Here is a 57458-nt window from a genome sequence, read left to right as displayed (position 1 = left end):
TACACGGGCTGCTCGGGCGGCGCTACCACCAGGCGGAGTCGAGCCTGCCCTCGATCGCGCGGAGGTTCTCGCGTGAGCAGGTGTCGCAGAAGTGGATCCGGGCGCCGTTCTCCACGGAGCAGGTCCAGGTGGGGCGCGGTCCGTCGGCGCGGATGCCGCAGCGGGCGCACACCAGCGGCTGTGCCTGGGGCTCGGCCTCGGAGCCGCGGTCGCCGTCGCCGTCACTGCCGGGAGGACTCGTCACCCACCCGACGATAACGCCGGTGCCCACCGGTAGCCCGGACAACGCACGGCGGGGGCCGCTCCGTTCGTGACGGATCGGCCCCCGCGAGGAGTCGGTGCCCTGCCGGTGGGAGACCCACCGGCGGTGCGGCGATTACTGCATGACCGCCATGGCGAGCGCCCGGCGGGCGCGCAGCGAGGCGCGCTCGGCCCGGCGCTGCATCCGGCGAGCGGTCGCCAGGCGCACGGCCTGGCGCTCCCGCTGCGCCTCGTGCTGGAGGTCGTGCATATGCGCACGTGCCAGGGCTTCTTGGATGAGTTGCATCTCTCGGTTCCTGTTCTGGCGCGCGGTGGTGGCGCCACTGCTGGTGAAGTCTTCAGGCGCGGAGCCTGCGTTCTCGTGGGTGGACGGCTTCATCGGGGCCTGCTTCTGGGGGTCGTGCGTGAGGGGGCGGTCGATCGTTCCGGTGATGTTCATGCCGTGACCGGGTTCTTGCGCGGGCGGCCACGCGGCCGCTTCCGGGCGACGACGACACCCTGGACGAACAGCTCGCCACCCCAGACGCCCCAGGGCTCACGCCGCTCCTTGGCGCCGGCGAGGCAGGCCTCCATCAGCGGGCAGGTGCGGCAGAGGGACTTGGCGTACTCGACGTCCGCCGGCGACTCGGCGAAGAAGACCTCCGGGTCGTACGAACGGCAGGGGACGGGCACGCCGAGGTTCTCGATGGCGTCGTCGAGCGCGGTGAGCGCGGTGAGGGGGGTCAAGGTCGGGTCCTCCGTGGAGCCAGGCTTGGGAATCACGTCTGAAGGCGGTACGGACGGGGCGTGCGCTTCGAGTTGCACGGTTCGTCTTCCTCGTCTGTTCGTTCCGGTCCTGTTGGACCGGTTGGCGGCTGGTACCGGGTCTTGCCTGTCCCGAGGCCCCTTCGCTCTGTCGCCCCCTGTGAGAGGGCAAACAGAAGGGCCGCGGATCCCGGATGGGGTTCCGCGGCCCTGAAGGCGCCGGCCTGATCTGCGATCAGGCTGGATCACTCCAGGGTTCTGGCCCACGGAAGGCCCACATCTGGTGGTGCTGCGTCGTCTGCTTCCGGAATCCGGCACCGGTCGCCGTAAAGGCATAGGCCTGCGCCTGTGCCACTACTGCCGCTTCCAGTGCCTTGGTCGGTCGCTCATTGCGCTCACGGACGGGAAGGCCCGCGAGGGACACGGCGGACGCCGGACGGACGGCACGAATGCCGGACAGACCGGTGCCCTGGTCCGAGGCGCCGAGCATGCACAGGGAGGCGACGACCGAGCGATCGGTCATTTTGGCGGTGCTGATGGAGCTGGCGTTGATGCTGATCACTGGACTCGCCTCCTCTCGGCGTCTCGGGGGACTGGTGTGCACCAGTCCTGCGGGTATGCAAGTACATCACGGATCAGGGGCCTCCGAGAAGGCCTCCGTTCGCGTGGTTAAGAACCTATGGGGATCGCTGGGGCATGCGCAAACTATTTTTGGGACGAGTTCCCGTCAGTCCTCATTTTCGCTCTCCTCAATCTCCTGACCTGCGCATATGGCCAGCACATCGGCTCCGTAGCGGTCGAGCTTCCGTTTGAGGAGACCTGGAATGCGGGCCAACTCATGCGGACTGCTCGGCTCCGCCTCGGCGATCGCCATCAGGGTGCGGTCCGTGAAGACGCAGAAGTCGGGCTGGCCGCTGCGCCGCGCCTGCTCAGCCCGCCAGTCGCGCAGCCGCTCGTACAGGCCCTCGTTCATGTCGGAGGGGCAGGTCTCGCAGCGCATCAGCTTCATCTCACCGGCGTCGATGAGGGTGCGCCCGCAGACCCGGCAGCGGGCGGGGGTGCGCTGCGTCCGTCTCGGGGCGCTCTCGCGCCGGCTGGTGAAGCCCCGCTCGACGCCCCCGGCACCGCCGCCCGCCGCGGCCCGGCCCTCAGCCCCAGCGGTGCCGGGGCGCAGTCCGTCCAGGAAGCGGCTGGGTCGGCGGTTGGGGCGGCCGCCGGGAGCACGGGTCAGCGCCCAGGAGACATGCAGATGGCGCCGGGCGCGGGTGACGCCGACGTAGAGCAGGCGGCGCTCCTCCTCCACCTGCTCGTCGGTCTTGGCGTAGGAGATCGGCATCATGCCCTCGGCGACACCGACCAGGAAGACGGCGTCCCACTCCAGGCCCTTCGCCGAGTGCAGGGAGGCGAGGGTGACGCCCTGGACGGTGGGGGCGTGCTGGGCGTTCGCCCGTTCGTCGAGCTCGGCGACCAGGTCGGCGAGGGTCGCGCCGGGCTTGGCCGCGGCGAAGTCCTGGGCGAGGTGGACCAGCGCGGCCAGCGACTCCCAGCGCTCTCTGACCGCACCGGAGCCGGCCGGGGGCTCGGACGTCCAACCCTCCCCCGACAGCACGGCACGCACCTGCGAAGGCAGGTCCACGACGTCGTCCAGGAGCGAGTCGTTGGCGCCGAAGCGGGCCGCGCCGCGCAGGGCGACGCTCGCCTTGCGTACCTCGGGGCGGTCGAAGAACCGCTCGGCGCCGCGCAGCTGATAGGGGATGCCCGCGTCGGCGAGGGCCTGCTCATAGGTCTCGGACTGCGAGTTGGTGCGGAACAGGACGGCGATCTCGGCGGCCGGGACCCCGGCGTCCAGCAGGTCGCGGATGCGCCGGGCGGCGCCCTCGGCCTCGGTCGGTTCGTCGGCGTACTCGGTGTAGACCGGCTCGGGGCCGGAGTCGCGCTGGGAGATCAGTTCCAGCCGGTGGTCGGCGGCGCGGCCGCGGGCCTGGGCGAGGAGGCCGTTGGCGAGGCGGACCACCTGCGGGGTGGAGCGGTAGTCCCGGACCAGCTTGACGACGGTGGCTCCGGGGTGGCGCGTGCGGAAGTCGAGCAGATGGTCCGGGGTGGCGCCGGTGAACGAGTAGATCGTCTGGCTGGCGTCCCCCACCACGCAGAGGCTGTCGCGTTCGCCGAGCCACAGCTCCAGCAGGCGCTGCTGGAGCGGGCTGACGTCCTGGTACTCGTCGACCACGAAGTGCTGGTACTGCGAACGCACCTGCTCGGCGATGTCCTGGCGGTCCTGGAGGACGGCGACGGTCAGCAGCAGGACGTCCTCGAAGTCGATGACGGCGCGGTCCCGCTTCAGGTCCTCGTAGACGGTGTAGAGCTGGGCGATCTCGGCGGGGTCGCGGGGGGCCTCCCGTCCGGCCTTCGCGGCGGCGAGCGCGTAGTCGCCGGGGACGGTCTGGGTGACCTTGGACCACTCGATCTCGGCGGTGACGTCCCGCAGCTCGTTGCGGTCGAGGCGGATGCGGCAGGCGGCGGCCGCGTCGGCGACGAGCTGGACCTTGCGGTCGACGATCCGCGGCATGGAGCCACCGACGGCTTTCGGCCAGAAGTACTGCAGCTGTCGCAGCGCGGCCGAGTGGAATGTGCGGGCCTGGACCCCGGCGGCGCCGAGCTGGCGCAGCCGGCCGCGCATCTCGCCGGCGGCGCGGGCGGTGAAGGTGACGGCGAGCACGCTGGCGGGCTGGAGGATGCCCGCGCGGACCCCGTAGGCGATGCGGTGGGTGATGGCCCGGGTCTTGCCGGTGCCGGCGCCCGCGAGCACGCACACCGGACCGTGCAGGGCGGTCGCCACCTCGCGCTGCTCGGGGTCGAGCCCTTCGAGCACGGCGTCGGGGGAGTCCGGTACCTGCGGGAACAGGGTGGAGTGCGTTGCTGCTGTCACACGTTCATGCTGCCAGGTCGCCGGAGACGGCCGCGCCGGTTGTCCACAGGCGGGCAGGGATAGTCGTACGAATGCGGCAGGCGTCACGTGCGCGGCATACCCCGGGTGGGAATGGCGGGCCCGTCCCGTACGTTCCCCCAGCGGACGACCCGATCCCCGAACTATCCGAGGAGCGCGCGAGACATGCAGGGCACTGTGACGATGTACAGCACCACCTGGTGCGGCTACTGCCAGCGGCTGAAGAAGCAGCTGGACCGCGAGGGCATCGCGTACACCGAGATCAACATCGAGCAGGACCCCGAGTCCGCCGCGTTCGTCGAGAAGGCCAATGGCGGAAACCAGACGGTGCCGACCGTGCTGTTCGCGGACGGTTCCACGCTGACGAACCCGTCGCTGGCCCAGGTGAAGCAGAAGGTCGGCGTCTGAGCCTGCCCGCTGCTCCGGACGTCCGGTCCGGCGGCTGAATCAAGAGCGACGAAGAGGGTGGCGGTCCCCCAGCGGGGCCGCCACGCTCTTCGTCTGTGCCCATGGGCTCCCGCGCCGGTCAGACTCCGCGCGTCGGCAGCTGCTTGCCGTACCAGAGCTCGATCAGGCGGGCCGCGATCGAGATGCCGTACGGCGGCAGGACCTCGCCCGACTCGAAGGCCGTACGCAGGTCGTCGCGGGAGAACCAGCGGGCCTCGTGGATCTCGTCACCGTCCACGTCGATGTCGGTGGAGGTGGCCCGGGCCATGAAGCCGAGCATGAGGCTGGAGGGGAAGGGCCAGGGCTGGCTGGCCACGTACTCGACCCCACCGACGTGGATGCCGGCCTCCTCGAAGACCTCGCGCCGCACGGCCTGCTCGATGGACTCCCCCGGCTCGACGAATCCGGCGAGCGTGGAGAAGCGGCCCTCGGGCCAGTGGACCTGGCGGCCGAGGAGGATGCGGTCCTCCTCGTCGGTCACTGCCATGATCACGGCCGGGTCGGTCCGCGGGTAGTGCTCGGCGCCGCAGGCGGGGCAGCGGCGGATGTGCCCGGCCGCGGCGATGACGGTGCGCTCGCCGCAGCGGGAGCAGAAGCGGTGGGTGCGCTGCCAGTTCTCCAGGCCGACGGCGTGCACCATCAGCCCCGCGTCGCGCGGCGACAGCAGCAGTCCGGCCTCGCGCAGTCCCGCGGGGCGCGCGGACTGGTCGATACGGCCCGGCAGGGCGTCCTTCTGCAGGGCGAAGTAGCTGACGCCGTCCTCGTCGATGCCGAGGAAGTAGCGGTGCGCCTCGGTGAGGGGAGCCTCGAACGAGGGCGTCATGACGAGTTCGGTGCGTCCGTCCGGCGTCTCGTCGATCAGGACCTGGCCCCCGGAGACCACGAAGCAGCGGGTCGTGGGGTGACTCCACGCCGCGGCCAGCCAGGCCTCGTCGAGCCGGTGGTGGGCGGCGCGGTCGATGCCGCTCGGGGCTGTGAGCGAGACGGGTCGGTCGGCGGTGTGGTCGGTCGAGGTGGTCACGGGTGCTTCCAACTCCCCCAGTGGAACGGTGTGCTTCGGCGGGTGGATCGGCGGGACATGGGATGGGAGGTGACCGGGGACGGCAGGGCTCGGCGGCGTGGGACGGCGTTTCCAGTGTGCCGCGCGTGTGCTGCCGCTCCGGGCGGGTGCGGTGCCTCAGGGCGCATGACGCCAGTGCGCGGCCAGATCACCCCACAGATAGGCGGTGGTCTCGACGCCTTTGAGGAGCAGGTCGAGCTCGACCTTCTCGTTCGGGGCGTGCCAGCCGTCGGAGGGGACGGAGATGCCGAGGAACAGCACGGGTGCGCCGAGCACGTCCTGGAGGTCGGCGGCGGGCCCGGAGCCGCCCTCGCGCGTGAAGCGCACGGGGCCCTCGAAGGCGCGGCCCATCGCGCGCACGACCGACTGCAGCGCCGGGTGGTCGAGCGGTGTCAGACACGGGCGGGTGGCCCCGCTGAAGGTGATCTCGCAGCGGATCCCCGCGGGCACCTGCTCGGCGGCCCACGCGCGGACGGCCTTCTCGATGTGGTCCGGGTCCTGTCCGGCGACCAGCCGGAAGGAGAGCTTCACCAGCGCGGACGACGGGATGATCGTCTTGCTGCCGGGGCCCTGGTAGCCCCCGCCGATGCCGTTGACCTCGGCGGTGGGGCGGGCCCAGACACGCTCCAGAGTGGTGTGGCCGGCCTCGCCGTGGGTGGCGTGCGACCGGGCGGTGCCCAGCCACCGCTCCTCGTCGAACGGCAGCTCGGCGAAGAGCTCGCGCTCGCGGTCGGTCAGCTCCACGACGCCGTCGTAGAAGCCGGGGATCGCCACGCGCGCGTGGTCGTCGTGGAGGGCGGCGACCAGGCGGGCGACGGCGGTCGCCGGGTTGGGGACGGCGCCGCCGAACGAGCCGGAGTGGATGTCCTGGTCGGGGCCGTACAGCCGGATCTCGCACTCGGCGAGGCCCCGCATGCCCGTGCACACCGTGGGCGTGTCCTCGGACCACATGCCGGTGTCGGAGACGATCACGGCGTCGGCGGCGAGCCGGTCGGCGCGCTCCTCGACCAGGGCGCGGAAGTGCGGGGAGCCGGACTCCTCCTCGCCCTCGATCAGCAGCTTCAGGTTGACGGCCGGGGCGGTGCGGCCGGTGGTGGCGAGGTGGGCGCGGACGCCGAGTGTGTGGAAGAACACCTGGCCCTTGTCGTCGGCGGCCCCGCGCGCGTACAGCCGTCCGTCGCGGACGACGGGCTCGAAGGGCTCGCTGTCCCAGCCGTCCTCGCGGGCGGCGGGCTGCACGTCGTGGTGGCCGTAGACGAGGACCGTGGGCGCCTCGGGGTCGCCGGAGGGCCAGTGCGCGAAGACGGCGGGCGCTCCGGGCGTGGGCCAGACCTCGACGGTCGGGAAGCCGGTCTCGCGCAGCTTGGCGGCGAGCCAGTCGGCGCTGCGGCGCACGTCGGGCGCGTGGGCGGGCTGAGCCGAGACGGACGGGATGCGCAGCCACTCCGCGAGATCGTCGAGGAAGGCGGTGCTGTGCTGTTCGATGTACGTACGGACAGCGTCGTCCGGGGTCTGGCTCATACTCCCGAGCCTATCGGCCCGCGCCGACATCCTGATTGGGCGGTTCCTCACACTCCGTCTCCCCGGCCGGCTCACCGGTGAGCAGCCGTTCCAGTGCCGCGCGGTCCGGCAGCTCGTCCGGGCGCACGACCTCGCCGCTGCGGACGTAGAGGAAGACGGCGTCCACCGCCTCCAGGGGGACGCCCTGCTGCTCGGCCCAGGCGAGCCGGTACAGGGCGAGCTGGAGGGGGTCGGCGGTGCGGGCGCGGTTGGTCTTCCAGTCGACGATCTCGTACGTCGCCTCGTCGCCGTCGCCGCTTCGGTACACGGCGTCGATGCGGCCGCGGACGACCCGGCCGGCGATCGCGAGCTGGAACGGCGCCTCCACCCGGTAGGGCGTGCGGTGCGCGTACTCGGTGCGCTCGAAGGCGTCCTTGAGCGCCTCCAGGTCGCGTTCGTCGGCGATCTCCGCCTCGCTGCCGGGCAGCTCGTCGGGGTCCATCATCGGCAGCGTCAACTCTTCGAAGCGGGCTTCCACCCATGCGTGGAACCGGGTGCCTCGGCGTGCGGCGGGTTGCGGGGGGCGCGGCATGGGGCGTGCGAGTTCCTGCGCGAACCCGTCCGGGTCGGCGGCCAGCCGCATCAGCTGCGACGCGGTCAGGGACGCGGGCAGCGGTACGTCCGTGACGCTCGCGCGGGCGCGCAGGAGCTCGCCGGTGAGGGCGTCGAGGTCGCGGTCCCAGGAGGCGAGGGTGCGGGCCTCCTCGGGCGTGAGGCGCTCTCGCGCGGGCGGCACGGGGGACGACGGTCCACGGTCCCGGTCGGGGGTTTGGTCCCGGTCCGGGGCCGGGGCGCGGGTGCCGGGCTCCGCCGCCTGGTGCGGGATCGCCGGGCGGGCGGGGGTCTGAGGCTCGGGGGCGCTCTCGTGCCGGGCGCCTTCGTACCCCTCGTCGTACGCGTCGCCCTCGTACGGGTCGTCCTCGAAAGGGTCCTCGTCGAAGGGATCGTCGGCGAGAGGGGCCTCGTCCCACAGGTCGGGTTCGTCGGGGTCGGCGTCCGCGTCCGGCGGAGGCGGCCAGTCCGGGTCGTCGTAGGTGTCGGGGTCGTGCGCGGCGACGGGGGCGTCCTGGGAGGCCAGCTGTTCGAGGTGGGCCAGAACCGTCTCGGCGGCCGCGCGGCGCCGGGCCAGGGCGGTGTCGTCCAGAGGAAGGGGCCAGGCGTGCTCGGCGCCCTCACGGAGCAGGGCCGGGTTCTCCGCGTCCTCGGCCGGCTCGTCGGCCCACACCTCGATCTCGCCGTGCCCGGCCGCGCAGTGGTCGTGCAGGGCGAGCAGGAAGTCGGAGGGCCCGCGGGGCTTCTTCTGGCTGGGGCCCCACCAGTGACCGGAGCCGAGGAGCAGTGAGCGGGGCCGGGTGAAGGTGACGTAGCCGAGGCGCAGCTCCTCGGTGTGCTGGTGCTCCTTCATGGCCTCGTGGAAGGCCTTGAGCCCCCGGGAGTCCCAGGAGGTGACGTCGGGGAGCGTGTCGGCGTCGCCGCGCAGCTCGTGCGGGAGGACCTTGCCCTGGGCGGTCCACTTCTCGCGGCCCTGGGTGCTGGGGAAGGTGCCGGTGACCAGTCCGGGGACGGCGACGACGTCCCACTCCAGGCCCTTGGACTTGTGCGCGGTGAGCACCTTGACGGTGTTGTCGCCGCCCGGCAGGGCGTTGTCGAGGCCCTTCTCGTACTGGGCGGCGGTGCGCAGGAAGGCCAGGAAGGCGAGCAGGGAGGCCTCGTGGTCGCCGGCCGCGAAGGACGCGGCGATGTCGAGGAAGTTGGACAGGGTCTCGCGCCGGCGGGCGGCGAGCGCGTGCGGGGAGGCCGAGAGCTCGACCTCCAGGCCGGTGACGGCGAGGACACGGTGGAGGACGTCCATGAGCGGGTCGGACAGGGCGCGGCGCAGATCGCGCAGCTCGGCGGCGAGGCGGGCGAAGCGCACGCGCGCGTCGGGCGAGAAGGGCAGCCCGTCGTCGTCCCCGGTGCCGTCCAGCGGCGTCTCCAGGAAGGTGTCGAGGGCGTCCGCGAGGGAGATCACCTCGGCCGGGTCGACGCCCTCGACGGCCTCGGCGAGGCGGCGGTCGGGGTCGTCGTCGCCGTCCACGCGCGCGTGGGAGACGAGCAGGCGGGCGCGGCGGCCCAGCAGGGCGAGGTCGCGCGGGCCGATGCGCCAGCGCGGGCCGGTGAGCAGCCGGACCAGGGAGGCGTTGGCGCCGGGGTCCTGGAGGACCTCGCAGACGGCGACCAGGTCGGCGATCTCGGGCAGGTGGAGCAGTCCGGACAGGCCGACCACCTCGACGGGTACGTCCCGTGCGACGAGCGCGCCCTGGATCTCCGCGAAGTCCCCGGCCGTACGGCACAGGACGGCGATCTCGCCCGGCGCCTTCCCGGTGTTCACCAGGTGGGCGATGGAGTCGGCGATCCAGTCGATCTCCTCGGCGTGGGTGGTCAGGAGGGCGCAGCGGACGATGCCGTCGCGCTCGGCTCCCGGGGCCGGGCGCAACGCCTCCACGCCCGCGTGCATGGCCCTCAGGGGCTCCGCGAGGCCGTTGGCGAGGTCGAGGAGGCGGCCGCCGCTGCGGCGGTTCTCGCTGAGGGACTGGCGGGTGGCGGGGCGGCCGTCGGCGTGGGCGAAGTGCTCGGGGAAGTCGTCGAGGTTGGCGACGGAGGCGCCGCGCCAGCCGTAGATCGCCTGGCAGGGGTCGCCGACGGCGGTCACGGGGTGGCCGGTGCCGTCGCCGAACAGCCCGGCCAGGAGGACGCGCTGGGCGACGGACGTGTCCTGGTACTCGTCGAGGAGGACCACCCGGAACTCGTCGCGCAGCAGCCGGCCGACCTCGGGCATCCCGGCGAGACGCGCCGACAGGGCGATCTGGTCGCCGAAGTCGAGCAGGTCCCGTTCGCGTTTGGCGGCGCGGTAGCGGACGACGAGGTCGGCGAGTTCGCGGCGCGCGGCGGCGGCCTCGGGGACCTTGCGCAGGTCGGCGTTGCTGAGCCGGGTGTTCTGCAGGGTGAGCAGCAGCTCGGCGTCGTGGGCGCGCAGCGCCTCGGGACGTACGAGGTGCTCGGAGAGTTCGGCGTCGAGGGCGAGCAGGTCGCTGACGAGGTCGGCGAAGGAGCGGGTGAGAGCCGGGTAGGGGCCGGGGGCCTCGCGCAGCACGCGCGCGGCGAGCTGGTAGCGGGTGGCGTCCGCGAGCAGCCGGGAGGTCGGTTCGAGACCGATGCGCAGGCCGTGGTCGGTCAGCAGACGGCCCGCGAACGCGTGGTAGGTGGAGATCACGGGCTCGCCCGGCGGGCGGTCCGGGTCGATGGCGTCGGGGTCGGTGACGCCGGCCCGGACTAGGGCCTTGCGGACGCGCTCGGCGAGCTCACCGGCGGCCTTGTTGGTGAAGGTCAGGCCGAGGACCTGCTCGGGCGCGACCTGGCCGGTGCCTACGAGCCACACCACGCGGGCCGACATGACGGTCGTCTTGCCCGATCCGGCGCCGGCCACGATCACCTGCGGGGCGGGCGGTGCGGTGATGCAGGCCGTCTGCTCCGGGGTGAACGGGATGCCGAGGAGCTCTTTGAGCTGCTCGGGGTCGGTGATACGGGCGGGCACCTGAGGAAGGCTAGCGGCGGCCACTGACAGCCCGTGTCCGTTCGGGCGGCCGGGGTGGGGAAAGCGCAGGTGGGAGCGGGTGGTGCGATCGGTCACGCCGGTCGCCGGCGGGTGCGGTCACTCGACCACGTGCCGTCCCTCGGGGCGGGCACTGCACGACGCCCGGAAGGCGCAGTGGGTGCAGTGCTGCCCCGCGGTGGGCGTGAACCGTTCGTCGAGGACCTTGCCGGCCGCCGTGGCCAGCAGGTCGCCGACCCACTCCCCCTCGGGGCCGTCCAGCGGCTGCTGCGCCTGCACCTTGGGCAGGGTGTCGCCGCCGTCCCGCTTCGCGGCGCCCTGGCGCAGCTGGACCAGCTCGGCGCCGCCCGGTTCGGGCCGGGCGCCGTCGAAGGCGTCGTCGACGGCGCCCTCGCGGACGGCGAGCTGGTAGACGGCGAGCTGCGGGTGGCGGGCCACCTCGGCCGCGCTGGGGGCCTGCTTGCCGGTCTTGAAGTCGACCACGTACGCGCGTCCGTCGGCGTCGGCCTCGACGCGGTCCATCTGGCCGCGGATGCGCACCTCGAAGTCGCCGGCCTCCAGCGTCACGTCGAAGTCGTGCTCGCTGGCCACCGGGGTGCGGCCCGCGCGGTCCATGACATGCCAGCGGAGGAAGCGTTCGAGCGCCGCGCGCGCGTGGGACTTCTCCTGCGCGGACTTCCACGGGGCGTCGAAGGCGAGGGCGTTCCAGACGGAGTCGAGGCGTTCCATGAGGACGTCGAGATCGGCCGGGGTGTGCCCGGAGGCGACCTCGTCGGCGAGGACGTGGACGACGTTGCCGAAGCCCTGGGCGACGGTCGCGGGCGCGTCGGCCTTCACCTCGCGGCCCAGGAACCACTGCAGGGCGCAGGTGTTGGCCAGCTGGTCCAGCGCGCTCCCGGACAGCACCACGGGCTGGTCGCGGTCGCGCAGCGGCACCTTGGACTCGGTGGGTTCGAACATGCCCCACCAGCGGTAGGGGTGGGCGGCGGGCACCAGGGGGCGGCCGTCGTCGTCGGAGAGCGCGGCCAGCCGGGCCAGCCGGAACGCGGCGGCCCGGCGCAGGGCGTCGGACGCGCGCGGGTCGACCGTCGTCGCCCGCAGCTCGGCGACGAGGGCGGCCACGGACAGCGGGCGGCGGGGCCGGCCGGTCACGTCGGCGGGGTCCACGCCGAGTTCGGTGAGGAACCGGGACGGCTGGTCGCCGTCGTCGGCGGGGGCCTTCACGGCGGTGACGACGAGCCGTTCACGCGCGCGCGTGGCGGCCACGTAGAACAGCCGGCGCTCCTCGGCGAGCAGCGCGCCCGGGGTGAGCGGTTCGGCGAGCCCGTCACGGCCGATCCGGTCGGCCTCCAGGAGGGAGCCCCGGCGGCGCAGATCGGGCCACAGGCCCTCCTGGACCCCGGCGACGACGACCAGGCGCCACTCCAGCCCCTTGGAACGGTGCGCGGTCATCAGGCGCACCGCGTCCGGGCGTACGGCCCGCCGGCTCAGGGTGTCGGCGGCGATGTCCTCGGCGTCGATCTCCTCGAGGAAGTTCAGGGCGCCCCGGCCGCCGGTGCGCTCCTCCGCGCGCGCGGCCGTCGCGAACAGCGCGCATACGGCGTCCAGGTCGCGGTCGGCGTTACGGCCCGCGGCGCCGCCGCGGCGGGCGGCCCGTTCCAGGCGGGTGGGCCACGGGGTGCCCTCCCACAGGTCCCACAGCGCCTCCTCGGCCGTACCGCCGCCCGCGAGGCGCTCGCGGGCCTTGCGGAGCAGCGCGCCGAGCCGCTGCGCGCCCCGCGCGTACGCGGGGTCGTGCACGGCCAGCCGCTCCGGCTCGGCCAGCGCGCGGGCGAGCAGGTCGTCGGAGGGCGGCGGCAGCGGGTTGCCTCCGGCCCGCTCCTCGTCGCGCAGGGCTCGCCCCAGGCGGCGCAGATCGGCGGCGTCCATGCCGGCCAGGGGCGAGGTGAGCAGGGTGAGGGCGGTCTCGGTGTCGAGCCAGCAGGGAGCCTCGGCGGTGGCCGCCTCCGGGCCGTCCGGGTCTTCCGGTGAGCCGTGCCCCTGCCTGTCGGAGGGGCCGGCCTCCGCCGTCGCCACCGCGCGCAGTGCCGTCAGCAGGGGCGCGACGGAGGGTTCGTGGCGCAGGGGCAGGTCGTCGCCGTCGATGTCCAGGGGCACTCCGGCGGCCGTGAGGGCGCGGCGGACGGTCGGGATGGTGCGGGAGCCGGCCCGGACCAGGACGGCCATGTCGCTCCAGGGGACGCCGTCCTCCAGGTGGGCCCGGCGCAGGATGTCCGCGATGTTGTCCAGCTCGGTGCCGGCCGTCGGGTAGGTGAAGACCTCCACCCGGCCGCCCTCGCGGACGGGGGCGAGTTCGCGGTGGGCGCGGACCTTGTCGGCCGGGAGCCGGGTGAGCGGCATGCGCCGGGTCAGCAGCCGGGTCGCGGCCAGCAGCGCGGCGCCGGAGCGGCGGGAGACGCGCAGGACCTCTACGGGGGCGGGGCGGCCGTCCGCGCGCGGGAAGGCGTGCGGGAACTCCAGGATGCCGTTCACATCGGCGCCCCGGAACGTGTAGATCGACTGGTCGGGGTCGCCGAAGGCCACCAGGGTGCGGCCGCCGCCGGCGAGGGCGCGCAGGAGCCGTACCTGCGCCGGGTCGGTGTCCTGGTACTCGTCGACGTACACGGCGTCGTAGCGCGCGGCGAGCGCCTCGGCGGCGTCGGTCCGCTGCGCGAGCAGGACCGCGCGGTGGACCAGCTCGGCGTAGTCGAGAACGCCCTGGAGGTCGAGGACGTCCAGGTACTCGGCGAGGAAGGAGGCCGCGGCCCGCCAGTCGGGGCGGCCGATACGGCGGGCGAAGTCGTCCAGAGCGCCGGGGCCGAGGCCCAGCTCACGGCTGCGGGCGAGGACCGCGCGGACCTCGTCGGCGAAGCCCCGGGTGGTCAGGCAGGCGCGCAGCTCGTCCGGCCAGCGCACATGGGCGAGCCCGAGCCGCTCCAGCTCGGGCTGGCCCGCGAGCAGCTCGCGGACGGTGACGTCCTGCTCCGGACCGGAGAGCAGCCGCAGTGGCTCGACGAACAGGTCGTGGTCCTGGTGGGCGCGGACCAGGGCGTAGCAGAACGAGTGGAAGGTGGTCGCCTGGGGCGCGCGGGCGGCACCGATGCGCAGCGCCATGCGGTCGCGCAGCTCCACGGCGGCCTTGCGGCTGAACGTCAGCACGAGGATGCGCTCGGGATCGCCCCCGCGCGCGATGCGCTCCGCCACCGACTCGACGAGCGTGGTCGTCTTGCCGGTGCCCGGGCCCGCGAGGACGAGCATCGGCCCGGTCCTGTGGTCAACCACCGAGCGCTGTGCGGCGTCCAGACGAGGGGGAGCCGCCTGGGCCGGAGGAGTACGCACCAACCGGTAAGCGCCACGGGCCCCCTGTCGCACCGGGGTGTGCGACAGGCGCCTGGTGGAGGAAGAGGAGCTCACGTGGTTCGCCGGTCCTGGTGGGTGTGCATGGGGTCGTGGCCGGCGCGGTGCGCCGTCGTCGGGGGACAGTGGTCGGGGTCGCGGTCGGCCGCTTTCCGGGCGGGGCGGGCGGTGACCGCGGGATGAGGGGGACACGCGCAGCCGACGCTACGCCGCGGGACCTCACGGAAGCAGGGCTTCCGCTTCATCCCTCGGGTCACTCCTGGCACCTGCGCCCCTCGCCTAACGAACGTACGTCATGCCTCGGACGTACCCTCCTGCCCCCGGACGCGTCACGGGTCACACGGCGGGCCCGCCGATGGCGGAAGCTGTCAGGTGTGACCCTGTGCGCGTCCGCCGCCGTCCCAGCGCGCCCGCCTCATGTCGAGGCGCGGCAGGTGGCCCTCGGCCGCCCTGCTGACCTCTTTCAAGGGGGTGCCCTCGGCGCGGTAGTGCTCCAGCGCCCGCAGCTCGTGGCCGGGCAGCAGGACGCCGTCCGCGCGGACCACCCGCCACCACGGGACGGCGCCCCCGTAGAGGGCCATCACCCGGCCCACCTGGCGGGGCCCGCCCTCCTCCAGCCATTCGGCGACGTCCCCGTAGGTCATGACGCGCCCCGGCGGGATCAGCTCGGCGACCTCCAGGACCCGCTCGGCGTACTCCGGCAGCGCGTCCGCGCGCTCCGGTCGGGCGGTGTCCGGCAGGCTCTCCTCGCTCATCCGCCCCATCCTGCCGCACCCCACCGACAACGCGACGCGCCCGCCACCGTGCGTAGCCCTCGCCCCGGGGCCCCGCTTCCGGCAGACTGTGCGCCCCCGCGTTTGCACCCTGATGCCCCTGTGTGTCGGTGGGGCATGCCACCATCGTGCGGGCGGTGACTGGTGATACGAGATCAAGAAGAGACGATGAAGCAGCAGGGCGTGCACCCGGAGGACGCGGAGAGCACGTCCGGCGCTTCGTCGCGCCCTGACACCGCGCGCGCGGGCGACAAGGACCCCGAGGGGGCCGCCGCCGGCGAGGAAGAGCAGATCGGGAAGGGTTCCGGCACGGGCCCCGAGGCCGGTGAGACGGCAGGGCGGGACGCCGAGGAGGCGTACGCCGACGAGGTCGAGGGCGACGAGCCGCTCCTCCCCGCGCGCGTGCACCGCCCCTCCGACCTCGTCCGGGTCCTGGTGGGCGTGCTGGGGATCGTGCTGCTGCTCGCGGTCGCCGCGTTTGCGCACGGCACCACCTCGGGCCTCGAACAGGACATCAACAAGGGCACCGGGCAGGCGCCCGACGTCTTCAGCAAGATCGCCGGTCTGGTCTCCAGCATCGCCATCCTGCTGGTCCCTGTGGCCTTCGCGATCGAACGGCTGATCAAGCGGGACGGGCTGCGCATCGCGGACGGCGTCCTGGCGGCCGTCCTCGCGCACGGGGTGACACTCGCCACAGACCTGTGGGTCGCGCGGGCCGCCCCGGAGTCCATCCGGGACGCGCTCACCCAGCCCTCCCCCGGTGACGTCGGCTCGCTCACCGACCCGGTGCACGGCTATCTCGCGCCGGTCATCGCGTACATGACGGCCGTGGGCATGTCCCGCAGACCCCGCTGGCGCGCGGTCCTGTGGGCGGTCCTGGTCCTGTACGCGTTCTCGATGCTGGTCACCGGCTACACCACGCCGTTCTCGATCCTGCTGACGCTGCTGATCGGCTGGGCCGTCGCCTACGGCACGCTTTATGCCGTCGGTTCGCCCAACGTACGCCCGACCGGACGGACCCTGATGGCGGGCCTGCGGCACGTCGGCTTCCGCCCGGTGAGCGCGGCCCGCGAGGAGGTCGCCGATGCCCAGGAGACCGCCACCGACCGCGGCCGGCGCTACTTCGTCACCCTAGAGGACGGGCCTCCGCTGGACGTCACGGTCGTCGACCGGGAGCAGCAGGCGCAGGGCTTCTTCTACCGCGCGTGGCGCAATCTCACGCTGCGCGGCTTCGCCACCCGCAGCAGCCTCCAGTCGCTGCGGCAGGCCCTGGAGCAGGAGGCCCTGCTCGCCTACGCGGCCATCGCGGCCGGCGCCAACGCGCCCAAGCTGATCGCCACCTCCGAGCTCGGCCCGGACGCCGTGATGCTCGTCTACGAGCACACCGGCGGCCGCACCCTGGACTCGCTGGCGGACGACGAGATCACCGACGATCTGCTGCGCGACACCTGGCTCCAGGTCAAGGCGCTGCAGTCCCGCCGTATCGCGCACCGCAGGCTGGTCGGTGACGCCATCCTGGTGGATCGTTCCGGCAAGGTGATCATCACCGATCTCCGCATAGGGGAGATCGCGGCGAACAGCCTGCTGCTGCGCATGGACATCTCCCAGCTGCTGGTCACCGTCGGGCTGCGGGTCGGCGCCGAGCGCGCCGTGGCCTCGGCGGTCGGCGTGCTCGGTCCGGACGCCGTGGCCGACTGCCTGCCGATGCTCCAGCCCATCGCGCTGAGCCGCTCCACGCGCGCGACGCTGCGCCGGCTCGCCAGGGAACGCGCCGAACGCGAGCGCGAGGCCGTCCTGGAGGCGTCCCGGCTGTCCAAGCAGGCCCGCAGCGAGGAGGCCGCCACCGACGCCGGGACCGGCTCCGACAAGCCGGACAAGAAGACCGTACGGGCGCAGGCGCGGGCCGAGAAGCGGGCCCTGGACGAGGCGCTGGAAGACGCGCGCGAGGAGGACCTGCTCACCCTGATCCGGCACGAGGTGCTGCGCATCAGGCCGCAGGCACCGGTCGAGCCGGCCCGGCTGGAGCGGGTGCGTCCGCGCACCCTGATCAGCTTCATCGCCGGCGCCATCGGCGCGTACTTCCTGCTCACGCAGCTCACCCACATCGAGTTCGGCCCGCTCGTCGCGAACGCCCAGTGGGGCTGGGTGGCCGCGGCCGTGCTGTTCTCCGCCGCCAGCTACTTCGCCGCGGCGATGGCTCTGCTGGGGTTCGTGCCGGAGCGGGTGCCGTTCCGGCGGACGGTGGCCGCGCAGGTCGCCGGGTCGTTCGTGAAGATCGTCGCGCCGGCCGCGGTCGGCGGTGTCGCCCTGAACACCCGCTTCCTGCAGCGCGCGGGAGTGCGGCCGGGGCTCGCGGTGGCGAGTGTCGGCGCGTCGCAGCTGTTCGGGCTCGGCTGCCACATCCTGATGCTGCTGGCCTTCGGCTACCTCACCGGAACCGAGAAGACGCCCTCCCTGTCGCCGTCCCGCACGGTCATCGCCGGTCTGCTGACGGTGGCGGTGCTGGTGCTCGTCGTGACGTCGGTGCCGTTCCTGCGGAAGTTCGTCGTCACGCGCGTGAGGTCGCTGTTCGCGGGTGTCGTGCCGCGCATGCTCGATGTGCTCCAGCGGCCGCAGAAGCTGATCACCGGCATCGGCGGCATGCTGCTGCTGACCGCCTGCTTCGTCATGTGCCTGGACGCCTCGATCAGGGCGTTCGGCAGCGAGGGCACCTCCCTGAGCATCGCCAGCGTGGCCGTCGTCTTCCTCGCGGGCAACGCGCTCGGCTCGGCCGCGCCGACCCCGGGCGGCGTGGGTGCCGTCGAGGCCACCCTGACCGTCGGTCTGATCGCCGTCGGCCTGCCCAGCGAGGTCGCCGCGCCCGCGGTGCTGCTGTTCCGCCTGCTGACCCTGTGGCTGCCGGTGCTGCCGGGGTGGCTGGCCTTCAACCATCTGAGCCGCAAGGGCGCGTTGTAGGGCGGCTCAGCACCCGACGAGCCGCCGTACGGTGGAGGGGCACCGAACGGGCGGGGCGCCGCCGTACCTCGTACGGCCCGTGGCCCGGGCGCCGCGCCCCGGACGACCGCAGGATGGGATCATGCCGAACCCGCCCCGGCTGCGCGCCGCCGCCCTGACCGCCGCCGCCCTGCTGCTGGCCTCCGCGCTCGCGGCCTGCGGGGACGACGACTCCGGCGACCGTGACCTGACGGCGCAGAAACTGACCTGGCGTGACTGCCCGGCACCCTCGCAGGCACAGGGCGGCGGAGGAAGCCCGTCGCCACTGCCGGACGACGGCACCTGGCAGTGCGCGAAGATGAAGGCGCCCCGCGACTGGGACGAACCCGAGGGCGACACCATCGACATCGAGCTCATCCGGGTGCGGACCACCGCTCCCGAGGACCGCCGCATCGGCTCCTTGATCTTCAACTTCGGCGGGCCGGGCGGCTCGGGCGTCACCACGCTGCCGGCCTTCGGCTCGTCCTACGAGGCCCTGCGCACCCGCTACGACCTGGTGAGCTTCGACCCGCGCGGGGTCGGCCGCAGCGCGCCCGTGTGGTGCGAGGACGACCAGCAGCTCGACGCCTACTTCCAGCAGGACGCCTCACCGGACGACGCGGCCGAGCGCACCGAGTTCCTCGACAGCACCAAGGAGTTCAACAGCGCCTGCGAGAAGAACTCCGGCGCGATGCTGCCGCACGTGGGCACCACGGAGGCGGCCCGCGACCTGGAGCTGATGCGTCAGGTCCTGGGCGACGACAGGCTCCACTACTTCGGCATCTCCTACGGCACCGAACTCGGCGGCGTCTACGCCCATCTGTTCCCGGAGAAGGTCGGGCGGGCCGTGTTCGACGCGGTGGTCGATCCCACCCAGAACCCCGAACAGGGCTCGCTTGCCCAGGCCAAGGGCTTCCAGCTGGCGCTCGGCAACTTCGCAGAGGACTGCGTCTCCCGCGTCGAGGACTGCCCGATCGGCGGCACCGCCGAGGACATCGAGAACCGCATCGCCAAGCTGCTGAAGGACCTCGACAGCAAGCCGATCAAGGGCATCTTCCCGCGCGAGCTCACCCAGGCCGCCGCCACCAGCGGCATCCTGCAGGCGCTGTACTCGAAGGACCTCTGGCCCTATCTCACGGAAGGGCTCGAGCAGGCGTACGACGGGGACGGCAGCACCCTCATGCTGCTCTCCGACGCGCTGAACGGCCGCAGCGAGAACGGCGAATACAACAACAGCACCGCAGCCAACGTCTCGATCAACTGTGCCGACGACAAGCCGCGCTACACCCCGGCGTTCGTGGAGGACCGGCTGCCGGAGTTCCGCGCGGCCTCCGAGCTGTTCGGCGACTCCCTCGCCTGGTCGCTGCTCAGCTGCACGGACTGGCCCGTGGCGGGCGCCGCCGACCATCCGGACGTCAGCGCGCCCGGCGCGGCACCGATCCTCGTCGTGGGCAACACCGGCGACCCGGCCACCCCCTATGAGGGGGCCCGGAAGATGGCGCAGGCGCTGGGCGACGGGGTCGGCGTCGAGATGACCTACCGGGGCGAGGGGCACGGGGCGTACGAGAGCGACAACAAGTGCGTACGAGACGCGGTGAACGGCTATCTGCTGGACGGGAAGGTGCCGACGGCCGGGACGGTCTGCTCGTGAGAACCATCGACCATCGAGTTTCTGCAGGTCAGAGAGTTATCCACAGGCTCCGACGGGCTTTCGGTGATCCGCCTACTATGGCCGGACCGCCCTTCGCCGCACGGTGCGGAGGGCCCGCGAGGGGGGACACGGCATGGCACGGTTCGTACGGTGGACGGCTCTGACGGCTGCCGCCGCGCTGCTCGCGACCGGATGCGGAGGGGGCTCGTCGGACGACCCGAAGACCGACGGGGACACCGGCGGCACCAGCGCCTCGACGCCGGCCGGAAGCCCCGAGGCGGCGCTGCCCTCCTCGCTGACCTCGCAGGAGCTGGACTGGGGCCGCTGCCGGGCCACCGAGGGCTCGCCCGCGCCGGGTGACGAGTGGCAGTGCGCGGATCTGAAGGCGCCGCTGGACTGGAAGAAGCCCGAGGGCAGGACGATCGACCTCGCGCTGATCCGCGCCAAGGCCACCGGCGACGACCGCATCGGCTCGCTGCTGTTCAACTTCGGCGGCCCCGGCGGCTCGGGCGTGGACAGGCTGCCCTGGTACTCGACGGGCGCGTCCGCGCTGCGCGAGCGCTACGACCTGGTGAGCTGGGACCCACGGGGCGTGGGATCCAGCGAGGGGGTGCGCTGCCGCCGCGACCAGGAGATCCAGGCGTCCGAGGCGGTCGACCTCACGCCGGACACGGCCGCGGAGGAGACGGCGTACTTCAAGGACGCCGCCGACTTCGGCAAGGGCTGCCAGAAGACCGGAGGCTCCCTGATCGCGCATGTGTCGACCACGGACACCGCCCGCGACATGGACCTGATGCGCCAGGTGCTCGGGGACGAGAAGACGCACTACTTCGGTATCTCGTACGGCACCGAACTGGGCGGGGTCTACGCCCACTTGTTCCCGAAGAACGTCGGCCGGATCGTCTTGGACGCGGTCGTCGACCCGAGTGCCGACGCGGCCGGTCACGCCGAGAACCAGGCCCGGGGCTTCCAGCGCGCGCTCAACAACTACCTGGAGTCCACCGGCAAGAGCGCCGGGGAAGGCACGCGTGAGGTCGTCGACCTGCTGAAGCGGATCGACGCCAAGCCGCTGCCGACGTCGTCGAGCCGCGACCTCACCGAGTCGCTCGCCCTCACGGGCATCATCAGGCCGCTCTACAGCAAGGCGAGCTGGCCGACCCTGACCAGCGCCCTCCAGGCGGCCCAGCAGGGCGACGGCACTGAGCTGCTGGCCCTCGCCGACGACTACAACGACCGTCAGAACTCCGGGAAGTACGGCACGGGAAGCCACTCGCAACGGGTCATATCGTGCCTGGACGACAGGCAGCGCCCGACGCCCGAGGACGCGAAGAAGGCGCTGCCGCACTTCGAGAAGGTCTCACCGGTGTTCGGCCCGATGCTGGGCTGGGACACGGCCGGCTGGTGCCACGACTGGCCGGTGCCCGGTCAGTACGACACCCCGGAGGTCAGCGCCCCGGGCTCGGCCCCGATCCTGCTCATCGGCAACACCGGCGACCCTGCCACCCCCTACGAGGGCACCCGCAGGATGGCCGACGAACTCGGCAAGGGTGTCGGGGTGATGCTCACCTGGAAGGGCGAGGGCCACTCCGCGTACGCGAAGGGCAGCAGCTGCGTGGACTCCACGATCAACGACTATCTGCTGGAGGGCACGGTCCCGAAGGACGGCAAGGTCTGCTCGTAGCGGGTCGGGCGCCAGCCCAGGCCCCTGCCGTGCACGGGGCACGACAGAAGCCCACGGCCTCCGAACGGGTCGGGGCCGTGGGCTTCGTCAGACGTGCCGGGCGGGGCCGGTCAGTAGACCGGCTTGTCGGGCTCGATCTGGTTGACCCAGCCGATCACGCCGCCGCCGACGTGGACCGCGTCCGCGAAGCCCGCGGACTTCAGGACCGCGAGGACCTCCGCACTGCGGACACCCGTCTTGCAGTGCAGGACGATCTTCTTGTCCTGCGGAAGGTTCTCCAGGGCGGTGCCCATGAGGAACTCGTTCTTCGGGATCAGACGGGCGCCGGGGATCGAGACGATCTCGTACTCGTTGACCTCGCGGACATCGATGATGTCGATGTTCTCGCCGTCGTCGATCCACTCCTTGAGCTGCTTGGGAGTGATCGTGGAGCCGGCCGCCGCCTCCTGGGCCTCCTCGGACACGACGCCGCAGAAGGCCTCGTAGTCGATGAGCTCGGTGACGGTCGGGTTCTCCCCGCAGACCGCGCAGTTGGGGTCCTTGCGGACCTTGACCTGGCGGTACTGCATCTCCAGGGCGTCGTAGATCATGAGGCGGCCGACCAGCGGCTCGCCGATGCCCGCGAGGAGCTTGATGGCCTCGTTGACCTGGATGGAGCCGATGGACGCGCACAGCACGCCCAGCACGCCGCCCTCGGCGCAGGAGGGGACCATGCCCGGCGGCGGGGGCTCCGGGTAGAGGCAGCGGTAGCAGGGCCCGTGCTCGGACCAGAAGACCGAGGCCTGGCCGTCGAAGCGGTAGATCGAACCCCAGACGTACGGCTTGTTCAGCAGCACGCAGGCGTCGTTGACCAGGTAGCGCGTCGCGAAGTTGTCCGTGCCGTCGACGATGAGGTCGTACTGGCTGAAGATGTCCATCACGTTGTCGGCCTCGAGCCGCTCCTCGTGAAGGACGACGTCCACGTACGGGTTGATGCCCTTGACGCTGTCGCGGGCGGACTCGGCCTTGGAGCGGCCGATGTCGGCCTGGCTGTGGATGATCTGACGCTGGAGGTTCGACTCGTCGACCTCGTCGAACTCCACGATGCCGAGCGTGCCGACGCCCGCCGCGGCCAGGTACATCAGCGCCGGCGAGCCCAGGCCGCCGGCGCCCACACAGAGCACCTTGGCGTTCTTCAGCCGCTTCTGCCCGTCCATCCCGACATCGGGGATGATCAGGTGGCGGGAGTACCTGCGAACCTCGTCTACGGTGAGCTCGGGGGCGGGCTCGACCAGGGGTGGCAGCGACACGGGGACTCCGTTGGTCGGTCGATCACTACATTTGTTCTCCTCGTAACAGTGCCATGGCCTTTTTCATTCCGAGACACCTGTTCCGATCCGCGAGACGATGTCGTCCCAGTAGCCGGGCATGGACTCCCAGGGGTCGATGCGTCCCCCGCCGTCGGTGTGGTCGGTGAACCAGACCGTCGCGGCGCCCTGCCAGCGCGCGATGCGCAGTGCCTCGTCCAGGTGCCCGCGCGGCACCCCGTGGACCAAGTGGCAGAAGCGGCCGGGCGGATAGTCGGCCGTCCACTCCGCCACCTGCGACCAGCGGTACTCGGACCAGGGCCCGGAGAACGTGACGAGCTGGTCGCCGCACTCGGCGTATCCCGGGTGGGGATGGGTGCCGTGGCCGAGGACGATGTGGGCCTTGTCACGCAGTGCGCGCAGCGTGCCGACCGCGCGCCGGGTCTCGTGCAGGTCGGCGCGTTCGACCGGGCAGCGGTCCAGATAGAAGCCGTCGACCCGGTACCAGTCGACGTACCGCTGCGCCTCGGACATCAGGTCGCTCAGGGTCCGGCCGCCGCCTCGGGACGGGCGCGGGGCCGGGGCTCCTAAGCGGGGCAGGCCGAGGCGGGTGGTGCCGAGGAGACGGGTGGTGTCGAGGCGGGAGGCGTCGAGGTGGCCGAGGACCCGGACGCCCGCGTTGCGGAGGCGGCCGGCCGCCTCCAGGCAGTGCGGGTCGGGCTGGGTGCCGGGGCCGTCGGCGACGTTGAGGACGGCCCAGTGGACGGGGGCGCCGGGGCGGGTCAGTGCGCCCCACTCGGCGGAGGCGAGGAGGGGGTGGGCCAGGCCGGGGATGCCGAGCCCCGGGCGCAGGTCCGTGCACGCGGTCGTCGCGGGCGTGCCGGTCAGATACGGCATGCCGCCTCCATCCAGATGTCGCCCAGGGACTCCTCGAGGTTGATGCGGGGGCGCCAGCCGAGCCGGTCGCGGGCCGTGCGTACGTCGGCCTGCTGCCAGCTCCCGCAGCCGTCCGGGTAGGCCACGGGCGCGGCGGCGTGGGCGCCGTGCGTGCCGTGGGCGCCGTGCGCCGTGTGGTCCGAGTCGCCCCGGGGGTGGCCGATGGTGGCGCGCAACGGGGCGGGCGGGCCGTCGAGTTCGTGCAGGGCGCCGCCGTATCCGGCCACCCGGGCGAGGACGGCGGCCGCGTCCCGCAGGCGGACGGCACGCCCGGAGCCGATGTTGATGACGCCCTGCGCGGCGGAGAGCGAGGCGGCGTGCACGGCGCGGGCGACGTCGCGGACGTCGACGAAGTCGCGCTGGGCGCCGAGGCCGGTGAGCTTCAGCTCGCCGTCGCCCGACTGCATGGCGCGGCGCATCGCCTCCGCGAGACGGCCCAGCGGCGAGCCTGCGGGCGTGCCGGGCCCGGCCGGCGAGAAGACCCGCAGCACGACGGCGTCCAGACCTGAACCCAGGACCAGTTCGGTGGCGGCGAGCTTGCTGACGCCGTACGGGCCGCCGGGGCGCGGCACGGCGTCCTCGGCCGTGGAGGAGCCGGGCTGGCTCGGGCCGTACTCGGCGCCACAGCCGATCTGGACGAGACGGGCGCCGCAGCCGCTGCGCCGCAGGGCCTCGCAGACGGTGGCGACGGCGACGGTGTTGTGCCGGGTGAGTTCGCGGGCGCCGCCCCGGGTGGCGCCGGCGCAGTTGATGACGACGCCGGGGTGGACCGCGTCGAGGAAGCGGGTGAGGGCGCCGGGGCTGCCGGACGCGAGGTCGAACCGGACGTCCGCGTCGTCGCCGCGGCCCAGCGCGGTGAGCTGGACGGCGGGGTCGGCGAGGAGACGGTCGGCGACGAAGCGGCCGAGATAGCCGTTGGCTCCGATCAGCAGGACTCTCATCGCGCGGCTCCCGTGGCCGAGGGGAGGTCGGGTCGGGAGGTGGTCATGGGAGGTCTCTCCTTCGTCGGGGGTGCCTCCGGCGGTGGGCCGGGGGTCTACGGGTGGGGGGAGAAGCGGGGGGTGGCGATGGGGACGCCGGCGCGTGTGCCGGCTCGCGCGCCGGTGCCGGCGCCGGTGGCGTACGCGGTGGCCGGCACGCAGGGACTCGGGCCCGTCGGCGCCGCGACCCTCCGAGCGCCGCGGGACCCTCGCCTCACCACGGCTCCTCCTGGCTCGCATGCGCCGAAGCCCGGGTCAGCGTGCGGCCCGCGTGGAGCAGCAGGGCCAGGGCCGCCGCGCCGCAGGCCAGGGACGGGACGGCGGCGGGGCCCCAGGCCTCGACCAGCGCCCGCGTGGGCGTCGCCAGCCACGCGCAGCCCGGGAGGCGGGCCACGAAGACACAGGCGAGAGCCGTCGCCTCGGCCGCCGCGGTGGCGGTCAGGACGAGTGCGGGGGCGCGGGTGAAGCCGTGGACGGTGAGGAGGCGGGCCAGGAACAGCAGGGCGCCCAGGGTGAGGGTCTGTGGGTGGGCGGCGGGCTCGTGCAGGAGCGCCGCGGTCCCGGCCGTGAGGGCCGCGAGGGCGCAGACATAGGCGGCGAACGCGGCCAGCAGCAGGGGCTTCACCGCGATGGCGAAGTCGTCCAGGGCCCGGCTGGAGGACAGGGTGCGGCGGGCCCGTACGGCGAGGAGGTGCGCGCACCAGGCCGCGGGCGCGCAGGAGAGCGCGAGGGCCAGGAGGGGCGCGGTGGCGAGCGGCCAGGGGCCGTCGGCGCCGCCGCCGGGCAGGCTGTCGGGACCCCCGCTGAGGGCGGCGCGGAGCAGGCCGTCGCCGAGGAGGGCGTAGCCGAGGAGCCAGCCGGTCCAGGTCGCCGTCGGCCGCGTGGGGTGCGTGGTCGACAGGGGGCCCCTGGCCAGGGCCGCGCGCAGGGCGAGGAGGACGGCGAGCGCTCCCACGGCGGCGGCGATCGGGCGGGCCTGGCCGTGGGTGAGCCGGACCGCGGTCACGGTGGCCGCGCCGAGCGCGCCGGGGAGGAGGGTGAGCAGCACCCAGTCGGCCCGCGCGCGGGGCGGCGCGACGGGCGCGGGGGCGGGGGACGGCTCGCCGTCGCGGGGCACGCGCGCGTACATCTCCTCCGCCAGCGAGAACACGTCCCGGTGCCGGAAGCGGGCCGCGGTGCGGTCGGTGATGCCGTGGGCCTCGAGTCCGGCGGCGATCTCCAGGGGGTCCACCGCGCGGGCGCACAGGTCGTGGTGCCGGTACATCAGGGCCTTCACCGGGTCGGCGCCCGTGCGGGCCGGGCCGGGCCGGCTGCGGGGGTCGGCGAGGGCCTGGTCCTCGGGTCCGTCGGCGTCGGCCGTGAGCCACTCCTCGGCGCGCTCGTCCCAGACCTCGGGGCTTTCGGGTGCCGTCACGGGGTGGTCGATCCCTCCTGCGCCGCTCATCGCGCCTCCTCCGTCACCACGTCGCCACGGGCCGGCCGGGCCGACACGGTGTGCACGCCGCTCATCGCGCCCCCTCCGGCAGCGGGGCCGTGGTGTCCGGGCCGGTGTGCGGGCGGTTGGTCCAGTGGCCGGGGACATGGGCCTCGGCGGGGACGCCGAAGGGCAGCGGGGCACCGGCGTCGTCGAGGACGACCCGCCGGACCGGCGTACCGGCGACGACGTCGAGGTAAATGCCGTGAAATGCCGCCACGTTCTGCTCGACGGTGAAGAGTTCGAGGGCCCGCGCGCGTGCGGCGGCACCGAGGCGTGCACGGCGCTCGGGATCGCGCAGCAGCGCCACGCACGCCTCCGCTAGCGCCCGCGGGTTGCGCGGCGGTACGACGAGCCCGGTGCCGCCGATGACCTCGACGACCGCGCCGACGTCGGTGGACACCGTGGCGCGACCGCACAGCATGGCCTCGACCAGGCCGACCGGGAAGCCCTCGACCACGCTGGACAGGACGGCCACCGCACCGGAGGCGTACGCGTCGGCGAGCGACGGGAGTTGTGGCCCGCCGATCTCCTCGAAGGAGACCGGGTTGTCCCCGACGGTGTGCGGGCCGTCGGCCTCGTCGGGGAAGAGCTGCGCGGCGAGCGCCCGGCAGTGGCCGAGGTAGGCCTCCCCCTCCGGTCCCGCCGGGGCGCCGACGATCCGCAGACGGGTCTTCGGTTCCTCCTTGCGGACCTCGGCGAAGGCGTGCAGCAGGGACACGAGGTCCTTGGCGGGTTCGACGCGGCCGACCCAGACGAGCGTGTCGGGGTCCGCGCACGACGGCGCCTCGCCGACCTCCGCGAAGCGGGAGGCGTCCATGCCGGGGTAGACGGTGCGCAGCTTGGACCGGTCGGCGCCGCAGCGCTCCTGCCAGCGGCGGGCATGGGCGTTGCCGGGCGTGATGACGGCCGCCCGGTGGTACGCCTCGGCGGCGAGGGCGCCGTGGAAGCCTGCGAGCAGGGTGCGGACGGCCGGCGGGGCGTCGGCGCCGGCGAGGTAGTGGGTGCGCAGCCGGACGCCGTACTCGGTCAGCACCAGCGGTACGTCGCAGAAGTGGCGGGCGAGCAGGCCGGCCAGGGCGGCGGTGCCGCCGGAGGTGGCGTGGCTCAGGTCGGCGGCGCCGAGTCCGTCGTCCTCGTACCAGTCGAGCGAGAGGGGGCGCAGGGCGCGTTCGAGATGGGCCGCGACGGCGAGGAGATCGGGGACGCGCGCCTCGCGCGCCGTGCGCATCGCGTCCCGTCCGCGGCAGGCGCGCTCGAGGGTGCGTACGGCGGCCTCGGAGCGCAGGGCGCCGGCCAGTCCACCCTCGTCGCGGGCGAGTTCGGCGAGCCCGTACAGCGCGTTGCCGAAACGGTCCGCCTGAAGGGCCGACGGGGTCTCGGAGGCGCCGTCGGCCGCTCGGCCGCCGCCCGCGCAGAGCACGGCGGCCAACTCGCCGTAGTGCTCGGCGAACCGCCGGCGGGCGCGTCGGCCGTGCACGACACCGTCGTCCTCGGCGGTCCACAGTGACGCCGTGCGCACCCGGCTGACCTGCGGGGGCAGCGGGACCCAGCCCTCGTCCTCCTGGCGCTCGCTGCGGCTGAGCGCGTAGATGTCGAACTCGTGCTGTCCGAGCCCGCGCACGAGCCGGTCGCACCAGAGCCTGGCGTCACCGCCCACATACGGATAGCCACCCTCCGCAATCAGTCCGATGCGCACGAGTACACCCCCGATCTCCCTTGAGGGGAGCCGCCGTACGGCGGCGGCTCACAGCGGGAAGAACGTATGCGCACAAGGCGGTGGCGCGATGGACGTTTGTCCATCGCGCCACCAAAAGGGGTGAACGGTCGTAACTTTCCCGTGCGGGTCGCGTTCCGTCGCGCTAGGAGTTCAAACGCACACGGATCGTCACGCTCGTTCGGCGGGGTCGGTCAGATCGTGGCCAACTCCCGTCGTGCCAGCTCCCGTCGCTCGGACCGCCGGCGCGCGGCGACCGCCGGATCGAGCGCCGGTACGGCGGCCAGGAGCTGCCGTGTGTACGGGTCCCGCGGGTGGTCGTACACCTCGTCGGCGGGGCCCTGTTCGACGATCCGGCCCCGGCGCATCACGGCGACCCGGTCGCTGACCTGGCGGACGACGGCGAGGTCGTGCGCGATGAAGACCAGCGCGATACCGAGTTCGCGCTGCAACTCCGCGAGCAGCGCCACCACCTGGGCCTGTGTGGTCACGTCCAGCGCGGAAACGGGCTCGTCGCAGACGATGACGCGCGGGTCCGCCGCGAGCGCCCGCGCGATGCCGACGCGCTGGCGCTGGCCCCCGCTGAACTCGTGCGGATAGCGGTCGTGGTGCGCCCCTTCGAGGCCCACGCGCTCCAGTAGTTCGCGCACCCGGGCCCGGATGCGCGCCTCGTCCCGCTCCCCCCGCGCGCGCAGCGGGTCGGCGATCGACTCGCCCACGCTGCGGCGGGGGTTGAGGGACGACACCGGGTCCTGGAAGACCAACTGCACGGCCGGATCGACGCCCACGCGCGCGTGCCCGTCGTGCCGGACCTCCCCGGCCGTCGGCTGCGAAAGCCCGACCAGCATGCGCCCGAGGGTGGTCTTGCCGCTACCGCTCTCCCCCACCACACCGAGGGTCTCGCCCCGGCGCACGGTGAGGGACACCCCGTCCACGGCCGTGAACGCCTTCTTCCCCCGCCCGAAGACACGCTGGAGACCGACAGCCTCCAGCACCGGCTCCCCAGGCCCCTGATGTCCGGCCGCGGACTCCGCACGGCCACCGCCGGCCCGAGGCCCGTCCACCCGCGGAACCGCGCCCAGCAGTTCCCGCGTGTACGGCTCCCGGGGCGCGCCCAGCACCTCGGTCACGGACCCGTGCTCCACCGCCCGCCCGTGCCGCATGACCAGCACCTCGTCGACGCTCTCGGCGGCCACGCCCACGTCATGGGTGACCAGCAGCAGGCCCATCCCGGTCTCCTCGCGCAGCGTGTGCAGCAGGTCGAGGATCTGCGCCTGGACGGTGACGTCGAGGGCCGTCGTGGGCTCGTCGGCGATCAGCAGTTCCGGCTCGCAGGCCAGCGCCATGGCGATGAGCGCGCGCTGGCGCATACCGCCGCTGAACTCGTGCGGACGGGACCGCGACCGCCGTACGGCGTCCGGGATGCCCACCCGGTCCAGCACCTCCACGGCACGCGCGCGTGCGGCGCGCCGCGAGGCACGCGTGTGGACCCGGTACACCTCGGCGATCTGGTCGCCGACGGCGTAGTACGGGTCGAGCGAGGACAGCGGGTCCTGGAAGACCATGGCGGCCGTACCGCCGCGCAGCCGGCGCAGCGCGTCCTCGGACGCCCGCCCCACGTCGACGCCCGCGACCTCGATCGTGCCGCCGACCCGGGCCCCGGTGCCGCGGTGCAGCCCGAGCAGGGCGGAGGCGACCGTGGACTTGCCGGAGCCGGACTCACCGACGAGGGCGAGGGCGGCTCCCCGCTCCAGACGGAAGGAGAGCCCGTCGACGGCCCGCGGCCCGCCGAAGTCGACCGTCAGGTCGGCGACCTCGACCAGACTCATGTCAGCACCACCCGTCGGTCGGCCACCGCGTACAGGACGTCCGCGACGGCATTGGCGAGGACCACGAAGAAGCCGGTCACCAGGACCATCCCGACGACGACCGGCAGGTCGACGACCTTGACCGCCTCGACCATCTCGCGGCCGATGCCGGGCAGTCCGAACAGCGTCTCGGTGAGCACGGCACCGCCGAACAGGACACCGATGTTGTTGGCGTTCACCGCGATGAGCGGGGCGAGCGCGCCGCGCAGGGCGTGCCGTCCGATGACGGCCCGCTCCCCGACTCCGTAGGCGCGGAAGGTGCGCACATGGTCCTCGGCGAGCGTCTCCAGCATCGCGGCGCGGGTGATCCGGGCGTAGGTGGCGGACTCGATGAGCGCCAGCGACAGCCAGGGCAGCAGCAGGTTCCAAACCCACTGCTCGGGATCGTCCGTGAAGGGGACGTACTGCGGGAAGGGCAGCAGTTCGAGCTGCCCGCAGACGACGATCATCAGGACGAGCCCGATGACGAAGACGGGTGTGGACATCCCGGCGAGGGTGACGGTGGTCAGCAGCCGCTCGGTGAGCCGGCCGCGCCGCCACACCGACAGCACGCCGGTGCCGACGCCGATGATCAGCCACAGCACCATCGAGCCGACCGCGAGCGAGGCGGTGACCGGGAGCTTCGCCAGGATCAGCGCCAGGACCTGCTGGTCGGTCTGGTACGACAGCCCGAGGCAGGGCGCCGCGCAGTGCTGGACCGAGGTGCCGGTGGAGTAGTCCTGCCCGGCGACCAGCCCCTGCAGGAACTGCCAGTACCGCTCGTACAGCGGGTCGCCCAGGTGCAGTTGCTCGGCGACCTGCCGCACCTGGGCCGGTGAGCAGCGCGGACCGCAGGTGATCTGGGCGACGTCGCCGGGGGTGACGTAGAAGACCACGTAGATGATCACCGAGAGGGCGAACAGGGTGACGACGGCACCGGCCGCCCGGCGTACGACGAATCCGCCGAAGCCGTTCATGAGGCGCCGTCCTTCCGGCCCGTGCCGACGCGCAGCCGGGAGGCGGCGCGCGGGTCGAGGGCGGTGCGGACGCCGTCACCGAGCACGGTGAGGGCGAGGACGGTGACGAACAGCGCGCCGGCGGGCAGCAGCAGATACTGCGGGGCCGCCTGGTACCAGACGTTCGCGGAGGTCAGCATCTGTCCCCAGGACGGTGTCGGCGGCCGTACACCGACCCCGAGGAAGGACAGGGCCGCCTCGACGGAGATGTTCGTCGGGACGAGGATGGCCGCGAACGTGATGACGGGCGCGGCGAGGCCGGGCAGGAGTTCGCGCCGGGCGATCCGGACCGTGCCCCAGCCGCTGAGGCGGGCGGCGGCCACGTAGTCGGCCTCCTTGAGGGTGAGCGTCTGCGCGCGGACCAGCTTGGCGAGGGTCGCCCAGCCGGAGACCAGCCCGACGACCAGCGCCACCAGGACGGGGCGCGGGAAGCTCGTGGGCACGACGGCGAGCAGGGCGAGCGCGACGATCATCAGCGGCATCGCGACGAAGATGTCGGCGACGCGGGTGAGGAGCTGGTCGACCCAGCGGTTCCCGAGCCCGGCGGCGAGGCCGACGGCGACCCCGAGGGCGAGCTGGACGACGGTCGCGGCGAGCGCGACGCCGAGCGAGACCCGGGCGCCGTACACGAGCCGGGCGAACAGGTCGCGTCCGGTCTGCGGTTCGACGCCGAGCCAGTGGTCGGCGCTGATCCCGCCGAGGGAGCCGACGGGGACGCCGCCGCGCGCGGAGTCCACGAGGGCCGGGTGGTAGGTGGTCGGGTCCTGCCCCTCGAGGGCGACCAGGAGGGGCGCCGCGAGGGCGACCAGGACGAGCAGCGCGACGACGGCCGCCGCGACGAGGGCGGCGCGCCGCGTGCGCAGCCGCCGCCAGAACTGACGGGCCCCCGAGACCCCCGGAGCGAGGGCTCCGGGGGTCTCGGCGGCGAGAACTGCCTCGCTCACGGCGCTACTTCACCGCGATCTGGGACACGTCGAGGACACCGGTCCAGTCACTGATGACGACGTTCTTGACGTCCTTGCCGTACAGCCGCTTGTAGACGGGGTGGAACAGCGGCACGGTGAGGGCCTTCTCGCCGATCTTGCTGTCGAGGGCACCCCAGCGCTTCGCGGCGGCGTCGAGGTCGGTCAGCTTGTTGATGGCGTCGATCTCGGCGTTGACGGAGGCGTCGTCCAGCAGGCCGTTGTTGAAGTTGGCGCCGTCCTTCACGATCTGCCGGCCGTCGAAGATCGGGGCGAGGAAGGGACCGCCGGAGGGCCAGTCGGCACCCCAGTGCGCCAGGAAGAAGCCGGGCTCGGTCTTCACGTCGTGGATCTTGTCGGAGTAGTCGTTGTCCTCCAGGCCCTGGAGGCGGACGGTGATGCCGGCCTTCTTCAGCGCGTCCTGGATCGCGGTGGCGATCTCGGGGCTGGTCTCGAAGTCCTTGGCGTTGGAGTGGGTGAGGGTGACGGTCAGCCCGTCGCCGTGCCCGGCCTCCTTCAGCAGCTCCTTGGCCTTCGCCGGGTCACCGCTCTCGCCGGCCGGGAAGTGGTCGTACGGCGTGTGGCCGAAGGACTTCTGGTCGGGCAGGAAGGTGGTGGCGGGCTCGGCGAGCGCGGAGCCGCCGGCGGCGTTGACGACGGAGGAGCGGTCGATCGCGTAGGAGATCGCCTGGCGCACCTTGGGGTCGTCGAACGGCTTCACCTTCGGGTTGAAGGCGATGTAGTTCGTGTAGCCGAAGTGACCGGTGCCCACGCGCGCGGCCAGCTCCTTGTCGCCGGAGACCTTGGCGAGTTCGGCGGGGCCGAGGTTGGTGTCCGTGGTGACGGCGGCGGCGTCCGCCCCCTGGGACGCGGAGAGCCGCTGGTTGATGACGGAGGAGTCGAGCCCGGACCGTACGTCGATCTTGTCCGGGTACGCCTTGCGCTCGGCGTCGGTCGCGGCGGACCAGTGCGGGTTGCGCTCCAGGACGAGCCGCTCGCCGTCGTTCTCGTTCGAGACGACCTTGTACGGCCCCGAGGAGACCGGGTGCTGCTCGTACTTGGTGCCGGTGTCCTTGGCCTTGGGGACGGGCGTGAACTGGGTCTGCGTGGCCAGGTACGGGAACTCGCCCTCGGGCTTGTTCAGATGGAAGACGATGGTCCGCTCGTCCGGCGTCTCGATCGCCGACAGGCCCTTCTTGTCCTTGTACGGCCCCTGGTAGTCGGCGGCGCCGACCAGCCAGTCCCGCAGGTAGGGCGCGCCGCCGGAGAGCTCCGGGGCGAAGGAGCGCTCGATACCGTACTTGACGTCAGCCGAGATGATCTTGGTGCCGTCCTCGTACTTCAGGCCCTCCTTGAGGGTGAAGGTCCAGACGGTGGCGTCCTTGTTGGGGCGCCCGGTGTCGGTGGCGAGGTCGGGGACGACCTTGGCGCCGGCCTCGCCGTTCTCGCGGTTGCGGGTGGTGAGGGTGCGGAAGACCAGCGAGGGGATGTTGCCGCCGCCGGAGGTGTAGAGGCGGGCGGGGTCGAAGTCCTGCTGCGCGTTGGAGTTCAGAACGGTCAGCGTGCCGCCCTTGTGGGGCGTGGAGTCGTTGCCGGCTGCCTTGGCATCGTTGTCCTCAGGCCCGCAGGCGACGGCGCCCGCTGCCACGGCCAGGCTGACGGATGCCACGGCCACACGGCGCGCTATGACGGACGGTTGACGCATCGGAGACGACCTCTCGGTTGGGTGATCGCGTGCCGGACCCGCTTCGGATCTCGAAGCATGAGACGGAACGACACGAAGTGAGACGAACGGAGGCGGACGTCCGCCCCGGCGCCGGGTCGTCGAGAGGGCGCGCCCGGGTCAGGTGCCGGAGCGCGGAGAAAGCGGGGATTCGCGACGCGTACGCCGAAGGGCGGACGTCAGCGACAGTGGATGTCGGCCACGCACAGCGCGGTCACACCGATGAGCGCCAGCTCGATGGCGGCGCGAGAGGTGGTGTGACGGGACGACATGCGCAGAAATATGAACGATCTGGCTGCGCATGTCAATGTGAGCTGTGAGTCACCTGTCAACTCTCCGGGAAAGCCCAGGGGTTGGGCTTGCAGGTGATCCCGTCGTGGTCGAGGAACTTGGTCTGTTGCTGCATGACCGGGGCGAGCTCGCCGTCCTTGTCGCAGGTGACGTGCCCGAAGCCGAGCCGGTGGCCGATCTCGTGGTTGATCAGCATCTGCCGGTAGGCGTGGATGCGGTCGCTGTAGGTCTCCGAGCCCTGCGCCCAGCGGTACGCGTTGATCATCACGCGCTCGGTGGCGGCCGAGTCGCACGAGACGTTGTCCTCGGTGGTGTCGAGGCCCGACTTGGCACACCACTCGGCGGTGGTGCCGGGGCTGGCCAGCGTGATCACGAAGTCGGGCTCGCCGCTGTGGATGCGCTCGAAGGTGCGGGCGCCGCCGTGGGCCCAGCTGCGCTCGTCGTTGAGCGTCTTGTGCACGGCCTCGGCGAACAGGCCGGCGTCCAGCCCGAGGCCCCGCTCGACGTCCACGCGGTAGGTGAACTTCCGCCCGCCGCCGGGGGCCTTGTCGATGCCCGGCACCGCGTCGAACTTGCCCGAGCCGGTCGCGTTCGCGCCCAGCGCGAAACGCCGGTCCATCTTCTGGGCGTACGTCAGCGTGGCCGCGCCGGGCGCCGCGGAGGGCGTCGGTCGGTCGTCGGTGCGGGAGGCCGGGTCGCGGGCGTCCCGCGCCTGGTCCCCGGCGGACTGCGCCCGGGCGTCGGTGACGTCGCCGCCCTGCGCGACCTGTCCGGCCACCACGACGGCCAGCACGGTGACGACGGCGGCCGCCGCGACCCCGGTGAAGGCGCGGCCCTTGCCGCCCTTGGCGGGCGCGGGCACACCGGTCGGCGGGGCGTCGTCGTCCTCCCGTTCGGCGGCCGGCGCGTACGCCTGCTCGGCTCTGCGGGACGTGAAGCCGTCGGTCTCCCCGTCGAAGGCGTCGACGAACTCCTGCCGGGGCCCCTCGGAACCGGGCGCCCGACGGGGGCGCGGCACGGCGGCACCGGTCGTCGCGGTGCCGTAGGTGACGCCGGTACGCCCTCGCAACTCCCCCCACCCGCCGCCGGCTTCCCGCTGCTCGGGATGCCCACCACGGGCCCTGGGGACCCCGTGCGCGGGGGTCCCGTCGGGGAGGCGCGGGACACCGCGGGCGGGGGTGCCGTCGGGAAGACGCGGGATTCCGCGCGCGGGTGTGCCGTCGGGGAAACGCGGGACCCCACGCGCGGGAGTGCCGTCGGCGAAGCGGGGTACCCCGTGAGCCGGCGTGCCGTCAGGCATCCGCACCCCGTGCGGCGGGGTGCCGTCGGCCGGGCGGGGAACACCGCGCGGGGGCGTGCCATCGGCGAATCTCGGGACCCCACGCGCGGGAGTCCCGTCAGCCATACGCGGGACCCCACGCGCCGGCGTCCCGTCCTGCAGTCGCGGGAACCCCTGCGGGGGCGTGGCCCCCGGCGGATACGGACGCCCGCCGTACGGCGAAGGCCCACCGGCCGGCCCACCCGGTCCGCCCAAACCACCAGGCCCACCCGGTCCGCCCGGGCCACCCGGCCGCCCCGGCGGCGGCGTAGGCGCCCCCGAAGCCCGGCCGGGACCCGGTACGGGGGGTGGCGACTGTCGCCGGGGCGCGCCCGTATCGGGCGGTGCCAGTGCGGCGTCCTGTTGTGCCGTCGTCTCCGTGGCGTCCCGCTTGGCGAGGCCGCGCCGGCTGTGGCGTCCCACGCGCGCCTCAGCTCCCTGAGTTCTCGGTAGGGGCACCGGAGCCGGTGCCGGCCCCCGGCCTGCCCGGGTCGGGCTCCCGCCCCTCGACCTCGGCGAGGAGTTCACGGAAGCCCCGGGCGACGACGTCGGGGTACTCCATCATCGCCACGTGTCCGGCGTCCGGGAGGGTCAGCAGCCGGGAGTCACGGAAGGCGCGCGCCGCCCTGCTGCACATGCGGTAACCGACGAGCTGGTCGCGGCCGCCGTAGACGAGCAGGGTCGGGGCCAGCACCCGCTCGGCCTGCCGCCACAGCGCGTGCTGCCCGCCGAGGGTGTAGGCGTTGACGAGCCCGCGCGCGGAACGCGTCATCGCGTCCCAGAAGTACGGCAGCTGCAGCCGCCGCTCCATCTCCTGGACGGCGTCGCGGAATCCTTCCGGCGTCACCCGGCCCGGCTCGCCGTAGCAGAGCTGCAGCACCCCGCGGACCCGCTGCTCGGCCGTCCATTTCCTGGTGAGGCGCGTGAAGAGGGCCGTCACCCCCGGCACCGCCAGCAACCCGGTGGGTACGGCGGTGCGCTGGACGCGGAGCTCCGGTAGCGCGGGCGACACGAGGGTGAGCGTACGGACGAGGTCGGGGCGGACGGCGGCGACGCGCGTGGAGACCGCGCCGCCGAGCGAGTTCCCGAAGAGGTGTACGGGCCCGCGGCCGGAGGCGTCCAGATAGCGGATCACCGCGCGTGCGTGCGCGGTGAGGGAGTAGTCGCCGTCGTCCGGTGGCGGCGAGTCGCCGAAGCCGGGCAGGTCGACGGCCTCGGAGTCGACGACGCCGTCGAGCCGCTCCATGAGCGCCGACCAGTTGAGCGAGGAGCCGCCGAGCCCGTGGACGTACAGGGCGGGTGGCAGCCCTTCCCGCCGCGGCGGGCGCGACCGGACGGTCAGCGTGACCCCGGGCAGCCCGACGGACCGCAGCCGCTCCCCCTCCGCGACCCGGACGGTCGCCACCTGGGGAAGCACATGGGCGGCCGGCACGGAGGGCAGCTCGGTCGAAGACATGCGGCAATGTTACGAGGTGATCACGCGGGGATTCATACGTTCGCCATTGTGTTCGCCGTCACAAGCCGACGCGTACATGGCAGCGCGCACGACGGGAACCGGCCCAGCGGACCACCCTGGGCGCCGCCCCGGGTGAAGGCGTCCGGAAACCGCCCGAATCGCCCGCAGATCCACCGCCGATCGCATAGCGTCCGGATCGGGTGTCTCCTAGGCTCGTACGCAGGGCACCCGGACACGGACCCCTGCCTCGCCCGGGGACACCGCGCCCCCCGCGGGGACGTTCTAGGAAAGGGAGCCCGTCATGACCGTCGATCCCACCGACCCCGAGACCTTCGTGCACGACGACACCGAGGACGACGAAGAGTTCGACGTCGAGGCGCCCCCGGCCGACGCAGCCGAGCAGAAGGCGGACATCAAGCCGGACAAGGACGACCCGCTGACGGAGGTCGACCCGAACCGGGCCAACGAGGCCGACCTGATCGAACAGGCGCGCGTGGTCTCCCTCGACGAGGACGACTATCGCTGACGGGGCGGCCTCGGGACCGCCGGGACCGGCGACGGCCTGCCCGGACGCCGGAACAGGCCCGCTGAGCAGGAAAAAGTCGAACCCTATGCCCATTACATCCGGCTTTCAAACCTTCTGTGCGACTATCGTCACCGTCCGGTCCGTGAAATTCTGCGCTCGCACCGCGCACACCAGGGTTACCGAAAAGTACGATGGCGACGCGGCGCACACCGCATGTGGACGATCTTGGGAGGCGGCGTGACAGCCATCGAGCAGACAGAGGCGGCACGCCCGCGGGGCACGCGCCTTCCGCGCCGAGCCCGACGGAACCAGCTGCTGGGCGCCGCCCAGGAAGTCTTCGTGGCGCAGGGCTACCACGCCGCCGCGATGGACGACATCGCCGAGCGCGCCGGCGTCAGCAAGCCGGTGCTCTACCAGCACTTCCCGGGCAAGCTCGACCTCTATCTCGCGCTCCTGGACCAGCACTGCGAGTCGCTGATCCAGTCGGTGCGCACCGCGCTCGCCTCGACCACCGACAACAAGCAGCGCGTGCGCGCCACGATGGACGCCTACTTCGCGTACGTCGAGGACGACGGCGGCGCCTTCCGGCTGGTCTTCGAGTCCGACCTGACGAACGAGCCCGCCGTGCGCGAGCGCGTCGACAAGGTCACGAACGACTGCGCCGAGGCGATCTGCGACGTCATCGCCGAGGACACCGGCCTCTCGCGCGCGGAGTCGATGCTGCTGGCCTCCGGCCTCGGCGGACTCGCGCAGGTCGTGGCCCGCTCCTGGCTGCACAGCGACCGCAGCGTGCCGCGGGACCAGGCCGTGCAGCTGCTGACGTCCCTGGCCTGGCGCGGTATCGCCGGCTTCCCGCTGCACGGCTCCGAGTCGCACTGACTCCCATGCGTTCCCGCACCACGCGCGCATTTGTTCCCGTCCACTGTTCGCTCCTGGCGTTGCCCGGCGATGCGTGGACATCCCCTCACCGGGCTAATGTGTGCTGGGTACGGCGCGCATGGTCGCGCACTTCACTGACCGTCGGAGGGACATAGCCGTGGAGGTCAAGATCGGCGTGCAGCACGCGCCCCGCGAGATCGTTCTGGAGAGCGGTCAGAGTGCCGAGGACGTCGAGCGGGCGGTGTCCGATGCGCTGGCCGGCAAGTCTCAGCTCCTGAGCCTCGTCGACGAGCACGGCCGCAAGGTCCTCGTCCCGGCCGACCGTCTCGCGTACGTGGAGCTCGGTGAGCCGGCTCCGCGCAAGGTGGGCTTCGGCGCACTCTGAGGCACCACCGCCCAGGCGTGCGGAAGGGGGCCCGGCGACCACGGTCGCCGGGCCCCCTTCCCGTTGCCCCTCACGCCCTCCTCGCCCCGGTCCTCCCCTCAGGTCCCCTCCAGCTCTCCTCCACGGACGGAGCACAGCCCGTTCACAGAGGAGGATTGGATTCCGCAGGTCAGGGGTATGACGGGGTACGACCGTTTCGAGCAGGTCGGCCATGTGGGAGGGACCCCAGCATGCTCTTGGAAGCGCTCAGCTCCGCGATCCTCGGCCTGGTCCTGGCGTGGGCCGCGTACAGCCGCCTGCCGCACCGCATGCCCGCCCGCTCGCTGGTCCTGCCGACCGGTGTCGGCGGCGCCCTCTTCGGCGCCTTCGTCACCCACACCGCGCTGGACTTCGGCAACCTCGCGGTGATCCTGGCCGGCGCCGGGATCGTCGCCGCCGCCTCGCTCTCCCTGCTGGTGCGCCCCGCGGGAAGACTCGGCCGCCGCTCGGCGACCGCCTGAGGAGAAAGCGGTCGCCCGGCGAGTTACGGCAGCACGCTAGGCGGCCAGGCCCAGCGCCGCCATCCGCTTGGTGTGCGCCTCGGTGATCCGCGAGAACATCTTGCCGACCTCCGCGAGGTCGAACCCGTCCGCGACGCCGCCCACGAGCATCGTCGACAGCGCGTCCCGGTCGGCGACCACACGCTGCGACTGCGACAGCGCCTCGCCCATCAGCCGTCGTGCCCACAGCGCGAGACGGCCGCCCACGCGCGGGTCGGCGTCGATCGCCGCGCGCACCTTCTCCACGGCGAACGTCGCGTGGCCGGTGTCGTCCAGCACGGCCAGCACCAGGTCGCGGGTGTCCGAGTCGAGCCGGGCGGCGACCTCCCGGTAGAAGTCGCTGGCGATCGAGTCGCCGACGTAGGCCTTGACGAGGCCCTCCAGCCAGTCCGAGGGGGCCGTCTGCCGGTGGAAGCCGTCCAGCGCGGCCACGAACGGCTCCATGGCCTGGGTGGGCTCGGCGCCGATCTCGGTGAGCCGGTCCCGCAGCTTCTCGTAGTGGTGGAACTCCGCCGACGCCATCTTGGCCAGCTCCGCCTTGTCCGCGAGGGTCGGCGCCAGCTTGGCGTCCTCCGCGAGCCGTTCGAACGCCGCCAGCTCGCCGTAGGCCAGCGCGCCGAGCAGGTCGACGACGGCGGCCCGGTACTGGGGGTCGGCGGAGGCCCGCGCCCAGTCCTGGGCGGCGACCCCGGTGCGTGCGACGGGGGTGTCGGCGGTGTCCGCGGCGTCAGAGGTGTTGTCAGGCGTCGTCATGAAGCGCACAATAGCCCGCTCGATGCCTTACGGAAGTCCCTGGTCAATCACTGTGACGACGACTACGTGACCAATTCGGCCATCGCATGTGCGCGATTCCGGGGTATGGTGGTAATGCGCCCGCTGAGTACTTTGACGTACCCGACGGGCCGCACGTTATGAGGATGCCCGGTCGGTGGCCCGACTGGCTCCGACCCGACAGCCCTCCCAGGCCGTACGGCACAGTGCGTACGACGACCGGAGGGACACCCTCAGCGGTACGAGCGCTAGAGCGTCGGCAGTGGTCCCGTGCCTTTCGGTCCCGCCGTACGGCGGCCGACGTCCCCGGCACGGTCCCAAGACCCCCGCGCTCGCCTCGCACCGCGTACACAGAAGAGGCAGCACCCTGACTACGACTTTCCGAGAGCTCGGAATCCTCAACGAGACCGCCGAGGCCCTTGAGGCCGTCGGCATCGTCAATCCCTTCCCCATCCAGGAGATGACCCTCCCCGTCGCCCTCTCCGGCACGGACGTCATCGGCCAGGCGAAGACCGGCACCGGCAAGACCCTCGGCTTCGGCCTCCCGATCCTGGAGCGCGTCACCGTCCCCGCCGACGTCGAGGCGGGCCGCGCCCGCCCCGAGGCACTCACCGACGCCCCGCAGGCGCTCGTCGTCGTCCCCACGCGCGAGCTGTGCCAGCAGGTCACCAACGACCTGCTGACCGCGGGCAAGGTCCGCAACGTCCGCGTCCTCGCCATCTACGGCGGCCGCGCCTACGAGCCCCAGGTCGAGGCCCTGAAGAAGGGCGTCGACGTCGTCGTCGGCACCCCGGGCCGTCTCCTGGACCTCGCGGGCCAGAAGAAGCTCGACCTCAAGCACATCAAGGCGCTCGTCCTCGACGAGGCCGACGAGATGCTCGACCTGGGCTTCCTGCCCGACGTCGAGAAGATCATCAACCTGCTTCCGGCCCGCCGCCAGACCATGCTGTTCTCGGCGACCATGCCGGGCGCGGTCATCGGCCTCGCGCGCCGCTACATGTCGCAGCCGACCCACATCCGCGCCACCGCGCCGGACGACGAGGGCAAGACGGTCGCGAACACCGCGCAGTTCGTCTACCGCGCGCACAACATGGACAAGCCCGAGATGGTCGCGCGCATCCTGCAGGCCGAGGGCCGGGGACTGGCCATGGTCTTCTGCCGCACCAAGCGCACCGCGGCCGACCTCGCCGACCAGCTCCAGCAGCGCGGTTTCGCGGCCGGCGCGGTCCACGGCGACCTCGGCCAGGGCGCCCGTGAGCAGGCGCTGCGCGCCTTCCGCAACGGCAAGGTGGACGTGCTCGTCTGCACCGACGTCGCCGCGCGCGGCATCGACGTCGAGGGCGTCACGCACGTCGTCAACTACCAGTCGCCCGAAGAGGAGAAGACGTACCTGCACCGCATCGGCCGTACCGGCCGCGCGGGCGCCAAGGGCATCGCGATCACCCTCGTCGACTGGGACGACATCCCGCGCTGGCAGCTGATCAACAAGGCGCTGGAGCTCGACTTCAACGACCCGCCGGAGACGTACTCCACGTCCCCGCACCTCTTCGAGGACCTGAAGATCCCCGCCGGCACCAAGGGTGTCCTGCCCCGTTCGGAGCGCACGCGCGCCGGGCTGGCGGCGGAGGAGGTCGAGGACCTCGGCGAGACCGGTGGCCGCGGTCCCCGCGGTCGCGGTGGCCGGGGCGGCCGGGAGGAGTCCCGTACGGCGGAGGGTGAGCGCCCGGCGCGTACGCCGCGCCGGCGTCGCCGCACCCGCGGCGGGACCCCGCTGGACGCCGAGTCGGCGCCCGCCGTCACCGGTACGCCGGACGAGGCGGCCCCGGCGGAGTCCGGGACCGAGCCGCGCACCCCTCGCCGTCGTCGCCGCACGCGCGGTGGAGCGGCGGCCGAGGCCGCCCCGACGACCGCTGCCCCGCAGCAGGCCGCCGAGGCCGCCGTCGCCACGGCCGAGAGCCCGGCTCTCGAGACCGCCGAGGAGACCCCGGCGCCGCGCCGTCGCCGTACCCGTAAGTCGGCGGAGGCGCAGACCGCGCCGGTGGCCGAGGCCGTGCAGGCGTCCGAGCCGGTCGCCGAGCCGGTCGCCGCCGCGCCGGTGGCCGAGGAGGCCCCCGCGGCCGCCCCGCGCCGCCGCACCCGTAAGGCCGCGGCGACCGCCGAGGCCCCCGCCGAGGCGGCCCTCGACACCGTCGAGGCGACCGAGGCCAAGCCCAAGGCCCGTCGCACCCGCAAGGCCGCGGCGACCGCGGAGGCCGCCGACATCCCGGCGCAGACGGTTCAGGAGCCGGAGGCCGCCGAGGCCAAGCCGCGCCGGACCCGGACCCGCAAGGCCGCCGCGACCGCCGAGGCAGTCGTCGACACCGCCGAGGCGACCGAGGCGAAGCCGAAGGCGCGCCGCACCCGTAAGGCCGCCGCCACCGCGGAGGCCCCCGAGGCCGCCGAGGTCACGGAGCCCAAGCCGCGCCGGACGCGGAAGACCGCCGAGGCCGCCCTCGACACCGCCGAAGCGGCCGAGGCCAAGCCGAAGGCGCGCCGCACCCGCAAGGCCGCGGCGACCGCCGAGGCCGCGGACATCCCGGCCCAGGCCACGGAGGAGCCGGCGGCCCCCCGCCGCCGTGCCCGCAAGACCGCGGCCGCCGTGGAGAGCGCGGAGACGGCCGCCGAGGCGAAGCCGAAGGTGCGCCGCGCCCGCAAGGTCGCCGCCGCTCCGGCCGAGGAGACCGCGGAGAGCTGACCCGCGCCACGCCGACGGCCCGGCCCACCCACCAGGGGGGCCGGGCCGTCGGCGTTCCCGGGCGACCGTGCGCGGGACCGCTCCGGACGAACCGGTTACCCTCCCCCTCGTGAGCACCGAACCCGTGTACACCCCGCCCCCCGGCTCCCGTGCCTGTCAGCTGCGCACCGACCGCGGCGCCTTCGCCGTCGTCGACTGTCCCGCCGCGCCCGGGGTCTGGCCCCGAGGGGTCGCGCTGATGCTCCCGGGATTCACCGGCAGCAAAGAGGACTTCACCCTGATGCAGGGGCCGCTCGCGGAGCGCGGCTACCGCACGGTCGCCGTCGACGGGCGCGGCCAGCACGAGTCGGACGGGCCCGAGTTCGACGAATCCGCCTACGATCGGGGTGAGTTGGCGCGTGACGTGCTCGCCCAGGCGGCGGCCCTCGGCCCGCTGGACACTCCGCTGCATCTGTTCGGCCACTCGCTGGGCGGCCAGATCGCGCGCGCGGCCGTTCTCCTCGACCACACGCCGTTCCGGTCGCTGACCCTGATGGCGTCGGGTCCCGCGCAGATCTCCGACTCCCAGCAGCAGCGCGTGAAACTGCTGCGGGACGCGCTCGCGGTGATGACGATGGCCGAGACCTGGGAGGCGATCCTCGCCATGGGGCCGCCCGAGGAGGTCGGCGGTCCGGCCCGCGGCATCGGCGGCCAGGAGCTGCTGCGCCGCCGCTGGATGGGCACCAAGCCGGCGCAACTGCTGGCGACCGGGCGGCAGTTGTGCGCGGAGCCGGACCGGGTGGACGAACTCGCCGCGCTGCCGCTGCCGTTCCACGTCCTGTCGGGGGCCAGCGACGACACCTGGCCGGTCTCCGTCCTGGACGACATGGCCGTACGGCTGCACGCGCACCGGACGGTGATCCCCGGCGCCGAGCACTCCCCCAACGCCGACCAGCCGCTGCCGACCGCCCGCGCGACGGCCGACTTCTGGGACCGCGTCGACGCCGCCTAGTACTGAGCCTGGAGGTGCTCCCAGAATCCGTCGCGCAGGGCGCGGCGCAGGTCGGCCTGGCCCCGCAGGGAGTACTGGAGCAGTCCCTCCGCCTCGACGAGGAGGTCCTGGTCGACGGAGCCGGGGAGGTACGGGTGGCCGGGCAGCAGCTCGACCAGTGACTCGCGTCCGCGTGCCGCGAGCCACTTGGCCGCGATCTGGGCGCCGACGAACCGCACGTCCTCCCGGGTGGGCCGGGCGGCCACGGTCTCGTAGGCGGCGGAGGTGCGCCGGGAGACGTACGGCTTGAAGAAGTCGAGGTCGAGGGTGCGCTGGCTGTCGACCTCCCAGAGCAGGGGCTCGGCCTGGTTGCGGCCCTCGGGCGCCTCGATGCCCCACAGATGCACACGCGCCCCGTATCCCTGGGCCGCCTCGACCGCCGACACGAGGTCCTCGTCGCCGCCGAGGAGGGCGGCGTCGCTGATGGCGCGATGCCGGGCGAGGGACTCCAGGTCGCTGCGGATCAGGGAGTCGACGCCCTTCTGCTGGTTGTTGGCGTTGAGGTTGCCGAGGCGGACCTTGACGTCGGGGAGCTCGGCGATCGACTGCTGCTCGGCGGTGTGGATGCGGCGCCGGGCGCCGTCGTACCAGTAGACGCGCAGCAGCCGGCTGTCGGCGAAGATCGTGCGGGCGCGGTCGATGAGCGCCTCGATCAGCCCCTCGGCGTCCAGGTCGAAGGCCCGGCGGTCCTCGGTGCCCGCGACCAGGCGCCCGGCGGCGGCATAGAGGTAGCCCGCGTCGACGAAGATCGCGTGCGTGGAGGGCGTCTTCGCCACCTCGGCGAGCATGCGCAGCAGCAGCTCGTTGGTGTGGTCGATGCGGGCGGCGAGCGCCGCCGGGTCGTCGTTCATCGCCTCCATTGTCCCGGCGGTCACGCTGCGAACACAACCGGTCCCGGTCGGTCTCTGCTTGATCGTTCGCAGTTGTCTTACCGGTCAGTAGTTAGTCGTTCGAAAAATTTCTTTAGCGTAGGGAATGTTCGTAACACGCGAGTCGTTGGATACGTATGGAACCGGGAGCGACTTTGCTCGCGGGGCCCTCCACCCAGATGTTCTCCTCAGGAGGATGACCAGACGAAGGGAGAAGCCATATGCGCTTCGAGATCATGCGACTCGACGAGCTGGACGGCACGCCCGTGGACAGCACCGTCGTGGACGCCGCCTCCGTCAACCGGATCGTTCAGCAGGCTGCCGCCACAGGGCAGCGACTCTGGATCCGCCCGGCCGACACCACGGCCTCGTAACACGCGCGGATCGACGCAAGCTTCAGGGCCCCGCACGGCACGATGCCGTACGGGGCCCTTTGGTGTGTCCGGGAGTCCGAGGGCCTCAGCTTCCCCGAATGACCTGGGTGACGCCGTTGATGATCTGCTGGACGGCGATCGCGGAGAGCATCATGCCCGCGAGCCGGGTCACGAGGACCACTCCCCCGTCCTTGATGACCCGGATGATCAGCAGCGAGTACCGCATCACGAGCCACAGCACCACATGGATGGCGAGGATCGCCGTCCACACGGACACCTGACTGCCGACGCTGTCGGCCTTCTGCACGGCGAGGATGACGGAGACGATCGCGCCCGGCCCGGCGAGCAGCGGCATCCCGAGCGGGACGAGGGCGACGTTCACGTCCTTGGTCTGCTGCGGCTCGTCCGTCTTGCCGGTGAGCAGGTCGAGGGCGATGAGCAGGAGCAGCAGACCGCCGGCGATCATCAGCGCCGGGATCGAGACATGCAGATAGTCGAGGATCTGGTGGCCGAGGAGGCCGAACACCGCGATGACCCCGCCCGCCACGCAGACGGCCTGGAACGCCATCCGCCGTTGCACCTTGGCGGGGCGCCCGGCGGTGAGCGCGAGGAAGATCGGGGTGATCCCGGGGGGATCCATGATCACGAACAGGGTGAGGAAGAGCGAGCCGAAGACGGCGACGTCGAACATGGGTGAGCTGTGCCTTGCGCAGGGGCGTGCCGCCGTGACCGGCCGCCCGCGAGGCGGGCAGGGGTGGGCACGGCGGACGGCGCCGGGTGGATCGGACGGGCGGGTGAGGGTGCTCAGACTCCGCCGGTACCGGGGACGGGGAACGCGCCGGTGGCCCGTCGCGTGATCTCGCCGTAGACCTCGGGGTCGGTCGTGTACTCGCCGAGGACGCAGGTCTTGCGGCTGCCGTGGTAGTCGCTGGAGCCCGTGGTCAGCAGCCCGAGCTCCTGGGCGAGTCCGCGCAGCCGCGCGCGGGTGCCGGGGTCGTGGTCCATGTGGTCGACCTCGATGCCGTCGAGTCCGGCCGCGGCCAGCTCGGCGATCGTGGACTCCGGGACCGTACGGCCGCGCTTGCTCGCGGCGGGGTGGGCGAAGACGGTGACGCCTCCGGCGGCCTTGACCAGCCGGACGGCCTCGAAGGGGTCCGTCTCGTGCTTCTCCACATGAGCCCGGCCGCCGTCGGCCAGCCAGTCCTTGGTGAAGGCCTCGTCCACGGACGGTACGACACCGAGCTCGACGAGCGCGGAGGCGACGTGCGGGCGGCCGACCGAGCCGCCGCCGGCGATCCGGCTCACCTGCTCCCAGGTGACGGGCACGCCCAGCGCGTTCAGCTTGGCGACCATGCCCTTGGCCCGCGGCACCCGGTCGTCGCGCACCAGCTCGCGCTCGGCGAGCAGGGCGGGCTCCTCGGGGTCGAAGAGGTAGGCCAGCAGATGCATGCTGATGCCGTCGACCCGGCAGGACAGCTCCGCGCCGGTGACGAGCGTGAGCCCCTCGGGCAGCGCGGCGATCGCCTCGGCGTAGCCGCGGGTCGTGTCGTGGTCGGTGAGGGCCACGACGTCCAGCCCTGCCTCGGCGGCGTGACGCACCAGCTCGGCGGGGGTGTCCGTGCCGTCGGACGCGGTGGAGTGGGTGTGCAGGTCGATACGCACGACGCGGACTCCAGTCGGGACGGCACGGAAGGGACCGCACAAGGATAGCCGTATTTCCGGACCCGCCTGTCACACCCGTACGGCCCCGGCGCCCCCTACATGGGACGGGCGTCTACGGTTCGAGCAGGCGCGGGGAGAGCGCCCCGCAGGGCACCAGCTCCACCTCGGCCCCGGCGTCCCGCAGATCGGTGAGCACGAGTTCGTCGTACATCAGCAGGCCGGACTGCTCGGGCCAGACGACGGCCCACACCCACATCCCGAGCGCCTCGCCGGCGAAGACGGCGCGGTCGTCGGGGGTGCCGGAGACATGCCACAGCGGGGTCGGGCGGCCGGCGGCGAGCACCTTGGCCTGCGGCGGCTTCTCGACGTCGATGTACGAACCCGGGTCGGGTCCGTCGATCCCGGCGTAGCGGGCGCCGAGGCCGACGCCGAGCTCCTCGGCGACGAGGATCAGCTCGCCCATGCCGCCGAGCGGTCCGGGACCCGAGCAGGCGACGGCGCTCGCGCGTCCGCCGCTGCGGTCGTCGCCCGCGCTCGCGACGCCGGTGAACAGCCATCCGATCGGCAGCGGCCAGGGCATCCACACGGGCACCCGCGTGCGGTGCACGACCACGCCGAGCGCCTCGACACTGGGCGGGATCACGGGCTGCACCGGATGCACGGTGCCGTGCACGTCACACTGCCAGGTGTCGGCGAAGAGTCCGGGAGCCCTGACCCGGCCACCACACTTCGGGCAACTGGGTTCGCCCCTCATAGGCCCCCACGGTCCTACCCCTTCCGCCCCACGTCAAGGACGATCACCCGTCCGGACGGAAACACGGGGAGCGCGAGGATTTAGATGTAGCTTGCATTAATTAGACTAGCTAACCTAATCTGTGCAGGTACCACCGACTGCTTCCCGTCCTGATTGGAGAACGGCATGGACCCCCTCGACGCGGGATCCGGCGGCATCCTCCGGCAGCCCAAGGCCGTCTGGGCGACCGCCGGCGCGTCCGTCGTCGCCTTCATGGGCATCGGGCTCGTCGACCCGATCCTGCCGTCCATCGCGAGCGGCCTGGACGCCACGCCCGGCCAGGTCTCGCTGCTCTTCACCTCGTACTTCCTGATCACCGCCGTGGCGATGCTGCTCACCGGCTTCGTCTCCAGCCGAATCGGCGGTCGTAAGACGCTGCTGCTCGGTCTCGCGCTGGTCGTCGTCTTCGCCGGGCTCTCCGGCACCTCCGGCTCCGTCGGGGAACTGGTCGGCTTCCGGGCCGGCTGGGGCCTGGGCAACGCGCTCTTCGTGTCCACCGCCCTCGCGGTGATCGTCGGAGCGGCGGCCGGTGGCAGCGCGGCGGCGATCCTGCTGTACGAGTCCGCCCTCGGCCTGGGCATGGCGTGCGGGCCGCTGCTGGGCGCGCTGCTCGGCGACGCCAGCTGGCGCTACCCGTTCTTCGGCACCGCGTTCCTGATGGCCGTCGGCTTCCTGTGCATCGCGGCGTTCCTCAAGGAACAGCCCCGGCCGGCCCGCAGGACCTCGCTCCTGGACCCGGTCAAGGCACTCGGCCACGGCGGTCTGGCATCCGTGGCGGCCTCGGCGTTCTTCTACAACTACACGTTCTTCACCGTGCTGGCCTTCACCCCGTTCGTGCTGGACATGAGCCCGTACCGGTCGGGTGCGGTGTTCTTCGCCTGGGGCGTGCTGCTCGCCGTGTTCTCGGTGATCGTGGCACCGCGTCTGCAGAAGCGGTTCGGCTCGCTGCGGGTGCTCGGCGGCTCGCTCGTGCTGCTCGCGGCGGACGTCCTCGTACTCGGCTACGGCGACCACACGACCGCGGTCGTCTGCACCGTCCTGTCGGGCGCCTTCATCGGAGTGAACAACACCGTCTACACGGAACTGGCCCTCGGCGTGTCGGACGCGCCGCGCCCGGTGGCCAGCGCGGGCTACAACTTCGTCCGCTGGTTCGCGGCGGCCGCGGCACCGTTCTTCGCCCCGCGGATCGAGGAGTGGACCGGCAGCCTCCGGATCCCCTTCGTGGTGGCGGCCGTCACGGCGGTGGCGGGCGCGCTGGTGGTCCTCGTGCGCCGCGCGGCGCTCACGCTCCGGGCCGAGGAGGCCGCGCCCCGGCACGCGACCCGGGACGGTGTCGGCGTCTTCGTCAACTGACGCTATCCGGCCACCGGTTGGTGAGATCGCTCACGTCAGCGGGACGGACGCGCGGGTGGGGTCCCGCAGGTCCGTCCCGTGCGTCAGCCAGCGCTCCTGGAGGGCCTGGGCGCCGTGCACACGCTTCCAGGCGGCCTCGTTCGGCGTCATCGGGAGCAGCGGCAGGAAGCTCACCGGGTCGAGGGGCGCGTCGAGCTCCAGGTCCTCGACGAGGCCGCCCGGCTCGGCGACCAGCACCGAGGTGAACGGGGCGCCGGGCCACAGCGGTTCACCGACGTCCAGGGAGGCGCCGGGCGCCACGACGACACCCTCCACCTGCGGGGACGCGGCGAGCACGGCGAGCGGGCGGAGCACCTTGTCGGTGTCGGTGACGCCGGCGCGCACGGAGAGGACCAGCTCGGCGCGGGGGCCCTTGACGGGGTCGGCGACCACGGCCGTCGGGTCCGCCATGGGGTGCGCGGACATGCCGAGGGTGGCGTAGCGGACGATGTCGCCCTCCTGGAAGCGGAGCACCTCGATGCGGTCCGTGCCGAGGAAGGTGACCGCCGCGCGTGCGTCCGGTTCGCCGAGGGCGGTGCGCAGCCGGGCCTCTACCAGGGGAAGAACATCAGCCATGCGCCGAGCATAGAACTCGTCAGGACGCGGCAAAGCAGCGCCTTGACACTTCAGTCGGCTGATACTCTTGCCCGGTGTTCGGGCAGCGCGCAGAGGCATCGCGAACGAGTCCCGACGCCTGAATACTCCCGAACGGGGAACCCCTAGGGGTATGGAACGTCCCTCACGAGGGACCGGCCGGAGGAGGTGGGGCTGTCATGGATCGAAGTCGACCGTGCAGTACCACTCGCTCTTCCCGCCGTTGATGTAGCTGGCTCGGCTGTTCCGGCTCCGGCTGACCGCCGCCTTTCACGCTCGTGTTCCTGACGCGGAAGAGCACTTCGTTTCGCTTTGCCTGATCGTCTGATCTGTTTCAGCAACGAAGCCCATCACCGCAACGGTGCGGTGCTCCCCGCTTTGTGGACGTACCAAACATCCTGAGGTCAGGACGTCCTCATTCCGGGCAGTTCCACCCGTGCCGCGGTTCGCACGCGCTTCGTTGCCCGTCGCGAAGGAGCCTGCTCATGTCGATGATCCGCGACCTGCGTGCCGTGGTCCGTCCGTCCCGCATCTCGCTGCGCAAGGACAGCGGCCCGTACGAGACCACCCGCGACCCCGCGACGCCCTCCGCCGTCGTCGACTGCGCCGTCTACCGCGACGGCGCCCGTGTACCCGTCACGACCCCGCTCACGCCGCACGAGGCGATGCGCCAGGTGCGCCGCGACGGCGGCTTCGTCTGGATCGGGCTGCACGAGCCCACCGAGGCCGAATTCGCCGGGATCGCCAGTGAGTTCGGGCTGCATCCGCTGGCCGTCGAGGACGCCGTGCAGGCCCACCAGCGACCCAAGCTGGAGCGCTACGACGACACCCTGTTCACCGTGTTCAAGACGGTCCACTACGTCGAGCACGACCGGCTCACCGCCAACAGCGAGGTCGTGGCGACCGGCGAGGTGATGTGCTTCACCGGCCGGGACTTCTTCATCACCGTCCGGCACGGCGGCCAGGGCTCGCTGCGGGCCCTGCGGCACCGCCTCCAGGACGACCCCGAGCTGCTCGCCAAGGGCCCGTCCGCGGTGCTGCACGCCATCGCCGACCATGTGGTGGACGGATACATCGCGGTCGCCGACGCCGTGCAGGACGACATCGACGAGGTCGAGACCGAGGTCTTCTCGCCGGGCCGCAAGGGCGCGCCGCGCGGCACGGACGCCGGCCGGATCTACCAACTCAAGCGCGAGGTGCTGGAGTTCAAGCGGGCGGTGTCGCCGCTGCTGCGTCCGATGCAGCTGCTGAGCGAGCGGCCGATGCGGCTGATCGACCCCGACATCCAGAAGTACTTCCGGGACGTCGCCGACCACGTGGCGCGTGTGCACGAGCAGGTCATCGGCTTCGACGAGCTGCTGAACTCGATCCTCCAGGCCAACCTCGCGCAGGCGTCCGTCGCGCAGAACGAGGACATGCGCAAGATCACCTCCTGGGCGGCGATCATCGCCGTCCCGACGATGGTCTGCGGGGTGTACGGCATGAACTTCGACTACATGCCGGAGACCCACTGGAAGTACGGCTACCCGGTGATCATGAGCGTCACGGTCGCCATCTGTCTGGGCATCCACCGCACGCTCAAGCGCAACGGCTGGCTCTGATCCGGCCGGGCCCCGCTGGATAGGCTTGGGCCATGACAAGCGAGCTGCTCGACCAGGCCCTCGTCGAGGAGGCCACGAAGAAGTCCGGCCTCGTCTGGGTCGCGGCGCCCGGGGTCCCGGCCCGCGCGTTGTGGCATGTGTGGCACGAGGGTGCCGCGTGTGTCGTGGGCGACGGCCCCGGCGAGCAGCCGCTGCCGGGTCTGACCGACGGGGCCACCGTCGAGGTCACCGTGCGCAGCAAGGACAAGGGCGGCCGGCTGGTCTCATGGCCGGCCCGGGTCGTGGAGCTGGCGGCGCGGACCGAGGCGTGGGAGGCCGCGGTCGCCGACCTCAAGGGCAAGCGGCTGAACGCCCCGGACGGTGAGGCGATGCCGGAGCGCTGGGCGCGCGAGTGCCGGGTGCTGCGCCTGGAGCCGGCCGGTGCGCCGGCCCCGCTGCCCGACGGCTCCCTCGCGGAGGTCCCCGTGCCGACCCCGGCGACGACCCGCCGGCCGATCCCCGCCGGCCTGCCCCGCCTTCTCGCCAAGCGCCGCAAGCGCGGCTAGCGGCACGTCAGGACGACGGCAGCTGCTTGCCGTAGTCCACGGTGTCGTCCTTGTTCGGCTTCTGCAGCGGGAAGTCCTTGCCCCACGCCGAGAAGGTGAGGGTGCCGGCGCCGCCCGCGCGGGTCAGCAGCAGCGGGTAGGGCTTGCCCTCCAGGGAGACGTCCAGGGTGCCGCCGTCCCCGCCGTCGCCGGAGAGCCGGATCGTCTTCAGGCCCGCCTGCTCGTGGTGCCCGTCCGTGGTCACCTCGCCGTGCAGCGCGAGCAGCCCGTCGAACAGCACGTCCTTCTCGGTGAAGCCGCTGAACTTCTTGTACGCCGGGTCGCCCTGCGGGACCTTCACATACTTGCCGTCCAGCTTGTCGACGGCCGCTGCGTCCGTCCTGCCGTCGGTGCCGGCGTCGCTCCAGAAGCCGGCGTCGGCCTTCAGGAACAGCTGCTCGCCGAGGCGCAGCAGATGGAACGTGGACCCCTGGGCGGTGACCGATCCGGTCGCCCCGTCGGCTTTCAGCCGCATATCGAGTTTGTAGGTGCGTCCGCTGGTGACCACGTTCCCCGAGAGGTGCACGGCCTGGGCGGAGTCGGCGGCGGCCCGGGTCTTGCGCTGGATCTCGGCCGGCGGCAGCTTGCCGACCCCGTTCGTCCCCGCGTCGGGGTCCTCGCTGCTGCATCCCGTCAGCCCCGCCGCCGACACGAGAAGGGCGCACATGGCGGACACCAGCGCGGCCTTGCGGGAGCGGCCGTGGGGAATCGCGGTCACAGGTGGGGCTGCCTTTCTGTCGTGGGACCCGAGCGGCGTACGGCAGCGTACCGGGGCGTCGGGGCCTGGGCGGAGTCAGTCCGTCCGGACCGCTCACCAGGGCGGACCGGATCCGGACGGGCTAGCCTGAAGCCCACCCGAGCGGGCAATTCGGAAAGGGCGCCCCCGGCGCGGCACCCCGCCACAGCAGCATCAGCAATTCGGCCGACCCGCACGCAGAGGAGCCTCAGTCATGGCAGCCGGCGCCCCCCGGATCTTCGTCTCGCACCTCGCCGGTGTCGCCGTGTTCGACCCGAACGGCGACCAGGTGGGCCGGGTGCGGGACCTGGTCGTCATGCTGCGGGTCGGCCGGCGCCCGCCGCGGCTGCTCGGCCTGGTCGTCGAACTGTCCACGCGCCGCCGGATCTTCCTGCCGATGACCCGTGTGACCAGCATCGAGTCCGGCCAGGTCATCACCACCGGGGTGCTCAACGTCCGCCGCTTCGAGCAGCGGCCCACCGAGCGCCTCGTCTTCGGCGAGCTGCTCGACCGGCGCGTCAAGCTGGTCGAGACCGACGAGGAGGTCACCGTCCTGGACCTGTCGGTGCAGCAGCTGCCCGCCCGCCGGGACTGGGAGATCGACAAGGTGTTCGTCCGCAAGGGCGGTCGCGGCGGCGCCTTCCGGCGGGCCAAGGGCGAGTCGCTGACGGTCGAGTGGTCGGCCGTCACCGGGTTCTCCCTGGAGGAGCAGGGCCAGGGCGCGGAGAACCTGCTGGCCACGTTCGAACAGCTGCGCCCCGCCGACCTCGCCAATGTGCTGCACCACCTCTCCCCCAAGCGCCGGGCCGAGGTCGCCGCCGCCCTGGACGACGACCGCCTCGCCGATGTGCTGGAGGAGCTGCCGGAGGACGACCAGATCGAGATCCTCGGCAAGCTGAAGCAGGAGCGGGCCGCCGACGTCCTGGAGGCCATGGATCCCGACGACGCGGCCGACCTGCTGGGCGAGCTGCCCCCGGACGAGCAGGAGCGGCTGCTGAACCTGATGCAGCCCTCGGACGCGGCCGACATGCGCCGTCTGATGGCGTACGAGGAGCACACGGCGGGCGGTCTGATGACGACCGAGCCGATCATCCTGCGGCCCGACGCCACCGTCGCCGACGCCCTGGCCCGCATCCGGCACCCCGACCTGTCCCCCGCCCTGGCCGCGCAGGTCTACGTGTGCCGCCCGCCCGACGAGACGCCCACCGGCAAGTACCTCGGCACGGTCCACTTCCAGCGGCTGCTGCGCGACCCGCCGTACACCCTGGTCAGCTCGATGGTCGACGAGGCGCTGGAGGCCCTGGAGCCGGACGCGACGCTGCCGGTCGTCGCCGGGTTCTTCGCCACGTACGACATGGTCGCGGCGCCCGTCGTGGACGACTCGGGGTCGCTGCTGGGCGCGGTCACCGTGGACGACGTCCTGGACCACATGCTGCCCGACGACTGGCGGGAGACCGAGTTCCACCTGGAGGACGACTCCGGCAAGGGGGTGGGCGCCGATGGCTCCTGAGCGCGAGGGCGGACGGGAGCGCGCGGCGGCGGGCGCGACCGCCGCCGGACGGGGACCGCGGACCCGGCTGGACCAGCCGCGCCCGCCGCGCCGCCGCATCCTGCCCGAGTGGGACCCGGACGCGTTCGGGCGGCTGTCGGAGCGGATCGCGCGGTTCATCGGCACCGGGCGGTTCCTGGTGTGGATGACCGTCGTGATCATCGTGTGGGTGCTGTGGAACATCGCGGCACCCAGCGAGCTGCGCTTCGACGAGTACCCGTTCATCTTCCTGACCCTGGCCCTGTCCCTGCAGGCGTCGTACGCGGCCCCGCTGATCCTGCTCGCGCAGAACCGGCAGGACGACCGGGACCGGGTCAACCTCGAACAGGACCGCAAGCAGAACGAGCGGTCGATCGCCGACACCGAGTACCTGACGCGCGAGATCGCGGCGCTGCGGGTCAACCTGGGCGAGGTCGCCACCCGCGACTGGATGCGCTCCGAGCTGCAGGACCTGGTGAAGGAGCTGGACGCGCACCGCAACGGGCACCATGATCGCGGTGTATTCCCGGCGGAACGGTCGCCGGGACGTGACGTAGACGACCGCTGACGGCCTTACCGGGGCGAGGCTACCGGGCCGTACCATCGTCCTTATGGCTACGGAAGACGCGGTGCGCGAGGCACTGGCGACGGTGAACGACCCCGAGATCAACCGCCCCATCACCGAACTGGGGATGGTCAAGTCGGTGGAGATCGGCGCGGACGGTGCGGTCGCGGTCACGGTGTACCTGACGGTCTCCGGCTGCCCGATGCGCGAGACGATCACCCAGCGCGTGACGGACGCCGTCGCCGCGGTCGAGGGGGTCGCCCGGGTCGACGTCACCCTCGACGTGATGAGCGACGAGCAGCGCAAGGAGCTGGCGAACGCCCTGCGCGGCGGCCAGGCCGAGCGCGAGGTCCCCTTCGCCAAGCCGGGCAGTCTGACCCGCGTGTACGCGGTCGCCTCCGGCAAGGGCGGCGTCGGCAAGTCCTCGGTCACGGTCAACCTGGCCGCCGCCATGGCCGCCGACGGCCTCAAGGTGGGCGTGGTCGACGCCGACATCTACGGCCACAGCGTGCCGCGCATGCTGGGCGCCGACGGGCGGCCCACCCAGGTCGAGAACATGATCATGCCGCCGTCGGCGAACGGCGTGAAGGTCATCTCCATCGGCATGTTCACCCCGGGCAACGCGCCGGTGGTGTGGCGCGGCCCGATGCTGCACCGCGCGCTCCAGCAGTTCCTCGCCGACGTCTACTGGGGCGACCTCGACGTCCTCCTCCTGGACCTGCCGCCGGGCACCGGCGACATCGCGATCTCGGTCGCGCAACTGGTCCCGAACGCCGAGATCCTGGTGGTGACGACCCCGCAGCAGGCCGCGGCCGAGGTCGCCGAGCGGGCCGGCTCCATCGCCGTGCAGACCCACCAGAAGATCGTCGGCGTGGTCGAGAACATGTCGGGTCTGCCCTGCCCGCACTGCGGCGAGATGGTCGACGTGTTCGGCACCGGCGGCGGCCAGACGGTCGCCGACGGCCTGACCCGCACCACCGGCACCAACGTCCCGGTCCTCGGCAGCATCCCGATCGACGTCCGCCTGCGCGAGGGCGGCGACGAGGGCAAGCCGGTCGTCCTGAGCGACCCGGACTCCCCGGCCGGCGCGGCCCTGCGCTCGATCGCGGGCAAGCTGGGCGGCCGCCAGCGCGGCCTGTCGGGCCTGTCGCTGGGGATCACGCCGAAGAACAAGTTCTGAGGTTACTGACCCGCCCTCAGGGGCGGGTACGCATGACGAAGGGGCGCCGCGGATCATGCGGCGCCCCTTCCTCGTGCCGTGTCAGGCGTAGGACGCGATGTCCTTGATCATGGCGAAGCCCAGGCCGTACGCGCTCATGCCGCGGCCGTACGCGCCCACGTGGACGCCCTCCTGGGTGGAGCCGGCGAGCACCCAGCCGAACTCGGACTCCCGGTAGTGGAACGGGGTCGGCACCCCGTCCACGGGGAGGGACAGCGTCGACCAGTCCGGTCCGTCGAGGTCGTCGGCCAGCGCCCAGGCCGTCTCGGTCTGCTGGTCCAGCCAGTCGTCCCGCAGCGAGTGGTCCATCTGCCCCGGCCAGGTGAAGGACAGCAGTCCCACGCCGGCCAGCCAGGCCGCCGAGGAGACCGAGGTGGCCTCCAGCAGGCCCGTGCCGTCGGCGCTGCGGCGGGACGGGTTGGCGGCCACGGTCACCACCACCGCGAACTTCTCGCGGCCTTCCGAGGCCTCGTTGAGCACGGACGGTTCGTCGCCGTGCCCGATCGAACCGTGCTCCACGGCCCCGTCGGCCGCCATGCCGACCTGCATCAGCCAGCGCGGCCCCGTGAACGCCTCGTCGAGGCCGTACCAGGGGAAGGGCGCCAGCAGATAGCCGTCGACCGTGCGCCGGGCGGAGAGGACCTGCCGGCCGCTCTCCTCGGTCGTTTCCTCCGCGACCGCCCGACTCGTCGTCTGACTCGTCGTCTCCATGTGCCCGGACGCCTCCTCGCTCTCGCCGGACCAGCCCGGCCCGCCCCCCTTCGGGCGGCGGTCCCTTGTGGGTACGGTCCGCACAACAACTCGGCAGCATATCCACACGATTGCCGGCAGCCGGGGAGCCGCCCGGCGCGCGAGGCGCGCGGAAGGCGGGTTCAGGCCGTGAACGGCCTCGGGCGGAGTATGAGAAGCGTCACGTGCGGGCGGGGCCGCCGGGCCGCTCAGGTGGCGTCGGCGTCGTACGGCGGGTGCTCGACGCGCGGGGTCTCCGGCTTCTTCGTCATGTCGATACGGCCGCCCGCCGACGGGGCCGGCGTCGGCGGCTCGGTCTCCCGGCCGTGGACGGCGTCGGTGACCTCGGCCATCTCCTTCTTCAGGTCGAAGCCGTTGCGGATCTCCTTCAGCCCCAGTTCCTCGTTGTCCAGCTGCTTGCGGATGAAGGTCTTGGGGTTGAGGTCCTCGAACTCGAAGTCCTTGAACTCCGGGCCGAGTTCCTTGCGGATGTCCTGCTTGGCACCCTCGGAGAACTCGCGGATCTTGCGGATCGTCCGCGTGACGTCCTGGATGACCTTGGGGAGCTTGTCCGGACCGAAGACGAGCACGGCGAGGACGATCAGCGTCACCAGCTCGAGCGGTCCTATGTCATTGAACACCTGAAGCTCCTTGCGATGTCCTCGGTCCTCGGCCCTCGGTGGTCGCTTGCGGGTCTTTCCGTGGTCCGGGCCGCCCCCACGTTACCCGTCCATCCCCTACGACCGGTACTGTCCCGGCCCTTCCGGGTCGGCCCGGTGTGCGGGTCAGCGTCCGCTGGACGAGCCCAGCGTCAGCTTCAGCGTGATCTCCTTGCCGCCGCGCTTCAGGGTCAGTTCGAGGCGGTCGCCGGGGCGGTGGGCGCGGGTCTTGATGATCAGTTCCTCGCCGGAGTGCACACGGGCCCCGTCGATCTCGGTGATGACGTCACCGGGCTTGATGCCCGCCTTGGCGCCGGGCCCGCCCTTGGTGACGGCCGGGCCGCCGTCGCTGCCCTTGCTGCCGACCCGGGCGCCGTCGCCGGCGTACTCCATGTCGAGGGTGACGCCGATCACCGGGTGGGTGGCCTTGCCGGTCTCGATCAGTTCTTCGGCGACACGCTTGGCCTGGTTGACCGGGATGGCGAAGCCGAGGCCGATGGAGCCGGCCTGACCTCCGTCCGGCTCGGCGCCGCTGCCCGCGGAACGGATGGCGGAGTTGATGCCGACGACCCGGCCGGCGCCGTCGAGCAGGGGGCCGCCGGAGTTGCCCGGGTTGATGGGCGCGTCGGTCTGGAGCGCGTCGACGTACGACACGTCGCTGCCGTCCCCGCTCTCGCCGCCGGCGGTGATGGGCCGCTGCTTGGCGCTGATGATGCCGGAGGTGACGGTGCCTTCGAGGTCGAACGGGGCGCCGATCGCGACGACCGGGTCGCCGACCTGGACGTTCTCGGAGTTGCCGAGCGGCAGGGGCCGCAGTCCGCCGACGCCCTTGACCTTGACGACCGCGAGGTCGTAGCCGCTGTCCCGGCCCACGACCTTCGCCTCGGCGGTGTCGCCGCTGTGGAAGGTCACGGATATCTCGCCGTCCTCGCCCGCGGGTTCGACGACGTGGTTGTTGGTCAGGATGTGGCCTCGCTCGTCCAGGACGAACCCGGTGCCGGTGCCCTGCTCCGAACCGCCGCTCACATGCAGGGTGACGACGCTGGGCAGGGCGCGGGCGGCGATCCCGGCGACGCTGTCGGCGGCCCGGTCGGGCGACTCGACGCCGGCCTGCGGCAGCTCGACGGTGTCCAGCCCGCCGTTGCGCTCGAGGTACGTCCCCAGCACCCCGCCGACGCCGCCGGAGACGAGGGCGATCACC

At 72.6% G+C, this 57458-nt stretch carries 49 protein-coding genes; 17 read left to right on the top strand and 32 right to left on the bottom strand.

Going from position 1 to position 57458, the window contains the following annotated elements; translation table 11 throughout:
* Positions 1 to 22: 22 nt before the first annotated feature.
* From KBY32_RS03995 to KBY32_RS03975, 5 genes are all read right to left on the bottom strand, one after another.
* Positions 23 to 244: a hypothetical protein gene (locus tag KBY32_RS03995; protein WP_210978913.1), complete on the bottom strand. Its 222-nt coding sequence runs from the start codon at positions 242 to 244 to the stop codon at positions 23 to 25.
* 132 nt (positions 245 to 376) lie between these two features.
* Positions 377 to 700 (bottom strand): hypothetical protein, encoded by a 324-nt coding sequence (locus KBY32_RS03990; RefSeq protein WP_055621915.1) that lies wholly within the window; start codon positions 698 to 700, stop codon positions 377 to 379.
* The gene (locus KBY32_RS03985; protein ID WP_055621914.1) at positions 697 to 1065 is read right to left on the bottom strand and encodes a WhiB family transcriptional regulator; all 369 of its coding nucleotides are present in this window, start codon (positions 1063 to 1065) and stop codon (positions 697 to 699) included. Before KBY32_RS03985 ends, KBY32_RS03990 begins: the two co-directional genes overlap by 4 nt.
* A gap of 175 nt (positions 1066 to 1240) precedes the next feature.
* Complete coding sequence (locus tag KBY32_RS03980) at positions 1241 to 1567, bottom strand: hypothetical protein (RefSeq protein WP_108708580.1); 327 nt, start codon at positions 1565 to 1567, stop codon at positions 1241 to 1243.
* A gap of 165 nt (positions 1568 to 1732) precedes the next feature.
* Complete coding sequence (locus KBY32_RS03975; RefSeq protein ID WP_210978912.1) at positions 1733 to 3931, bottom strand: ATP-dependent DNA helicase UvrD2; 2199 nt, start codon at positions 3929 to 3931, stop codon at positions 1733 to 1735.
* A 183-nt stretch (positions 3932 to 4114) separates the two neighbouring features.
* Between KBY32_RS03975 and KBY32_RS03970 the strand changes: the two genes are divergently transcribed.
* Positions 4115 to 4357: a mycoredoxin gene (locus KBY32_RS03970; protein ID WP_055621911.1), complete on the top strand. Its 243-nt coding sequence runs from the start codon at positions 4115 to 4117 to the stop codon at positions 4355 to 4357.
* Positions 4358 to 4475: 118 nt separating this feature from the next.
* Here KBY32_RS03970 and nudC read toward each other — a convergent pair whose 3' ends face one another.
* From nudC to KBY32_RS03945, 5 genes are all read right to left on the bottom strand, one after another.
* Positions 4476 to 5417: an NAD(+) diphosphatase gene (gene nudC, locus KBY32_RS03965; protein WP_055621910.1), complete on the bottom strand. Its 942-nt coding sequence runs from the start codon at positions 5415 to 5417 to the stop codon at positions 4476 to 4478.
* 156 nt (positions 5418 to 5573) lie between these two features.
* Entirely contained in the window at positions 5574 to 6977 is a 1404-nt protein-coding gene (locus KBY32_RS03960) for a dipeptidase (protein WP_210978911.1), read from the bottom strand.
* Between the two features lie 10 nt (positions 6978 to 6987).
* Positions 6988 to 10590: an ATP-dependent DNA helicase gene (locus KBY32_RS03955; protein WP_210978910.1), complete on the bottom strand. Its 3603-nt coding sequence runs from the start codon at positions 10588 to 10590 to the stop codon at positions 6988 to 6990.
* A 117-nt stretch (positions 10591 to 10707) separates the two neighbouring features.
* A complete protein-coding gene (locus tag KBY32_RS03950) occupies positions 10708 to 14061 on the bottom strand; it encodes an ATP-dependent DNA helicase (protein WP_210978909.1) in 3354 nt (1117 codons plus the stop codon).
* A 311-nt stretch (positions 14062 to 14372) separates the two neighbouring features.
* Positions 14373 to 14759 (bottom strand): MGMT family protein, encoded by a 387-nt coding sequence (locus tag KBY32_RS03945; RefSeq protein WP_210978908.1) that lies wholly within the window; start codon positions 14757 to 14759, stop codon positions 14373 to 14375.
* Positions 14760 to 14945: 186 nt separating this feature from the next.
* On the opposite strand from KBY32_RS03945, the gene KBY32_RS03940 reads away from it, so the two are divergent.
* The 3 genes from KBY32_RS03940 (at position 14946) to KBY32_RS03930 (ending at position 21082) form a co-directional block, all read left to right on the top strand.
* On the top strand, positions 14946 to 17732 hold the full coding sequence (locus KBY32_RS03940) for a lysylphosphatidylglycerol synthase transmembrane domain-containing protein (RefSeq protein ID WP_210978907.1): 2787 nt from the start codon (positions 14946 to 14948) through the stop codon (positions 17730 to 17732).
* A gap of 121 nt (positions 17733 to 17853) precedes the next feature.
* Complete coding sequence (locus KBY32_RS03935; protein WP_210978906.1) at positions 17854 to 19401, top strand: alpha/beta hydrolase; 1548 nt, start codon at positions 17854 to 17856, stop codon at positions 19399 to 19401.
* 133 nt (positions 19402 to 19534) lie between these two features.
* Complete coding sequence (locus tag KBY32_RS03930; protein ID WP_210978905.1) at positions 19535 to 21082, top strand: alpha/beta hydrolase; 1548 nt, start codon at positions 19535 to 19537, stop codon at positions 21080 to 21082.
* A gap of 110 nt (positions 21083 to 21192) precedes the next feature.
* Here the strand turns inward: KBY32_RS03930 and moeZ are convergent, their stop codons facing one another.
* The 12 genes from moeZ to KBY32_RS03875 form a co-directional block, all read right to left on the bottom strand.
* Positions 21193 to 22371: an adenylyltransferase/sulfurtransferase MoeZ gene (moeZ, locus tag KBY32_RS03925; RefSeq protein WP_210978904.1), complete on the bottom strand. Its 1179-nt coding sequence runs from the start codon at positions 22369 to 22371 to the stop codon at positions 21193 to 21195.
* 63 nt (positions 22372 to 22434) lie between these two features.
* Positions 22435 to 23265: a spherulation-specific family 4 protein gene (locus KBY32_RS03920; protein ID WP_210978903.1), complete on the bottom strand. Its 831-nt coding sequence runs from the start codon at positions 23263 to 23265 to the stop codon at positions 22435 to 22437.
* Positions 23253 to 24245: an NAD-dependent epimerase/dehydratase gene (locus KBY32_RS03915; RefSeq protein ID WP_055621900.1), complete on the bottom strand. Its 993-nt coding sequence runs from the start codon at positions 24243 to 24245 to the stop codon at positions 23253 to 23255. The genes KBY32_RS03920 and KBY32_RS03915 overlap by 13 nt, the downstream gene beginning before the upstream one ends.
* Before the next feature lie 253 nt (positions 24246 to 24498).
* The gene (locus tag KBY32_RS03910; RefSeq protein ID WP_210978902.1) at positions 24499 to 25728 is read right to left on the bottom strand and encodes a hypothetical protein; all 1230 of its coding nucleotides are present in this window, start codon (positions 25726 to 25728) and stop codon (positions 24499 to 24501) included.
* Between the two features lie 61 nt (positions 25729 to 25789).
* Positions 25790 to 27457, bottom strand: a complete 1668-nt coding sequence (locus KBY32_RS03905; RefSeq protein ID WP_210978901.1) for a DUF3492 domain-containing protein — start codon at positions 27455 to 27457, stop codon at positions 25790 to 25792.
* A 212-nt stretch (positions 27458 to 27669) separates the two neighbouring features.
* Complete coding sequence (locus tag KBY32_RS03900; RefSeq protein WP_210978900.1) at positions 27670 to 29304, bottom strand: ABC transporter ATP-binding protein; 1635 nt, start codon at positions 29302 to 29304, stop codon at positions 27670 to 27672.
* Positions 29301 to 30299, bottom strand: a complete 999-nt coding sequence (locus KBY32_RS03895; protein ID WP_210978899.1) for an ABC transporter permease — start codon at positions 30297 to 30299, stop codon at positions 29301 to 29303. Before KBY32_RS03895 ends, KBY32_RS03900 begins: the two co-directional genes overlap by 4 nt.
* Positions 30296 to 31282 carry an ABC transporter permease gene (locus KBY32_RS03890; RefSeq protein ID WP_210978898.1) on the bottom strand — a complete coding sequence of 329 codons (987 nt, stop codon included), beginning with the start codon at positions 31280 to 31282 and terminating at the stop codon, positions 30296 to 30298. Before KBY32_RS03890 ends, KBY32_RS03895 begins: the two co-directional genes overlap by 4 nt.
* A gap of 4 nt (positions 31283 to 31286) precedes the next feature.
* Complete coding sequence (locus tag KBY32_RS03885; RefSeq protein WP_210978897.1) at positions 31287 to 33005, bottom strand: ABC transporter substrate-binding protein; 1719 nt, start codon at positions 33003 to 33005, stop codon at positions 31287 to 31289.
* A gap of 197 nt (positions 33006 to 33202) precedes the next feature.
* Positions 33203 to 33295 (bottom strand): Ms4533A family Cys-rich leader peptide, encoded by a 93-nt coding sequence (locus tag KBY32_RS35925; protein WP_309544718.1) that lies wholly within the window; start codon positions 33293 to 33295, stop codon positions 33203 to 33205.
* A 56-nt stretch (positions 33296 to 33351) separates the two neighbouring features.
* Positions 33352 to 35055, bottom strand: coding sequence for a DUF3152 domain-containing protein (locus tag KBY32_RS03880; protein WP_210978896.1), 1704 nt, complete (start codon positions 35053 to 35055; stop codon positions 33352 to 33354).
* Between the two features lie 7 nt (positions 35056 to 35062).
* Positions 35063 to 36088 carry an alpha/beta fold hydrolase gene (locus tag KBY32_RS03875; RefSeq protein ID WP_247689002.1) on the bottom strand — a complete coding sequence of 342 codons (1026 nt, stop codon included), beginning with the start codon at positions 36086 to 36088 and terminating at the stop codon, positions 35063 to 35065.
* A 301-nt stretch (positions 36089 to 36389) separates the two neighbouring features.
* Between KBY32_RS03875 and KBY32_RS03870 the strand changes: the two genes are divergently transcribed.
* The 4 genes from KBY32_RS03870 to KBY32_RS03855 all read left to right on the top strand — a co-directional run bounded on the left by KBY32_RS03870 (position 36390) and on the right by KBY32_RS03855 (position 38378).
* Positions 36390 to 36614: a hypothetical protein gene (locus KBY32_RS03870; protein WP_055621892.1), complete on the top strand. Its 225-nt coding sequence runs from the start codon at positions 36390 to 36392 to the stop codon at positions 36612 to 36614.
* Between the two features lie 237 nt (positions 36615 to 36851).
* Positions 36852 to 37493: a TetR/AcrR family transcriptional regulator gene (locus KBY32_RS03865; RefSeq protein WP_055621891.1), complete on the top strand. Its 642-nt coding sequence runs from the start codon at positions 36852 to 36854 to the stop codon at positions 37491 to 37493.
* A 157-nt stretch (positions 37494 to 37650) separates the two neighbouring features.
* The gene (locus KBY32_RS03860) at positions 37651 to 37878 is read left to right on the top strand and encodes a DUF3107 domain-containing protein (RefSeq protein ID WP_055621890.1); all 228 of its coding nucleotides are present in this window, start codon (positions 37651 to 37653) and stop codon (positions 37876 to 37878) included.
* A 230-nt stretch (positions 37879 to 38108) separates the two neighbouring features.
* On the top strand, positions 38109 to 38378 hold the full coding sequence (locus tag KBY32_RS03855; RefSeq protein WP_055621889.1) for a hypothetical protein: 270 nt from the start codon (positions 38109 to 38111) through the stop codon (positions 38376 to 38378).
* Positions 38379 to 38414: 36 nt separating this feature from the next.
* Here KBY32_RS03855 and KBY32_RS03850 read toward each other — a convergent pair whose 3' ends face one another.
* On the bottom strand, positions 38415 to 39179 hold the full coding sequence (locus tag KBY32_RS03850) for a ferritin-like fold-containing protein (RefSeq protein ID WP_055621888.1): 765 nt from the start codon (positions 39177 to 39179) through the stop codon (positions 38415 to 38417).
* A 469-nt stretch (positions 39180 to 39648) separates the two neighbouring features.
* Here KBY32_RS03850 and KBY32_RS03845 point away from each other — a divergent pair, with 469 nt between their 5' ends.
* Together KBY32_RS03845 and KBY32_RS03840 are read left to right on the top strand one after the other, a co-directional pair.
* Complete coding sequence (locus tag KBY32_RS03845) at positions 39649 to 41922, top strand: DEAD/DEAH box helicase (protein ID WP_210978895.1); 2274 nt, start codon at positions 39649 to 39651, stop codon at positions 41920 to 41922.
* 109 nt (positions 41923 to 42031) lie between these two features.
* Positions 42032 to 42913, top strand: a complete 882-nt coding sequence (locus tag KBY32_RS03840; RefSeq protein WP_210978894.1) for an alpha/beta fold hydrolase — start codon at positions 42032 to 42034, stop codon at positions 42911 to 42913.
* Here the strand turns inward: KBY32_RS03840 and KBY32_RS03835 are convergent.
* The gene (locus tag KBY32_RS03835; protein ID WP_055621886.1) at positions 42910 to 43803 is read right to left on the bottom strand and encodes an NYN domain-containing protein; all 894 of its coding nucleotides are present in this window, start codon (positions 43801 to 43803) and stop codon (positions 42910 to 42912) included. The two genes, KBY32_RS03840 and KBY32_RS03835, sit on opposite strands and share 4 nt — an antisense overlap.
* A gap of 239 nt (positions 43804 to 44042) precedes the next feature.
* Here KBY32_RS03835 and KBY32_RS03830 point away from each other — a divergent pair, with 239 nt between their 5' ends.
* Positions 44043 to 44195 (top strand): hypothetical protein, encoded by a 153-nt coding sequence (locus KBY32_RS03830; RefSeq protein ID WP_107096745.1) that lies wholly within the window; start codon positions 44043 to 44045, stop codon positions 44193 to 44195.
* Positions 44196 to 44280: 85 nt separating this feature from the next.
* On the opposite strand, the gene KBY32_RS03825 is transcribed toward KBY32_RS03830, so the two are convergent.
* The 3 genes from KBY32_RS03825 to KBY32_RS03815 all read right to left on the bottom strand — a co-directional run bounded on the left by KBY32_RS03825 (position 44281) and on the right by KBY32_RS03815 (position 46611).
* Complete coding sequence (locus KBY32_RS03825) at positions 44281 to 44886, bottom strand: MarC family protein (protein ID WP_055621885.1); 606 nt, start codon at positions 44884 to 44886, stop codon at positions 44281 to 44283.
* Between the two features lie 113 nt (positions 44887 to 44999).
* Entirely contained in the window at positions 45000 to 45857 is an 858-nt protein-coding gene (locus tag KBY32_RS03820) for a PHP domain-containing protein (RefSeq protein ID WP_210978893.1), read from the bottom strand.
* Positions 45858 to 45969: 112 nt separating this feature from the next.
* Positions 45970 to 46611, bottom strand: a complete 642-nt coding sequence (locus tag KBY32_RS03815) for a DUF6758 family protein (protein WP_055621883.1) — start codon at positions 46609 to 46611, stop codon at positions 45970 to 45972.
* Between the two features lie 165 nt (positions 46612 to 46776).
* On the opposite strand from KBY32_RS03815, the gene KBY32_RS03810 reads away from it, so the two are divergent.
* A complete protein-coding gene (locus tag KBY32_RS03810; RefSeq protein ID WP_210978892.1) occupies positions 46777 to 48003 on the top strand; it encodes an MFS transporter in 1227 nt (408 codons plus the stop codon).
* 30 nt (positions 48004 to 48033) lie between these two features.
* Here the strand turns inward: KBY32_RS03810 and KBY32_RS03805 are convergent, their stop codons facing one another.
* Positions 48034 to 48618 carry a suppressor of fused domain protein gene (locus KBY32_RS03805; RefSeq protein WP_055621881.1) on the bottom strand — a complete coding sequence of 195 codons (585 nt, stop codon included), beginning with the start codon at positions 48616 to 48618 and terminating at the stop codon, positions 48034 to 48036.
* Between the two features lie 503 nt (positions 48619 to 49121).
* Between KBY32_RS03805 and KBY32_RS03800 the strand changes: the two genes are divergently transcribed.
* Positions 49122 to 50237, top strand: a complete 1116-nt coding sequence (locus KBY32_RS03800; RefSeq protein WP_055621880.1) for a magnesium and cobalt transport protein CorA — start codon at positions 49122 to 49124, stop codon at positions 50235 to 50237.
* 32 nt (positions 50238 to 50269) lie between these two features.
* On the top strand, positions 50270 to 50782 hold the full coding sequence (locus tag KBY32_RS03795; RefSeq protein WP_210978891.1) for a hypothetical protein: 513 nt from the start codon (positions 50270 to 50272) through the stop codon (positions 50780 to 50782).
* Between the two features lie 7 nt (positions 50783 to 50789).
* Here KBY32_RS03795 and KBY32_RS03790 read toward each other — a convergent pair whose 3' ends face one another.
* Positions 50790 to 51539 carry a hypothetical protein gene (locus KBY32_RS03790; protein WP_210978890.1) on the bottom strand — a complete coding sequence of 250 codons (750 nt, stop codon included), beginning with the start codon at positions 51537 to 51539 and terminating at the stop codon, positions 50790 to 50792.
* Positions 51540 to 51771: 232 nt separating this feature from the next.
* Between KBY32_RS03790 and KBY32_RS03785 the strand changes: the two genes are divergently transcribed.
* The 3 genes from KBY32_RS03785 to KBY32_RS03775 are packed head-to-tail and all read left to right on the top strand — an operon-like array spanning position 51772 to position 54830.
* Positions 51772 to 53067 (top strand): magnesium transporter MgtE N-terminal domain-containing protein, encoded by a 1296-nt coding sequence (locus KBY32_RS03785; RefSeq protein ID WP_210978889.1) that lies wholly within the window; start codon positions 51772 to 51774, stop codon positions 53065 to 53067.
* Entirely contained in the window at positions 53057 to 53653 is a 597-nt protein-coding gene (locus KBY32_RS03780) for a DUF1003 domain-containing protein (protein ID WP_210978888.1), read from the top strand. Before KBY32_RS03785 ends, KBY32_RS03780 begins: the two co-directional genes overlap by 11 nt.
* Before the next feature lie 43 nt (positions 53654 to 53696).
* Complete coding sequence (locus tag KBY32_RS03775; RefSeq protein WP_210978887.1) at positions 53697 to 54830, top strand: Mrp/NBP35 family ATP-binding protein; 1134 nt, start codon at positions 53697 to 53699, stop codon at positions 54828 to 54830.
* A gap of 81 nt (positions 54831 to 54911) precedes the next feature.
* On the opposite strand, the gene KBY32_RS03770 is transcribed toward KBY32_RS03775, so the two are convergent.
* From KBY32_RS03770 to KBY32_RS03760, 3 genes are all read right to left on the bottom strand, one after another.
* Positions 54912 to 55580, bottom strand: coding sequence for a hypothetical protein (locus tag KBY32_RS03770; RefSeq protein ID WP_055621874.1), 669 nt, complete (start codon positions 55578 to 55580; stop codon positions 54912 to 54914).
* Between the two features lie 227 nt (positions 55581 to 55807).
* Positions 55808 to 56239, bottom strand: coding sequence for a sec-independent translocase (locus tag KBY32_RS03765; protein ID WP_055621873.1), 432 nt, complete (start codon positions 56237 to 56239; stop codon positions 55808 to 55810).
* Between the two features lie 144 nt (positions 56240 to 56383).
* Positions 56384 to 57458: S1C family serine protease (locus KBY32_RS03760; RefSeq protein WP_210978886.1), on the bottom strand; the 1075-nt coding region annotated here is incomplete at its 5' end.

Origin of the sequence: Streptomyces sp. RK62, from assembly GCF_018070255.1 — a bacterium.
In the GTDB taxonomy this organism is placed as follows: Bacteria; Actinomycetota; Actinomycetes; order Streptomycetales; family Streptomycetaceae; genus Streptomyces; species Streptomyces nigra.
This window is presented reverse-complemented; position numbering and strand designations above follow the sequence as displayed.

Bases quoted from the DNA above. Each gene is read 5' to 3' on its own strand.
- KBY32_RS03990 (WP_055621915.1), bottom strand. From the start codon at position 700: ATGAACATCACCGGAACGATCGACCGCCCCCTCACGCACGACCCCCAG.
- KBY32_RS03970 (WP_055621911.1), top strand. From the start codon at position 4,115: ATGCAGGGCACTGTGACGATGTACAGCACCACCTGGTGCGGCTACTGC.
- KBY32_RS03960 (WP_210978911.1), bottom strand. From the start codon at position 6,977: ATGAGCCAGACCCCGGACGACGCTGTCCGTACGTACATCGAACAGCAC.
- KBY32_RS03945 (WP_210978908.1), bottom strand. From the start codon at position 14,759: ATGAGCGAGGAGAGCCTGCCGGACACCGCCCGACCGGAGCGCGCGGAC.
- KBY32_RS03940 (WP_210978907.1), top strand. From the start codon at position 14,946: ATGAAGCAGCAGGGCGTGCACCCGGAGGACGCGGAGAGCACGTCCGGC.
- KBY32_RS03935 (WP_210978906.1), top strand. From the start codon at position 17,854: ATGCCGAACCCGCCCCGGCTGCGCGCCGCCGCCCTGACCGCCGCCGCC.
- KBY32_RS03930 (WP_210978905.1), top strand. From the start codon at position 19,535: ATGGCACGGTTCGTACGGTGGACGGCTCTGACGGCTGCCGCCGCGCTG.
- KBY32_RS03920 (WP_210978903.1), bottom strand. From the start codon at position 23,265: ATGCCGTATCTGACCGGCACGCCCGCGACGACCGCGTGCACGGACCTG.
- KBY32_RS03915 (WP_055621900.1), bottom strand. From the start codon at position 24,245: ATGAGAGTCCTGCTGATCGGAGCCAACGGCTATCTCGGCCGCTTCGTC.
- KBY32_RS03910 (WP_210978902.1), bottom strand. From the start codon at position 25,728: ATGAGCGGCGCAGGAGGGATCGACCACCCCGTGACGGCACCCGAAAGC.
- KBY32_RS03900 (WP_210978900.1), bottom strand. From the start codon at position 29,304: ATGAGTCTGGTCGAGGTCGCCGACCTGACGGTCGACTTCGGCGGGCCG.
- KBY32_RS03895 (WP_210978899.1), bottom strand. From the start codon at position 30,299: ATGAACGGCTTCGGCGGATTCGTCGTACGCCGGGCGGCCGGTGCCGTC.
- KBY32_RS03885 (WP_210978897.1), bottom strand. From the start codon at position 33,005: ATGCGTCAACCGTCCGTCATAGCGCGCCGTGTGGCCGTGGCATCCGTC.
- KBY32_RS35925 (WP_309544718.1), bottom strand. From the start codon at position 33,295: ATGTCGTCCCGTCACACCACCTCTCGCGCCGCCATCGAGCTGGCGCTC.
- KBY32_RS03875 (WP_247689002.1), bottom strand. From the start codon at position 36,088: ATGTCTTCGACCGAGCTGCCCTCCGTGCCGGCCGCCCATGTGCTTCCC.
- KBY32_RS03870 (WP_055621892.1), top strand. From the start codon at position 36,390: ATGACCGTCGATCCCACCGACCCCGAGACCTTCGTGCACGACGACACC.
- KBY32_RS03855 (WP_055621889.1), top strand. From the start codon at position 38,109: ATGCTCTTGGAAGCGCTCAGCTCCGCGATCCTCGGCCTGGTCCTGGCG.
- KBY32_RS03845 (WP_210978895.1), top strand. From the start codon at position 39,649: ATGACCCTCCCCGTCGCCCTCTCCGGCACGGACGTCATCGGCCAGGCG.
- KBY32_RS03835 (WP_055621886.1), bottom strand. From the start codon at position 43,803: ATGAACGACGACCCGGCGGCGCTCGCCGCCCGCATCGACCACACCAAC.
- KBY32_RS03830 (WP_107096745.1), top strand. From the start codon at position 44,043: ATGCGCTTCGAGATCATGCGACTCGACGAGCTGGACGGCACGCCCGTG.
- KBY32_RS03825 (WP_055621885.1), bottom strand. From the start codon at position 44,886: ATGTTCGACGTCGCCGTCTTCGGCTCGCTCTTCCTCACCCTGTTCGTG.
- KBY32_RS03815 (WP_055621883.1), bottom strand. From the start codon at position 46,611: ATGAGGGGCGAACCCAGTTGCCCGAAGTGTGGTGGCCGGGTCAGGGCT.
- KBY32_RS03810 (WP_210978892.1), top strand. From the start codon at position 46,777: ATGGACCCCCTCGACGCGGGATCCGGCGGCATCCTCCGGCAGCCCAAG.
- KBY32_RS03805 (WP_055621881.1), bottom strand. From the start codon at position 48,618: ATGGCTGATGTTCTTCCCCTGGTAGAGGCCCGGCTGCGCACCGCCCTC.
- KBY32_RS03800 (WP_055621880.1), top strand. From the start codon at position 49,122: ATGTCGATGATCCGCGACCTGCGTGCCGTGGTCCGTCCGTCCCGCATC.
- KBY32_RS03795 (WP_210978891.1), top strand. From the start codon at position 50,270: ATGACAAGCGAGCTGCTCGACCAGGCCCTCGTCGAGGAGGCCACGAAG.
- KBY32_RS03785 (WP_210978889.1), top strand. From the start codon at position 51,772: ATGGCAGCCGGCGCCCCCCGGATCTTCGTCTCGCACCTCGCCGGTGTC.
- KBY32_RS03780 (WP_210978888.1), top strand. From the start codon at position 53,057: ATGGCTCCTGAGCGCGAGGGCGGACGGGAGCGCGCGGCGGCGGGCGCG.
- KBY32_RS03775 (WP_210978887.1), top strand. From the start codon at position 53,697: ATGGCTACGGAAGACGCGGTGCGCGAGGCACTGGCGACGGTGAACGAC.
- KBY32_RS03770 (WP_055621874.1), bottom strand. From the start codon at position 55,580: ATGGAGACGACGAGTCAGACGACGAGTCGGGCGGTCGCGGAGGAAACG.